Consider the following 57,671-nt stretch of genomic DNA (forward strand, 5'->3'; position numbering starts at 1 on the left):
GTCATGGAACATCATGACGAAGCGTTCAGGATGCAAAAACGGCAGCACCGACTGGACATCCAAGACGGGTTGTTCACCGAAGTGGCCTCCGTCGATAAACGCAAAGTCCAGTTGGCGATCGTTCAGCAGATCCGGAACACCTTCGGGGCTGCACGCGATTTCGTAGTCGACGACCGATTCAATCTTGAGAGCTGCCGCACCCTCCATCGCGAACTGCAATCCGCGGGGAAGTTGGTCATACTGTTCGTCACGCTGCAACTGGCGAAGTTTTTCGACGTGCGCCTGCGCCGAGGCGTGATCGTAGATGAAGTCTTCCATTTCTTCTTCGATATAGGCGTCGGCACTGATCAGGTGACCGCCGGTCTTTTCGAATGCCGTGGCAAGGAAGAAACTGCTAAACCCGAACGCCGTCGCGATTTCGTATCCGCTTTTTAATTCGTTCGCCGCGACCAGATAGTGCATCATCATCCCCTCTTCGAATGTCAACGAATAGGGGAACTTTCGATCGGGCAACTTGTACATCCAATCCAGCTCGTCGAAGGCGAGCTGGTTCGGAAAGAGCACCGGTCCCAATTTGTCGGTGATCGGGACCAATCGTGGGCGAAGTTCTTCGGCCAATGCGACGCGGGTCGGATGCCAGGTCGGCAACATCGCCAGATTTTGCGATTCGCCCCGCAGGTGATCGACTTCTTTTTGGCAGTGCGCTTGTCGCTCCTCGATCGAATCGATCTTCTTTCGGTGGAGTTCCAGGTTGGATGCCGACGCGCTGCGTCCGCTCAACTGAGCGATGCTGCGGTCCAGCTCGCTCCGCAAGTTTATGATCTGCTGTTCGGCCGATGCTTGATGCTCGGCCAATTGCGTCTTCAGCCGCTTGCTTCGGCGCCGATTGCTGACGGCCAATCCCAGAGCGGCCGCCGAGGCGACCATGGCAATGATCGATGAGTAGAGCATGGGCAATCAGCCCGCGACGGCAGCAGATCGTTCGAACAGCGAGACGACCGAGGGCAGCTGAACCTCGGGGCTGTCCATCTCGTGCATGTCGCAAACTTTGGTACGAATCAGAACTGGACCACCGTTATCAGAGATCAAGTAGTCTCCCGACCAGGTGACGACGATCAGATCCGATCCGCACAGTTTCGGATACACGCCTTCCGGGAAATCAGAAATGGTTTGTGCGGTGTCACGGAAAATTGACGCGTCTTTGTTTTCCTGGATGACGTGCAACAAATAGTTGCGGTAGTGATCGGCGGACGCTTTGTCGGTCACCATCAACTTGTTGCCGACCAGACAGAACGGGGCGAACTGGCTGCCTTGAGGCGACCGCAAGAAGTCCAAGGTGCCCTCGATCACGCCGGGGCAAGTGCTGTTGAGAATATCGTCCAAGATCATGATGCCGCCTGGCACCATCATTTGCGAGACCAACGCTGCATCGCTCAACACCTCGTGAGCCAAGTGGCCGCCATCGACGCTGAACAGCCGGAAATCTCCCTCGACATTCTGTCGGATTTTCTCGGGCGTCAGCTTGGTCGAATCCTCTTTGATGAGCGTCAGTTTCCCTGCGGTGGACGCATCCAAGTTGAAACGATTTTCCACCCGTCGGGCGAACCCTTCCGGGTCCGGCGAATGCACAAAGGAATCGATTCCGGCGACCTTTTCGTTTTCGCGGCTGAGCAGCCCGAGCAGGAACAGATAACGTCCCTGCCAAACACCGATTTCACCCAGGTTGCCTTGCAGGCCGTCTTCGATCTGCTTCATCCCTAACAGCGCGGTGATGTAAGCGGCACTTTGCCACAGCCAACCGGGAGTGCTTCGATGTCCGATGTTGACGTAATCGTCGAGTGTGGCTTTTTGCTCAGATGACAACATGTTGGTAAACCTTTCTTGGAGGTTGAGTAGTTGCTTTCAGGTTCCTGCGATTGGCTCGCCGGTCATCGGTTCAATGCACAGCGGGACGATCAGACGACGGTAAATTAGCGAGGACCCGACTTTTGCCGCAATGTCATTTCCGGGCACGCGGTCCGATTAGGCCGCAGCCGCTTCGTCACGGGCAGCGGTCGATGCACCGCACGATCCCTCACCCAACGCATCGTGAACACGCTGCTGACGCAATTGATCCAGCGTGACCGAGGGCTCGACGCGGCGGGCGTACAATTGCATCCATTGGGCGAAATGACACAGGGCCATGTTGCCGTTGTCCCACACCATGCTCAACCGTTGGTCGACGTTGTAGTTGTACTTGGGCCAAAACAGATCGATCATATCGCGATCGATGACGATGAAACGATCCGCCAACATTTCCCACCAGGCCGGCAGATCGTCGATGGGCTTTGCCCCGGTTCGCTGCAGATAGCTGCGGCACAGCACGATTTCTGGAGTCGCCTGCTGCAGCATTTCGTCAAACTTGTCGCACACCCGAAATGTCATTTCGGGGCCACACAATTCAGGCGACCAGTAGGTCAACAGATCGTCGGTCGTGCCGAACATCAACAGGTCGGCCGGATGGCAGGGGACGTACAATCGTGTGGCAAAGTCCAGCACCATCAATCGCTTCTGCTGACCGCTGGCCGCGTTGACGGGAAACTGGTTCAACAAGTCGCGGCAAAACTGGTCGGCTTCGGCCAGATGAATCCGAGTATCGGCGCGGGTCTTCATGGCGTAGCGACAGCCCATCCGATGGGCTTCCTGCAACCCACGCCGCGTCGACACGATTTGAAGATTCAAATTGTGCGGCCCCGGATGCGGTGGTTTTTCACTCGTCACCACGGTGACGCCCAGCGATTCAATCTGGGCACGCAGCTGCGGCGAGATGTCGTTCCAGGTCGACAAGATCAAACGTGAATGCGGCATCGTCTGGCGATACATCTGCAGCGTCTGGATCGTCAGTTCGTCGCGTTGGACGACCGGCCCTTGAACGACCACGGCGATCGATTCGTCGGCATTCTGGTCCGAGGCACCTGGGGACAAGACGGTCGTGCTGGACGCAGCCTGTTTGGGATAATCACGAAAAACACGCCACCAGCCGCCATCCAGATCCGCCTCACGGGAGAGGCGTTCGATCAATCGACGATAGCGGCGAATCCGCTCCGCCGGGTTGGGGGAGACGAGGTTGACGAACCAACAAATCCATTCCCATTTCCACATCGTGATACTCGTGACCGGTGAAGAGTGTGCCGCTCGGGAGCGTCCCTCAGGCCGCTTCGCGGCCGCGTTTGCAATGGATCTTTTCTGCGTCGGCCTGGATTCGTGACTCGAATCCGCGACGCACGAATTTCTCCAGGTCCTCGGGAGTCCCCAGTCCGTGCATCACGTTACCGGCATCGCCGATCGATACCGTTTCCACGTGTTGTCCGCTGCGGATCAGTCGTGAATAGACCGGAGCGACGTAGAATTCATTCTTGGAACGATCGTTTTCGCGAATCATGTCTTTGGCCGCCGAGACGAAATCCGCCCCGTGAGCAAAGTTGTAGATTCCCACGGTGGCCTCACTGGACACCACCTCTTTCTCAATCACACCGATGATCTCGCCCTGGTCATCGCGTTGGACGTAGGACCATTTCGGCGAATCATCATTCATGGTCATCAAGAACGCATCGATCCCGCGTTGCATGCCGACATTCAAGTACTCGTCGATCGATGCATCGATCCACTGATCACAATTGGCGATCATCAGGGGCGACTGGTTGTCGATCCCGTCACTGGCCAACAGCACGGTGCAGGCGGCGCCCGCGGTGACCCGGTCAAGGGTGCGGATTTCGCAACCCGGCGCCGCGTCGCGCAAGATCGACTCCAGCGGATAGTCGCTGATGTGCGAGGACTGGCACAGAAAGAAAAATTTATGGTCGCAGGCCGGCCGCAGGTTGTCGATCACGGTGCGAATCATTGGCACACCATGAACGGGGATCAGCGGCTTGGGATCTTGGTAACCGGCTTGTTGAAACCGCGAACCATGCCCCGCCATCGGGATCACAATATTAAGCATCCGGAGACCTCCTTGAATCGTCCGCATCGATAAACTTGTCGTTTGCTACACTGGGCGTTTTGAGCACCACGGTCGTGGTCGGCTCCAATGCCTCAAAATCGGTCGAATGACCGGGGTCGATCTGAACGATGTCACCGGACACATAGTCCTGGCCGTTCATTCGCACGCGTCCCGAGGCGATCACGGTGTACTCGGTCGCGACGGCGTGGTAGTGGCTTTGTTCGCGGTCTCCCGCACGATAAATCTTGATCGCGACTTCAACGTCGTCATTGGCAATCAAGGCGGGTTGAAAGTGTCCGACCAACCATCCGCCGACAAAATCTTGTAATCGGTGTTTGGTCACATCCGTGGACGCGGTGCAGCTTGCGGGGTCTGCCATGACTATCTCGTATCGGTGGGGCAATGTGGTACAACGGGGAATCGATCGCCTTTGGCCTCATGGCGTGCGGTATATCCGATCCGCCGCACCGGCGGCAAGGTTGATCGTGACGTGGCTAAGCCGCCGCTCGGTCCGATCGTTGATTACCGGCCGCCTTGGGACCGGGTTCCACCGAAATCTGCTGGCCTTCGAAACGCAGCACGATGTCGGCGATGTCCAACATGCCTTGGCGGTGAGTCACGAAAAACACCGTGCGATGCTGGCACTGATCCCGAATGGTGTCAAAAATCAGACGCTCGCTCTCGACATCGATTTGGCTGGTCGCTTCATCGAGAATCAGAATATCGGGATCTCGGATCAGGGCTCGCGCCAAGGCGATCCGCTGGCGTTGACCACCGCTGAGTCGGTGACCGTCCTGGCCGATGACGGTTTCATAACGCTGGGGCAGTTCGTTTTCGATAAACGATTCCGCGTGGGCCGCCTTGGCCGCTGCCAAAATCTGCTCCCGCGTCGCCCCGGCCACCCCGTAGCCGATGTTGTAGTACAGGTCCTCGTTGAACAGCTCGGTGTTTTGCGTCACCAACGCGATTCGGCTCCGCAAATCCTTGATTTTCATCAGCCGAATGTCGGCGTCATCGAGACACACGCGACCGGCCTGTGGATCATAGAATCGGCAAAGCAGATTGATCATCGACGATTTCCCCGATCCGTTGGCACCCACGACGGCCACGGTACTGCCGTGGGGAATCTCGAGCGACACGTCACGCAAGATCGGATTGGAGTCGTCATAGGCGAAATGAATCCCCTCCAGTTTCAGGCTGCGGTGCGGCCGCGACGTCGTGACCGCGTCGTCCGACTCGGTGATTCGGCTGGACTGGTCCAACATCGGGTACAACAAATTGGCCGCGACGGCTCCGGTATTGATGCCATCGATCACCGAAGCGAGCTTTCGCACCGGATCGCTGGCCCCGACCAACATGCCAAAAAAGACGATCATCGACGCCGGGCCGAGCGGCTGGCTGGTGATCTGGATCCCAAAAATATCGGTCGCCCGATTCATCACCAAGTACGACCCGGCGACAATCGCCGTGCTCATCATTCCCAGTGCTAGCAATTCCGTGAGCGGACGGTTCAGCGCGTTGAAGCTGACGATTCGCATCGTGAATCGCTGCATATCCAGGGTCGCCTTGTCGAACCGCTCCTGTTCGTGATCCTCGCGGCAATACGCTTGGACGGTCCTGATATTGTTGAGCGATTCGAGCATGACGTGATGCAGCCCCATCGCCCGTTCCAGCAGACTTTGGCAGACGCGTTTGAGCGATCGGCTGACCACGTACAGCAACCCGAACACGACGGGAACGACCACCATGGTCAACAACAGCAATCGGGGACAGATGATTGCCGCCCCGATCAAACAGGACGCCAATTTCAGCGGCTCGCGCACCGCACCGCCGTAAACACTGGTGATGCCATTTGACAGCATATTGGTCGTGTACGTGATGTGCGCGACAAAGCCACTGCTGGTGTAGCCGGCGAAGCTGGCTTGGTCCAGCCTGAGCGCTTTGGAGAAGATTTTGGTTTGAATCCGCCGGGTGATTCGGGCGGCGATCAGGGCCACGATCGCGGTGTTGGCAAACTGGAAGACGTGCTTCAGGACCGTGCAACACAGAACGCCCAACATGACGTACAAGACGGTCTGGAAGGGATCCTTGGGCAGATACTTTTCGACGTAGGGTTGAATTTTCAGGGAGGAATCGAGGCCTGCTTGTTCAGCATTTCGACGTGATTGCAACAGTTCCAGCTGAATCGCCGGGTCGACGCCGGGTGCGGCATTGTTGCGGACGTCGATCATTTCACGTTCGATGGCCGCGATCCGCACCTTGCTCTCGGCGATCTCGCCTTCGACCCAATCTTGCAGCGATTCGCCGACCATCGTGACTTTGATGACCGGAAACAGGGCGCCGATATTCAATCCCCAGATAGCGCCATTGCCGACGGCGCAAAGGGTTGCGACAAGTAACAGAGGCCAAAAACCGAAGGCATCGGCAAGTGCTCGACCAAAATTCTTCATCAGTGCTTCTTCTCGTTGTGCAATTGCAGCTAAGGACGCGTCGACACAGAATGTCGCCGCATCGATCGAATCTGCCGCACTTTTAGCGAAGATCACTACACGACTTCAATCGGAATGTTAGGACAATGATTGAAATGGAGCGTCTTGCCCATCGCGGGCTCTGGCATGAAGCGTCCGAAAAGAACAGCCGGGTGGCGTTTGAGCGAGCGTTTGCCGCGGGATTCGGCGTCGAAACGGATCTCCGCGACCACTCCGGCACGGTGGTGATCAGCCACGATCCGCCGGGCGGAGCGACCGAACCGGAAATGACTTTGGAAGATTTTCTTGCCCTCTATCGCCGCTGCGACGCTTCGGGAACCCTCGCCTTGAACATCAAAGCGGACGGGTTATCCGCCATCGTGCATCAATTGTTGAAAAAATATCAGTTGGGCAGGTATTTCGTCTTCGACATGGCGATCCCAGACATGTTGGCGTATTCAAAACTCGGCATGCGCTGCTTTTCGCGGCAAAGCGAGCTTGAAATTCCGACGTTGTTGAAAAATTTTTCGCCATACTCACCGATCGAGGGGATCTGGCTGGATTCGTTTTCGTCGATTTGGTATCCCACCGATCTCGTCCGCGAACACTTGGCGTCGGGACTAGACGTTTGTCTGGTTTCGCCCGAGTTACACGGCCGAGACCCACAGCCCTGGTGGGATGAATTACGAACGTTTCTTGAAACGACACCATCGGATAGGGACCCGCGACCAGGCAGGTTGATGTTGTGCACAGATTTTCCCCACGAATTTTGATCGGCTGCCAGGGAGGGCAACGTAAGTGATCAAGGCAATCATCTTTGACATGGACGGCGTCTTGGTTGATGCCAAGCAATGGCATTTCGAGGCGCTTAACACCGCTCTGGAACTGTTCGGGTATCGCATCAGCCAATTCGAACACCATCAACGCTTTGATGGTCTACCGACACGCGAAAAGCTCCGTATCCTGGCCAAGGAGAACGGCTTTCCACACACGCTCAGCGATTTCGTCAACGAGATGAAACAGCACTGCTTGTTGGAAACCGCCGAACGACTTTGTCAGCCGAATCCGGTTCACCTCGAAACGCTCGAGACGCTGCGGACCGAGGGCTACGATTTGGCGTTGGCATCCAATTCGATCCGACGCTCGGTCGATCGATTGATGCAATTGACCTCGCTCAATTCGCTGCTCTCGTTCACCCTCAGCAACGAAGACGTCTCGCAGCCCAAGCCGAGTCCGGAAATCTATACCCTGGCCATCAAACGCCTGGGCGTCTTCCCCAACGAATGCTTGGTGGTCGAAGACGGTGATTACGGGGTGGCTGCAGCGAAAGCCGCCGGCGCCAACGTGCTCCGTGTCGAAACGGTTCGCGACGTGAATTACAACAACGTGCGAAATCGTATCGAAGAAATCAAACGCGAAGCCGGCCCCAAGACTTCGGTCGCCTAGCAACCGATAACGCTGTCAGAAAGGCGGACTGCCGCTCCGACGGCGGCTGAATTCGCTGCGACCCCATCCCGGGGTCGATGCGGATCGGAATCTTGCTCCCCGGAGGTGGCGCTGCGCTGACATCCGGCTAATCGCTTTCATCCCTTCAGGATACCAGACGCTAGCGCGAATCGGCCGCTGCCGTTGCCGTTGCCGTTGGCAGCGTCAGCTCGGCCTCACTCGCATTGCGAGCGTAGGAACGCGACGACATCAGCAACCCGCCGGCGAACACCATCCACATCATCCAGGATGCCAGTTCCGGTGCGACCGGACCGCCGCCGGAGATCGTGGACGAAATCCACGAGGCATACGACGACACCTTGATCGAACCCGCCAGATCACCGTAGTCCGCATCCAGATTGCCGTCCACGCTGGCGATGAACGAGTGCACGCCGGCCAAAACCTCGCCGCTGCCAAAGTCCATGAACACGGCGCCCCCGCTGTCTCCGCCGGCGATCAAGTATTCGAGATCCAGCTGCGTTGCCGTTCCGAAAAAGTTGTCGCCCGCCAATCCGCTGTCGAAATCTTCAAAGAGGATGTCGTCGCTGTAGCCGGTGACCGAGCTGCCGTCGACGTCCACGATGTTTTGACCGGCGCGTTTGGTGCCCGCCGGAGCGGTGATCCCGGTCTGGCCGTTGCCCGTGACCCCATAGCCGACGTGGGTTGCCGTTTGTCCAACTTCCGACGTGTTGGTGTTGATGGTCGCCGGCGTCACGCTCAATTCGCTCGTGGCCAGTCGCAACAGGGCGATGTCTGTCCCCGTTGTAAGATCGCCGGTCCAGCCGGAGAACACAAATCGCTCGGCACCCACATGGACCCCGCCGCCGCTATCGGTCAGATCAAACGTCCAATCGCTCGCCGACAACCCCACTTCGTCCAAACAGTGCCCGGCCGTCAGGATCCAGTTTTCTTCGATCAGCGTGGCCGAGCAGATCATCGACCCCCATGTCAACGCGCCCACCGCGGGATAGCTGGCGGCCAAACTCGTGTAACTGGAATCGGCGCGGTCGTGACGAATCGTGCCGCCGGTCGCGGTTTGCATGGCCCCCAGCACGAGCAACAACAAGAGCCCCCCAGACGCGCGTCCAGGCGGACGCCCTGGGAGGCGGATTCGCAATTCAACGAGGTTTCCTGGTTTGATGACCGTGCACATGGTTGGGGTTTGATTCGAGGTGGGTTCAATGGGAAGGAGGGGCCGGAATCGAGCGCTGCGTCACTCGGGTCGGCGAGGAGTCGACAGAACGTTCCGGGACCGTATCGACCGATTCGGTTGCATCGACGGTCAAGCCAACGACCTGCCGAATCACCTGCTGAGCCTCCGCCGTCATCCCGCCGGGGTGCCGCATCGAGACGAGTAATCGTTGCAGCGTCGGATGACCGGCAAGTTGAAAACGCGGATGGTGCGGTGCCCGCCAGCGCGACCCATCGTGCCAAGCGTAGGCGATCGTCAGGGCGGGTTGATCCACATTCCGCGGTTGCAGCGTTTGGCAACGGAACTGGTCCGCCTGGTCCGACAGGTTCCAGACGACGGGCTCACTGTGTGCGCGGAATTCTGTCCGCGCATAACAGGTCTCCGGCAAGTGGCTTGCCAGCGGGCCTCCCGGCCCGGCGATCAAGGTCACGACGACGACCTGCTTGGTCTGGCGATGTTGATAGACACGTCGCCAATGATCTCCCGCCTGCAGAATGTCCAGCTCACTGGGCTGTAATTCGCATCGCTCGATCAGCTCCCATCGGCCCAGCGTTTCGGCCAGCTCAAACGCACATCGCGGCGGCACATGGGGGCGCGTCGCCGATGTGGCTAGCCAACTGACCAGGGCGAGGGAGCAACCCAGCACCGCAGCCTTCGTTCGGGTCAACTTGAAATCCATCAGGCGTCGCCGCTCCGTTGCATGGGAGGCCGTGTCGTCAATTCACTCGGACGAATGAATTCATCTTGCAGTCTGGCCCAGGCACGCTGTTCGCTGCGATGCAGTTGGTCGCTGCGAAGCAGGTCGACCTGAACCGACTCGAAGGATTCCCGGGCCCGATCGCGATTGCCGACCGCCAGGTAAGCGGCTGCCAAGTGCAGGTGCGTCGTCGGGGAGGCACCACCAGAGCCGGCCAGGGCACGATTGAACCACTCCAGTGCGTCTTCGGCACGATTCATCCGCACCAAGATCCAACCCTTGGTGTCCAAGAATTCGGGCACCGCACCGGTCTGTTTCAAAACGTGATCGATGTGTCGCAGTGCCCGCGGAAAATCACGCCCTTCTTCGGCCAACAGCATCGCCAAATTGTTTGCCGCGACGACGTGATCGGGGTGCCGCGTCACGGCACGATCGAGCAAATCCATTGCCGCAGTCTGACGCTGATGGTGCGTGTGCCACGCCACGATCGCCATCAGCAGCGTCGGGTCATCGATTGCCTCGGTCACACCGGCTTCGATGATCGGATCCAAAGTCGCTTGGTGTGCGGGAGACAAATCGTCGGTGCCGACCGCGATGACGGCAGCCGTATGAGCCCGCAAGGAGGTGTTCACCGTCCACCGTGGATCGGCAACCAAGGTGACCGCCTTGTCGGCATGACCATGACGCGCCAACGCAATCGCCAGCGCCGCGACATCTTCAACGCCGCGCTGGGCAACGGCGCGATAGTGGCCGATCGCCAGATCGCCTCGGCCGACCCGTTCATAGGCCTGGGCCACGATCTTGTCCGAGGGGATGGGCATCTTGTCCGAGACGACTGCGGTTTCGCCACCGCGTCGTTGCCGAAGCGTGATTTCTTCGATCGCACCGCGGACGCCATATCGGTCGTGGAGCACGTCGACCAGTTCCAACCAGATTTCGTTGTCGTACCCCAGCTCCGCCAACGCGCTGCGATAACAGCGTTCGGCGGCCGGCGTGTTGCCGACCGATCGCCAGGCTCGCGCGGCCGCTGTCCATTGATCGGCTGAACGAGCGCCGCCGGCTGAACGAGCGCCGCCGGCTGAAGCATCGCCGCCGGGATTTCCCTTGCCGCGGGTAGCGCGCGATTCGAACAATCGGGCGGCTTGGTCATATCGGCCCAGCCGAACCAAGCATTGGGCCTGCAGCGTTTCCACCGCCGGCAACCACGCGGCGGCGCCGGCGGCAGACGAAGCCGGCGTCATCGCGAGCAGCGATTGACAACGGCCTATGGTCTTCAGCGCCGCTTCGTGGCGACCGGCGTGGGCGTCCAGCCGGGCTTGAACCAGCATCCAGCGGATCCGCAGTTCGCGGCTGACGGGTTGAAGTGCTTGGTTTTCCTGTTTCAACAACTGTCCCACCAAGGCAGCCGACTCCTCAGGACGCGCCGCATGAAACAGCGCCTCGGCCAGCTTGATCCCAAGTCCCATCGGTCGATCGCCCGCCAACCGCCACGCCCGCAGGTACGCGGCGCTGCACTGCGGCCACTGTCCCTGGCTGGCATAGACATCACCCAGCATGGCGTAGGCCGCGTGGTGATTGGGCATCCGCTCCATCGCCTTGGTCAGAAACCGTTTCGCATCGTCGCGCCGGTGCTGCAACTCTGCTTCCCGCGCGCTGGCCAAATAAATCCGATACGCCACGCCGGCCGGACAGTCGTCGTCGATGCTCATCCGGGCCCGTTCGATGGACGGGGATTCTGTGCCAAACACCTCCGCGAACCGCCATGCCTGTAAGAAGGCGTGCGCCGTACCGACTCCGCCGGCCGCATCGGTGATTACCGGTTCGATCATGCCTGCCACACTCCGATCCATCGACTCGGCGTGATCGCAGCAATACGATGCCAGCTCGATCACCAAACGATCCCGCCACATCGACGGGGGACCGAATCGATCCATCCATCGGTTCAAACGATTGACTGTGACCAAGGGGTGACGGGCGCGCGAGCCGTGCGGAAACCGCAACATCGCCTCCACGCACAGTCGCAGTGAATGCGCGTTGCGTTGATCGATCGCGTAGAGACGTTCGGCGCTGCGGCAAGCCGATTTGGCCTGATCCAGCTCCAACGCCAACTCCAAATGGGTTCGCAAGGCGTCCACGTGCGACGGCGCCTGTTCGAGGACCGATTCGAGTTGGTAAAAGGCCCGCATGCGGGCGTCGACGGAGTCAGCAGCTTGGAGCGACGCCCAGGCATAGCGATAGCGCGCATCAACCCGCTCGGGCTGCAGCTGCAACAACTCTCGGTAGCACGATGCCGCACGATCCCAATCGGCATTCGCTTCGTGGCCACGCGCCTGCGTCAAGGTTTCGCTGATGATGCGATCACGCTTGGCCGCATGATGAACGATCGCGACACCGACGATGGCGGCGAGGATCAGGGGCACGGCGACCACCGCCAACACGGGCTTGCCCCATTGTGGCCATCCTCGGCCGAACGCAAGAGTGCTTGGTTCGGATTGACGTTTCGGGTCGCTCCGGCCGGACGGCTCGTGTCCTGTCGTCACTACCGCCGCAGAACGGCGCGAGCGGCCCGGTGTCACCGTGAACATCAACGCGGACAGAGCCCTGACCCGGTCGAGCCACGCCCGAAACGCAAAAAACAGCAAAGCCGACAGGGGCAACGCCAACCAATCGCCCAGGTCATGAGCCCACGTCGTGTACGCCTCGTTTTGGTAGCGGTCCGCTATCAAGGCGACGGCCGAAATCCGGGTAGCGTTGGCCACAATGGCCGCCGGCAACGCCAGCAACATCACCGCGGCTAAATCCCACGCAACGCCCCACCCCGGCTTGCCGCCTTGATCCCGACCAGACCGCGACCGGGAAAGAAAGGTGATGATGGTCCCCAGTGCCGCGACCGCAACGGTCATCCGCAGTCCGCTGCAATCGCGGGTGATCCCGACTCCGCCGGTTGCCATCATCAACGTGTAGCCGTCGGTCACCGCAAAGGTCGACGTCAGACTGAGCAGGTAACAACTGCCCCACGCAGACAACCATTGCAGCGATTGATTTGCCAGCATTTCCAGCTGGAACGGCAGCGGGATCATGAACCCTAAAAAGCCAATCGCCGGCAAACTCCAGACCAGCACTGCCCGGCCCGCCAACAGTCCGACCATTCCGCCGAGGTACAGCGGCAGGGTCCAACATTGCAGTGTCGGAAGATGGAAGTATCCGCCTAGCGACAGCAAACCCTGAGCCGCTACAAGCAACGCCAGTCCGGGCCCCCATGGCTTGCCGATCGCAGGCAAGGTCGATCGCCGCTGCCACAACAACCAGAGTGCAATCGGCAGGACCGCCGGTCCATGAGAATAACTCGTATTGGAGTGCCACTGTTGAAACAGATGCCCCACGACCTGACGGTAGCTGCCCGCAGCCAACGCGACCCAAACCAGGATCAGCGTCGGTGAAAGCCGAGCCGAAACGCCAGTCAATTTGCCTCCCCAGCCGCGGCATGTGCCCATTCGGGGAGCCTGCAGATTCGATTGCACGAGTGGATTCTATGGGTCTTGGGAATGGACACAGTTCTTCTGTCCATCGGCGTCACCCCAACAACAACGTCATCGAATCGTTTTTCGCCCGCAGACCGCGACGTTTCCTCAGGACTGGATTGGAAGGACGAACCCGGAAAAGCGTGCAGGTCGACACGCCGCTCGATCGACGTCGCTTGAGGCATTTCCGAGACAATTCTGTGTTTTTTTCAGAACGGAGAAAAGATATGCCGGTTAGGCAGACGATAGGGTGGGTAGGCCCCATAGCACTCTGTAGTAAACGGCAATGATCAAACAACTTCGCAATCCAAATCGACTACGCCAGTCAATCATCCGGACCGTCGTCATGGTGCCGGTCGGTTTAGCGCTGGTTTCATTGCCCGTTGCAGCCCCCGCCCAGGCACCGACGCAGCGATTCGGCGGCGGATCCAAACGCGCGTCCTCGGCGCCCTACCAACAACGTTTGTCGCCCTACCTCGACTTGCTACGCAGCGACAACAGCATCCTGAGTCCCTATCACTCCTTTGTTCAGCCGCGGCAACAACTGCGGCTGAATCAGAACCGACAAGCCGAGCAGCTTCGCAATTTAGAACGAACGATCCAGCGATCGGCAGCCCCGACGTCCCAAAGCGAACGGATGCAGACGGGACGAGGCGGAACGTTCAACAACTACCTGCATTACTACCAGTTCAATTCCGCCCTCCAACGGTGACCGACTGATCGACGCCACCGTCGACGACTCCGTTGCCCCCGGTGTCGTGATTCCTGCCCTGCCCCACATCATTGCAATCATCAACGTGAACCTCGCCGTCTGTTCTCTGCGACGCCTCGCTCTTGTGCTGCTATCGGCATGCGCGATGGCCAGTACCGGGTGCCACTTGGTGCAGAGGGCTGACGCTCCGCTCGGCTTGCCGGGGCTGCTCGATGCGAATTGCGATTCCGATGGCGCCGTGGCCTTTGTGCCTCGTGAACTGGACAAAGTGACCACGCCGATGTATCGCATCGAGCCGCCGGATATTCTGACGATCGATGTCCAGCAAAATGTATCTCAGGAACAACACGCGCTGCAGCCGGGTGACATCGTCTTGCTTACGGTGACCGGGACCTTTCCCGACGAACCGATCGAGGGCGAATACCAAGTTGAACTCGGCGGCGTGATCCAGCTCGGCTTCAGCTATGGAGCGGTCGAGGTGGTGGGCGTTGGGGTCGAACAGGCAAAGCAGCGGATCGAAGACCATCTGAAAACACAGTTGCAGCAGCCGCTCGTTTCGATGTCGTTGCGGGGCGTTGCGGGAATCCAGCCCATCGCCGGTGAACATCTCGTCGGCCCCGATGGCACCGTCACGCTTGGCCAATACGGATCGGTCCGATTGGCCGGCATGACCTTGGACGAGGCACGCCTGGCGATTGCCGCCCAGATGTCCACGGAGTTTTCCGATCCCAAGGTCTCGGTGTCGGTTTACGCGTACAACAGCAAAGGCGTCTATGTCATCACCCAAGGCGGCGGGATGGGCGATGAATTGGTCCGGTTGCCGTACACCGGCAATGAAACCGTGATCGACGCGTTGAGCCAAATCAATGGGCTCAGCTATGTCTCGTCCAGTCGCATGTGGGTCGCCCGCCCCAACCGCGAACAAGGCACCAGCGTGATGCTGCCCATCGATTGGGAAGGCATCACGCAACTGGCTGATGTCACCACCAACTATCAGCTGTTGCCGGGTGACCGAATCTTCATCGCACACAACAAGATCATCGCGTTCGATTCCGCGATCGCAAAATTCACGTCGCCACTGGAACGAATTCTGGGCTTCACTCTGCTGGGCACGGGGACGGCGTCACGGTTGTCCGGAAAAGTGCTTGACAAGACCAGCGGAGGCGTCGGGTTCGGCCAATAGGCTCGACACGAAGATCATGAACCAGCGGTCCACTCCATCGACACGAACCGTGATCGGCCACCTCGCACTGGCGGCGTTGGCGCTCACGCTGGCCGGTTGTCAATCGTGCCTTCCGGGGCAACGTTCCAAGACCATCACGCCCGCCGCCTACGATTCGATCGTCAACAATGCCGGCTATCGCGAGACCACTTGGACCCCCTTGGATCCCTGCGACGCCTGGCAGTCGCCGATCCCATACGAACACGTCGACCAGCAGTGGTTCGAACATGTCGGCGACGAACCGTTGCCCAACCCGATCGAGCAGATCAGCCACGACGTCCCCAGCGAGTTGGCGAACATCGACCTGGCTGGCGTTGATCCACAGCTCGTATCCGATCCAGCCGGCGAACCGACAGGCAGCGTGGCATCCGAATCAGGCAGTGTGGCCCCAGACAGTGCATCAACAGGCGCCGCGTCCACATCGGTCGCAGCCGGGAAGTGGTACGAAATCGAATCCGACCCGAGCGAAGAACTTGAACACGTTGAGATCGAGTATCTCCGTTAGTAACGTGACGCGTCACGCGTGGCAGGGAAGCAAGCAATCAGATGGCAACGGCGGTTTTTGACACCACCGATCACACGCCCACGTCCCGCATCGGCACGGACGTCGATGATCGGCACGGCTGGGGGTTTGCCCTGTTGCTGGCGACGACCGCGACACTGTTTGTCCGCCCGGCGGACCTGGTGCCGGCCTTAGACAAGTGGCCGATCTATCAAGTCCTGATCGTCGCCTGTCTCGCCGTCTCGGCCAGGGCGTGTGCCAGGCAACTCAGCCATGGCAGACTGATCCACCGCCCGATCACGGCGGCGCTGCTCTTATTAGTCGTCGCCGTCGGAATGTCACATCTTTCGCACGGCTTTGTCTGGGCGGCCAGGATGTCGATGCTCGATGTCAGCAAGTTGATCGCCCTGTACGTGCTGATCATCGGGCTCGTCAACACACCGACGCGGCTGCGTTTTTTTGTGAAGTGGCTGACCCTTGCGATCACGACGATGGCGTCACTGGTGTTGTTGGACAAATACGGCATGGTGTCGATCGCCGCACTGGAATCGATCCAAGACCGCGGTGTCGTTCAAAACGGTGTGGTCGAGCAGGTGGAGCGAATTCGTGGGACAGGCATCTTTCAAGACCCCAATGACTTTGGATTGATCCTCGTCATGGGACTCGTTTTTTGCGTCTTGTTCCTGACCAAACCCCGGACCGGATGGGTGCGTTATGCCTGGCTCGCACCGACAGGAATTCTGTTGGCTGCCCTGGCGATGACCCATTCACGTGGTGCCCTGCTGTCGCTGATCTGCGCGGTGTCGACGGCGTTGTGCTATTTCCGCGGAGGAAAATATGGCGCGTTGGCGTTGCCGGGATTGTCATTGTTGGCGTTGGCCTTTTCCAGCCGCATGTCTGACATCAGCGCGATCAATCAGGGAACGGGCCAAGACCGTATTCAAATTTGGTCGGAAAGCTTGAGCATTTGGCGACAATATCCGTTGTTCGGTTTGGGCGAAGGATTGATCGCCGATGAAATCGGCGTGGTGACGCACAACTCATTCCTGCACTGTTACGCCGAACTGGGTTTCTTCGGCGGCACCACCTTCGTCGCCTGTTTTTTTGCTGCCGGGTCTGGCCTCTGGTCGCAACGGCGACTGCGATCGAAACCGTTCGGAGAGGAAACACCGGCGGCCCAAGCGACTCGCGAACACTCTCGGTTGTGCGGCTATCTGTTCGCGGCCTTGATGGGATGCATCGCCGCCATGCTGACCATCTCGCGACAGTTTGTCGCCCCCACCTACCTGATTTTGGGGCTCGTCGCGGCTGCCATTTCCATGCCCGCCATCGCGTCGATCCCCGGTCAGGCAACCGGATTGCGCATCGGCAACCGGTTCGTGCTGTTGTCACTGCTCGCCAGTGCCGCATCGCTGTGTCTGTTCTACATGACCATCCGACTTTTCGTCCGCTGGTGATTTCCAACTCTAACATTGACTTTGATGAGTAGTTTCCGTGTCATCTCTCGAAACATCCTGAGCAATTGGGTGGCCTACGTCATCCAGGTGGCGATCACGTTTTTCTTGACGCCATTCGTGTTGCACCAGATCGGTGATGCGCGGTACGGCGTCTGGACCATCGTGATCAGCATCACGGGATACTACGGACTGTTGGATCTTGGTTTGCGTGCCGGGATGACCCAGTACATCACCCGGTACTTTTCCAAGGGTGATTTTGACCGCATGAATCGTGCCGCCAGCAGCGGGTTCGCCCTGCATCTCGGCTGCGCCCTGTGTGCGTTGGTGGTCACGTTTGCGACCGCAGCCGTCGCGCCCGCCTTCTTTTCGTTGCCTCCCGCGTTGGAGACCGAAGCCGTTTGGTGTGTGTTGATTCTAGGCTGTTCGACGGCAATCCAATTGTTGCTGTTTCCGTTTTCGGTCGCCCTGACGGCCAAGCAACGTTTTGACCTGATCACCGTCGTCAGTCTTTTCTGCCGCATCGTGTCGGCCGCGGCGACGATCCTGGTGTTGAGGGCCGGATACGGATTGATCGGCGTATGTGCCGCCGGCGCGGTCGGAAACATTCTCGATTACGTACTTCGCTGGGCGGTCGGTTGCCGCGTCCTTCCCGAACTGAAAATCTCATGGCGGTTGGCGAGTTGGACCAGTTGCCGCGAATGCATCGGTTTCGGATTTTGGAGCGCGTTGCTTGCCGTCAGCCACTTGGTGATCAGCTTTTCCGACGCGTTGGTGATCGGGATTTTCATGCCCGTCTCGGCGATCGCCTACTTTGCCTTGGCCAACAACCTGATGAAGTACTTTGCCAACATCTTCGTCCCCGTCAGTCAAGTCTTTTATCCTGCCGCGACCGACCTTGACGCACACAACAATCTGGCGGGGCTACAGCAGCTCTACCTGAAAGGTTCGCGGATGCTTTCCTTGGTCGCGGTCAGCGCGGCGTTGATCACGGGCATGTGGGCCAGCGGCTTCTATCGATTGTGGATCGGCGACAAATACGTCCAAACGGACATTTATCACTCTGTTCCGCTGCTGTTTCAAATCTTGCTCGTCGGTGCGTTGTTCACCGCCGCAACCGGGATCGGTTCCAAGATTTTGCTGGGCCGGCGCCGATTCAAGGGCCTGACCTGGTTGATGTGTGTCGAGGGCACCATGAATCTTGTCATCAGCGTCGCTCTGATCCAACCGTTCGGATTGCTGGGCGTTGCGATCGGGACCGCGTTGCCCGCCGTTCTGTGCCGTGGCATCGTGCACCCGATCATCGTCTGCGCCGACCTGCAACTTCATTTCAAAGATTACAGACGCCAAATCCTTTGGCCGACCGTTGTCGTCGCGGTGCTGCTGGCACCGTTGGTGTTCGCCGTGCACCACCTCACCGCTCAAAGCAGTTGGACGGAATTGATCATCGGCGGATTGCTCGCAACCCTGATTGCCGTTGCCTTGGCCTGCAGCTTCGGTCTGAACACCTCCGATCGTCAACGCTACCTTTTCCCCACTCTTAGACGGATGGCGAGAATCCGCGGCGTCTTGGAGGCCAAACCTTGATTTCCATCCACGAGAATCGTCGATCGCTCCTTGTCAGCGAAAGGAAAACCAACCGATGAGTCATTTTGCAGCGACCTGCCGTCGAATCTCGCGAGCACCACGAACACTGGTGTCCCGCGTGCTGGCGCGGCAGCGTTCCACCGCGACCAAACGCGACCAATGGTTCGTGGACTACCACAGCGACCACGCTCGACAGGTGGTCGGGTTGCGGGACAAGACCGATGAACGTCTAAAACTGTTTCGCGTCGAAGACATCGCGGGAAAACGTGTCCTCGACGCCGGATGCAATATGGGTGCGATCGTCAACCATTGCATGAAATTGGGCGCTCGCCAGGTCACCGGCTTGGACTTTGATAGCGCCGCGGTACAACGCGCCCGGGGACTCTACAGCGACCCCACATCGGCCTTTCGATGTGACGACCTGGACAACCCGCTGGCGGCGCTCGAGCCGCACGACACCGTCATGTTTCTTTCTGTCTACGGCACCAAGGAATTGGAAGACCGCAATTCCATCCTCAGCCGGTTGGCGGGATTGTCTCAAGTGATGTACTTCGAGGGCCATCATGGTGACGACCCCCGCGACTACGCATGGGTCTTGCTGAAATACGGCGGGTTTCAAACCATCGAGTTCCTCGGCTACACCAACGACGAACTGCGTGAAGATTCCGTCGGACGCCCTTTCTTTCGCTGTGATCGGAAACCGCGTGACGTGGGTTTCCTGCCCGATTTTATCGCCGACCATTCCAAAACCGATGCCACGCTGAAGGTCGCCGTGGTGGGCCGCTCCGGCGCGGGCAAAAGCTACTTGGCGAGACAACTGGCGGACGATCAACGCTGCGAGGGTGTGACGATTTTGGACGACGTGAACGATCCGGATCGCATTCAGGCCGCCCAGCGACTGGTTCTGTTTGACTATCGCGCGGGCACCTACATCGATCAAATCGATGCCTTGTTCTTCATGGATGTCGACGAGAACGTTCGCTTGAAACGCTTTGCCGACGACCCCGTTCGACAAGACGATTACAACGCGCTGCTGCGTACGCCGCCGGTGCGGTCAAACTTTTTGAGCTTCTTTCGGATCGAGGCTCGACAAGATGGCTAACGATCGTGCCGAAGCCGCCCAATCGATCGCGGCTGTTGAGACCGCAACACCGACCAAACGCCTCCATCCAGGTCGCGTTTCGGTGATCATCCCCACCTACAATTGCGCCCGCTACATCGGCGACGCGTTGCAGTCGGTCGCGGTCCAGTCTTATGACGACCTGGAAATCGTTGTGATCGACGATGGATCCAGCGATGACACCCGCGCCGTCGTCGCACGATCCGGGGTTCCCTGCAGCTACGTGATGAACGAGCGACACAAAGGCCCTGCGGGGGCGCGCAACCACGGGATCGGCTTGAGCAGCGGTCAATACATCGCCTTTCTCGATGCCGACGATGCGTGGATGCCGAACAAGTTGGCGCTTCAAATCGCTGCGTTGGAGGCCGATCCACGACTGCTCGCCCTCGGTTCCATCATGATCCCCTGGGACAGCACACCGTCCCAAATCGACCCAACCGCCACGCTGCGACGATACAGTTTTTCCGAAATGATCGTTCGCAACCGCCTGGGAACACCGACGGTCGTCTGTCGGCGTGACGCGCTGTCAAAGGTCGGCTTGTTCGACGAATCGATGAACATCGCCGAAGACTACGAATTGTGGCTGCGGTTGAGCCGGATCGGCGCGGTCGGTCGTCTGGAAACGCCGCTGGCCCGATTCCGACAACGGCCGGACGGAGCTAGTGCGGGCAACCGTGACCGCACCTTTGATCTGGACATGCGTTTCGCCCGCTCGCTGGCGAAACGATATCCCGATGTGCCGGGGATACGGCGTTTGGTCAAACAGGGGCTTTCGGCCAGAGAGTTTGAACGTGCGATTGAATTGTGCGATGTGGAGAAACGCTATTGGCAGGCCCTTCGCGCGACCGCCAATTCGATTCGCAATTGGCCGTGGTCCCATCCCCTAGGCCTGGGCCGCCCGCTGACACGCCTGCGACGCGTTCGCCGCATCGTTTTGGACGCCCTGCATGCTCAATGCGGCGTAGGAGTTTGACCGATGGAATCGACGAAACCAACCCAATCAGCCCCACACATCGTGGAACTCGACGCGTTGCGGGGTATCGCCGCGATGGCGGTGCTGTGCTGTCATCTGCCGCGCGGATTTTGGTTCGGCGCGACAGGCGTCGATTTGTTCTTTGTCCTCTCCGGTTTCTTGATCACCGGCATCATTCAACGCAATCTCGATCAGCCACGGTTCTTGCGCGCGTTCTATTGGCGCAGAAGCCTGCGAATCCTGCCGCTCTACTATTTGGTGATTCTGATGGCGTACGCCGTCAATTTGCTCCGCGCCACTCCTGCGGACACCTCGGGGTTCGGCTACTACTTGGTCTATCTGCAAAACATCCATCAATATTGGGGCGGCGAAACACCGCCGGTGGACCTGGCGTTGGGCCACACGTGGACGTTGGCGATCGAAGAACAGTTTTACCTGTTCTGGCCCGTCGCACTGTTGCTGCTGCGAGGTCGTGCCAAATGGTGGCTGGCGGGATTGTTCGTCGTGTTGCCGATTCTGTTGCGTGGCCAAGGATTACCCAAGACCGTTCTTTTGGGACACACCGACAGCCTGGCCATGGGCGCGTTTCTGGCTTGGATCATGATTCGCACCGAATCGGTCAAACGCGAGCGTCAGGCCGTTTGCTATGCGTCGATCGCATTGGCCAGCTTTCTCGCCTATGGGGCGATGTACTGGCAAATGTGTCGGCAAAACCCGGCGTTCACCGGCGGCGAGTACTTGCAACTGACCCTGCCGGTCGCCGTCATCAGTCTGGCCTATTTCGGCGTCATCGGACTGTTCGTGTGCATGACCGGAAGCCGACCGCTGGCGCTGTTTCGAAACCGATACCTGGTCAGCCTGGGAACGATCAGCTACGGCTTGTACCTGTACCATTTGGTGTTGTACGAAAACCTGGACACGCTGGTGAAATTCCGCTGGCAGATGGGCGACCCCTGGTGGCTCGACGTGACCAAGGTGATCGTCTCACTGGCCGTCGCCGCGCTGTCATGGCGGTTCTTTGAACAGCCGATCCTGCGTTTCAAAGATCGCTTCGGTTACAACGACGAATCGGTCGTCGCCAGTCAACCAGTGCCGTCACTTGCGACCGCAGGAGCCCCGGCCCATGAATAGAATCTGCGTCGCCTCCTCTGGACTGGGACACGTCGCCCGCGGAATCGAAGCCTGGGCCGATGACCTGGGAAACGCGCTCGCCGCCCGGGGCGAACACGTCATCCGCTGCAAGGGTGCCGGCAAACCCGAATCCGACTTCGACCGCGTCGTCCCCTGCTGGACCCGCGACGCGGCCAAGACCCGTGCGCTGCTGCGGTCGATGCCGCCCGCGCTCGGCTGGCGGATCGGGATGGGCAGCGGATACGCGATCGAACAGACCACGTTCGCACGCAATCTGATCAAAGTGCTGCGGACCGAGGACATCGACGTGTTGCACGTCCAAGACCCCTTTGTCGCGACCCAGGTGCAGAAAGCGTGGCGGCGCGGCCGCATCAAGACACGCACGATTCTGGCCCACGGGACCGAAGAATCGCTGCGCTTTCAACACCAGATCACGTACCTGCAACACCTCGCACCGTGGCATCACCAACAAGCCCGCGATGCCGGTTTTGACAAAGACACGTGGACCACCATCCCGAACTTCATCGACTCCGATCATTTCCATCCCGGCGACGGCGAACCACTGCGTGCGGAATTGGACATTCCACGCGAAGCGCTCGTGGTGTTGGTCGCCGCGGCGATCAAACGGCGACACAAACGTATCGACTACTTGATCGATGAATTTCACGCGTTGCTCGACCAACACCCCGACTTGCCCGCCTGGTTGGTCATCGCCGGCGGTCGCGAATCGGAAACCGACGAACTGATCGCGATGGGCAAGCGACGACTGGCTAACCGCGTTCGATTCCTGGTTCGCTTTCCAAGAACACGCATGGCGGACTTGTACCGCGCTGCCGATGTGTTCGCGCTCGGCAGCCTCAAAGAGATGATGCCGATCGCGCTGCTGGAAGCCACCGCCAGTGGCCTGCCTTGCCTAGTCCATCAGCACCCTGTCATGCAGTGGATGATCGGTCCGGGTGGCCGGTCGCTGGATCTGTCCCAACGTGGCGGTTTGACCACCGCGCTGGCTCAATTGCTAACCGATCGCCGTGAAGGACAACGCCTTGGTGTCGCCGCACGGCAACATTGCTGCGATCGGTTCGGCACCGAGGTGGTCGTCGATCAGATCCTGCGTTACTACCGTCAGGTCACCAGCGACACGAGGGCGGCCGCATGAGCAATCCCACCGTCAGCGTCGTGATCCCGGCCTACAACGCCGCGTCCACCATCGCCCGAGCGATCGACAGTTGCCTGGCGCAAACGATACCGCTGTGGCAAGTCATCGTGGTCGACGACGGCAGCAGTGACGGGCTGGCCGAGTTGGTCCGGACGCGTTACAGCGATCCGGTCACGCTGATTCGCCAGACCAATTCACGAACCGCCGCCGCCCGCAATCGGGGGCTCGAAGCGGCCACCGGTGACTTCGTCGGTTTCCTCGATGCCGACGATCATTGGGAACCAGGCAAGATCGAACGCCAGCTTTCGATCTTTGCAACGCATCCCGAAGTCAACGTTGTCGCGGGGCGGTTCTTCTGTCAGTCGCCCGGATCGCCGCGGACACTGAACGAATCAAAATCAAACCGGTGGTACGACCGCCCCGTGAAAGCCAGCGGCGCCGATGCGTTCATGCTCGGCACGCTGCACTGGACCGGGACAGTGTTGGTCCGGCGCAGCGCCATTGAAAACCTGCGTTTCGTGTCGGGTTTGGAACCCGCCGAAGACCGCGATCTGTGGATTCGATTAGCGGCCAACAATACCGTTTATCTGGATTCCGAACCGCTGGCGACGGCGGTGTTGGAACCGGGCAGCCTGTCCCGCGGCAGCATCGAGGTCGACTGCACCAAGATGCTGGAGGTCATCCAACGCCATCGATCGCTGTTGAGTCTGCACGCACGGTTGTTTTGGACCTCGTACGTGCGTTATCGCTGGGCGGCGATGGATCCCAAACCCTCCACGGCGCTGCCGATGCTGATCCGTTCGGTCGCCAGTTGGCCATTCCCATTTGCCGGAATGCCCGCGATGAAGCGTCTGGGCAGACTGAAGCGATTGCTGGTCTTGCTGCGGCAGTCGATGATGCGTCCGAATCAACCCGAAGGAGTGTCGTGATGCGTGACCGAATCAAATCGACCGTTCGATGGTTGTTGCAATGCCACCTGCCGGTGACCGCGATCAATCGGCCCGTCATTGCCACACTGTATCGAATGCACGTCGCGGCGCGAGAGCTGATCGGTTGGGCGGCCCGATTCTTTTGGTACGAACCACTCTTTCGCAGCCAATGCGATGTCGTCGGGAAACGATTTCGCATGGAGCAGTTGCCGTATCTGGTCGGCCGCGGAAACCTTTCAATCGGCGACGATGTCAGGCTGTCGGGAAAACCATCGTTTGCATTCAGTTCGCGGCACTGCGATTCACCGTCCCTGGTCATCGGCACAGGCACATTCATCGGGCACAACTGCGCGATGATTGTCGGCCGCGGCATCACGATCGGCAACCATTGTTTGATCGCCGGAGGGGTTCGCATCAGCGACTTTGATGGGCATCCCATCGATGCGGACGATCGTCGAAACGGATTGACGACGCCTTCGGATAATGTTTCTCCCGTCTCGATCGGTGACGACGTTTGGATCGGCCACGGGGCGATCGTCTTGAAGGGTGTCCGCATCGGCGATCGTGCAATCGTTGGCGCGCGGGCGGTCGTGACCAGAGACGTTCCGGCCGACACGATCGTGGCAGGCAATCCCGCTCGGCATGTCAAATCGATTTCTCCCGGTGTCTTCCCGTTCTTCGCTGAGGACGCCGCATGATCGCACAGCATGTCGTTCACGTTTCGCTCGGAACACACGTCGGCGGGATGGAAAAACTACTCGTCGAATTCGCCCGCTTTGCCGATCGCTCGCGTTACGAGTTGACGTTCGTCTCACTGCAGTCGCGCGGCGATTTGGCATCGGAAATCGAATCGCATCGCTGGCCCGTGATCGCGATGGACAAGGGCGAAGGACTGAAGCCCCGACTCGTTGCACAACTTGCCAAAACGTTTCGTCGAATCAAGCCGGACGTCGTCCACACCCACAATACCGCGGCCTATGTTTACGGAGTCGCTGCGGCGAGGATCGCCGGCGTGCCCCGCATCATCCACACTCGGCACGGTCAACGGTTCGATTGCTCGCGTCGCCAGACCACCCTCTTTCGCGGCCTGTCCCGCTGGGTGGACCACGTGGTCAGCGTGTCCAACGACGGGGCAAGACTCACGATCGAAGAAGGCATCTCGGCGGCAAAAACGGCCACCATTTTCAACGGCGTCGACCTGGAACGATTCACGCTCGTCCACAACCGACCACGCGGACGGGCCGTCGTCGTGGCGCGGCTGAGTCCTGAAAAAGACATTGCCTCACTGATCCAGGCCATCCACGTCGCCAAACAACGCCACTGTCGACTGGCCTTGGACATCATCGGCGACGGCAGCGAACGACACCGTTTGGAAACTCTCACGCAATCGTTGCAATTGTGCGACAAGATCCGCTTCCACGGCATCCGCGACGACATCCCCGCGGTGCTGGCGCAAGCGTCCATGTTCGTCTTGCCTTCGGTCACCGAAGGCATCTCGTTGACGCTGCTCGAAGCGATGGCGACCGGATTACCGGTCGTCGCCTGCGACGTCGGTGGCAATCCCGAAGTCGTCGCCGATGGGCAAACCGGAATCCTGGTCCCGCCGCGTGATCCCGCCGCGATTGCCGGAGCGATTCAGCGATTGAATGAGGATCCACTGCTCGTCCGCCGGTTCGGCAGCGAGGGACGCGCCCGTGTCGAAGCCAAATTCTGCGTTCGAAAAATGGTGCATGCCTACGAGAACCTTTACTCCGCCGAGGCAGCATGATGATTGACTGGGCCTATCAAAAATGGATCCTGCCCGCGTTCGAATCGGGACTCAAACGTCGCAAAACGTTCGATCACTGGCGTGAATTGGAAGCCAGCCAGTGGTGGACACCGCAGCAAATCGCAGCCTTGCAAGTGCGGCGACTGCGCGACTTGCTGGCGTACTGTAACGCGCACTCGGCCTGGTATCGCGATCGCTGGGCGGATCAGGGAATCGACGTGGATGCCGTCTCGTCCTTGGATGATCTGAGATCCCTGCCGATCACCACCCGCGACATGATCCGCGACAACGCCGATGCCATTCGATCCCGCCACCCGGCAGTCGCGTTCGTTTCCAAGGCGACCGGTGGGTCCAGTGGCGCCCCGTTGCGGTTTTTGATCGAACGGGACGCCAACGACCGACGCGTGGCGGCGGCCTTTCGCGGATACGGCTGGGCGGGGGCTTGCCCGGGCACCAAACAGTCTCATCTGTGGGGTGTCAATCTGAACAAGCTGTCCTGGCGCCAGCACATGAAGGAGTGTTTGTACTCCCGATTGCTCTATCGACGCGACATGTTGAACAGTTTTGAGTTGTCAGAATCCAATGTCAGCCGCTACGTCAATCGACTCAATCGTTATCGCCCCAAGGTCTTGGTGGCGTACGCCAATCCGCTGTTTGTGTTGGCCAGAGCGATCGACGAACGCGGCCTTCAAATCCACCGGCCCGAATCGATCATCGTCGGATCTGAGAAACTGTACGATCACCAACGGGTATTGATCGAGCGAGCCTTTGGATCACCCGTCTTCGAAACCTATGGCTCGCGCGAGTTCACCTTGATTGCCGCCGAGTGTGATCGTCACCGGGGCTTGCATGTGACAAGCGAAAACTTAATCGTCGAAGTCGTTGACGACGATGGCAATCCCTCCGCACCCGGCGACGAGGGGCAAATCTTAGTCACCGATCTGTTCAACACCGCGATGCCGTTTGTGCGATATGCCATCGGTGACCGTGCGGTCACGGGCACGGGGAGTTGCGATTGTGGCCGCGGATTGCCGTTGCTAGAAAAAATTGTCGGGCGACAGATGGACGTGTTGCACTTGCCCGACGGCCGCCACCTGCCCGGCGCGTTTTTTCCCCACATCATCAAGGACATCCCGGCGATTCGCCAGTTCCAGGCCGTCCAGACCCGGCGCGACGTCATCCGGTTGCAACTCGTCGTGGACGACCACTGGAACGCCGACGACCGCGAGGCGCTCCGTCAGCGGATCATTCAAAACATCGGCGATTCCTCGCAACTGGAAATTCAGCGGGTCGATCAGATCCAACTGACCGCAGCGGGTAAAATGCGTGTCGTCATCGGCTACTCCGGTCACCACAGAAGCCACCCATCCAGGATCGCGGGATGAAACGTGCAACGCTAATTCTCGCGATTGTGTATCTGTTGTTGTTGATCATCGGCGCCGCGATGATGCACACGAGTCTGAATTCGCATTGGCTGGTCACACTCTTTTTGTTCTCTCCCCGCTGGGTGGTCGCACTGCCCTTGCTATTGCTCGTCCCCGCCACCCTGCTGCTGCGGTGGCGATTGACGCCGATTTACTTGATTCACACCGTCATCATTCTGATCCCGATTCTCGGGTTGCAACTGCCGCGTCGAAGCGCAGATCCAGTCGACAACGCGCGAACACTACGCGTGCTGACTTGCAACGTCGGCGGCGGCACCCTGGATGACCGGCAACTCATTCAATTGATTCACGACAACCGAATCGATGTCTTGATGCTGCAAGAATGCCCCCAAGCGGTTTCCGAACCGTTATTCCAGAAACTGGGCTGGCAACGCCGCCAGGTGCACCACATCGTGATCGGAAGCCCTCTTCCGTTGGGTGCATCGCGCGTCCTCGGCCGGCAATCGGACGACCATTTTAGAGCCGTCGCCGGGATCGGTTGTGAACTGGACTGGCACCACGGCAGTCGCATTCAACTGGTTTCGATACACCTGCCCACGTTTCGCCCCGCCCTGGAAAAACTACAGCACCTGGATTTCGATCAAGGACCGGAAGCGATCGAACAACTGGGCCAAATGCGTCGCGGTCTTTCCAGACAGATCGTCGATGCGATCGATGATTCGGAATTGCCCACCGTCGTAGCGGGCGATTTCAACGTTCCCATCGAAAGTGCTTACTACCGCGATCTTTGGGACCATTTCCAAAACGCGTTTTCGATCGCCGGCAGCGGATTGGGCTACACCAAATACACACGCTTTCATGGCGTCAGAATCGATCACGTCCTGGCGGACGAAAACTGGACCGTGCAAGACGTCCACGTCGGCCCCGACTTGGGCGGTGATCATCGCCCCGTGATTGCCGAATTGGCCAGGACGACCGTGCCATGAACCTGCTGTACATCGCCACCACCTATCCGACGCCCACCAGCCCTCGCCAGGGGATGTTCAATCGCAACCTGGTGGACGCATTGCGTGTCAACCATCAAGTGCGCGTGGTCGCGCCCATCCCCTGGGTGGAACGGCTTCGAAAACTCGATTCAACGTCGCGGCCGACCGTCGAGCCCTGCTCTGACGTGTTCCATCCCACGTACTTCTATCCGCCAAAGTTATTGCGAACTCACTACGACGTTTTTTATTGGCGATCGATTTCCCCAATATTGAAACGGATTCAAAACACGTTCACGCCGGATCTGGTGATCGGCTATTGGCTGCATCCCGACGGAAGGGCCGCGCTGCGGGCCGCCGAGTCATTCCGTGTGCCGTGCGTCGCGGTTTCCGGCGGCAGCGATCTGCGGCTTTTGCCCCAGCACCCCGCTCGTCGCCGCGCGATTCAAAGCGTGCTGTCCGACGCTCAGCGGTTGGTCGTGGTCAGCCGCGACTTGGCCGCGCAAGCGATCCGCCTGGGCATGCCGCCCGAAAAGATCGATGTCGTGTATCGCGGCGTCGATCATCGTTGCTTTCATCCCAGTGATCGTGGTGACGCCCGCGACGTTTGTGGATTGCCCCGTGACGCCATCGTGTTGATGTGGTCGGGGCGATTGGAATCGGTCAAGAACCCGACGCTGCTGTTGCGAGCGGCTCAGCGCTGGCAAATGAAATGGGGCGACCGGTTGCGGATCCTGATCGCCGGCGATGGTTCGATGCGAAACGAATTGATCAAACTACGCTCGCGACTCGGGTTGGACCACTGTGTCCGATTCGAAGGCAATCTCAGCCAACAAGCACTGGCTGCGTGCTACAACGCAGCCGACGCGATGGTGTTGACCAGCCATAGTGAAGGGATCCCCAACGTCTTGTTGGAATCGATCGCCTGCGGCGTGCCCTTCGTGGCAACCGACGTAGGTGGTGTGTCCGAAATCGCGTCTCCGGGTGTCGATCGACTGGTGGGCGACAACGATCTGGACGCACTGGTCGATGCCGTCGTCGGGCAAATCGAGTCTCCGAGCGATGCCGAACGCGACTTTGTGCCCGACGGTCTGACCGAAATGGCGTCACGATTCGAAGCGGTGTTTCACCGAGTTGTCTCGTCGCAGAAAGCGAATACCGGCAAGGCGGCATGATGAATCTCGTTGAGCGACGGATGCTCTTGATCAGTTACGCTTACCCGCCGACCGGCGGGGGAGGCGTCCAGCGCAGTGTCAAGTTTGCCAAGTACTTGCCCCACTATCATTGGCGACCCACCGTGCTCACCGCGGCCGATCCGTCCGTTCCGGTTCGCGACAATGATCTGTCGATGGAATTGGATCCGCAGACGACGGTGCTCCGCGCCCGAACGCTCGAACCGTCGTACCGAACGAAACAAAAACTGATCGCGACCGGGGATCCGTCCTCGTTTTCATTCAAACGATGGATGAAGCAATGCGTTCGAAAGGCGGGCATGTCGTTGTTGCAACCCGACCCCCAAATCTTATGGAACCCCTGTGCCGCAAGACTGGCGACACAAACACTGCGTCAGATTCCCCATGACGTGGTGTACGTGACGGGACCACCGTTTTCGTCGTTCTTGCTCGGACGAACCCTCAAGCTTCGTTTCGGGTTGCCACTCGTCTTGGATTTTCGCGACGAATGGCTGTTGTCCAGCCAGCACTTTGAAAACCACCAACGATCGGGAATCGCTTACCGCCAACAACGCAGGATGCTGGGCAAGGTCTTGCGGGCAGCCGATGCGGTCGTGGCAACGACACAAGCGAGCGCCGATGAACTCGCCCGCCAGATCCAAGAAACAGGCAGCCGAGCTTCGGTGCACTGTATCTACAACGGTTTCGACGAAGATGACTTGACGGCCCTGCGCTGCGAATCGAATCCGCCCGACCGGTTGCGAATCGTCTACACGGGAACGCTTTGGAAGCTGACCGACATTTCACCCGTCGTGGATGCGCTGGTTCGACTCGCCGCGGCGAATCCCGATTCCGCGGCGCGAATCGACTTGATCATCGCCGGGCGACGCACGCCGCATCAAGACGCCCTGGTCGCAAAACTGGATGCAACGGCAGTCAACGTCCAACGTCACAATTATCTGCCGCACGGCAAGTCGTTGGAATTGGCTGGGTCGGCCGATGTGCTGTTGTTGCTGTTGGCCGATGAACCGGGCGCCGAACGTGTGGTGCCGGCCAAACTGTTCGAATACCTGGCGCTGCGAAAGCCGATCCTAGCGATTTGCGGCGACGGTGAAACCGCCTCGCTGATCGAACAACACGGGCACACCTATCGGTTCTCTCCCGGCCAACCCGATCGCATCGCCGCGTGTTTATCGACGTTGCTTGCGGAGCGGCCTTGCCGGGTTACGTGTGGCGCGGACGACCTTGGCCCATTCTCACGCCGTCGGCAGACGAGCCAGCTGGCCGAGGTCATGGACGCGGTCAGCCGGTGAGCGGTCGATGTCCTTTTTCCCTCATGGGATCCCAGCAGATTGAGCGTCGAAGTCAGCCCCCGAATGACGAACTTAAAGGGGGTTCGATCGTTGCCGTCACGTCGTGGCCCCTCTCTGGATCCTTGCAGTGCACGCTGTCCTTGTTTTCACCTTCCTCGGTTCCTTGCTGGGGTTGTTTTATGCGTACGTCGGTTATCCCATCCTGATCGCGATGCTGGCCCGAGTGCTGGGCCGCGACGATCCGCCGACGGTTTCCGACCGGACGGACGACCTGCCCGAGATCACGGTCTTGATCGCCGCCCACAACGCCGCCAATCACCTGACCGAACGCATCGAAAACATCTTCGCCTGCGACTATCCGCCGGAGCGATTGCACGTTCTGATCGCCTCCGACGGCAGCACCGATGCGACGCCGCGTCTGGTGTCGGGATTCAACGACGGCCGCGTTAAAGCCCTCTCCTTTCAAACCCGCCGCGGCAAGGCTGCGACGTTGGTCAGCGCCGTCGAGTCCGTTACCAGTCCCGTGATCGTCTTCACCGATGCGACGACGCGTTTTGACCGCGATTCCTTGCTGCGATTGTCGCGACATTTCAGCGATTCGGCGGTCGGCGTGGTCGCCGGTCGAGTCACGATGGTCGATGGCCAAGGCGCAGCGAGCGAATCACTGTACTGGAAACTGGAAAACAAAATCCGCGGCTTTGAAGCACGATTGGGAATCACACTGGGAGCCAGCGGGGCCATCTATGCGATCCGGCGATCGATGTTCGTCGCCCCGTCTCGACCCACCATCAACGATGATCTGGTTCTGCCGATGCTGGTGCGGATGACGCATCAATGCCGTTTGGTATTTGATCCGACCGCGCGGGCGTATTCACCCAGTACCGGAGGGATCCGCTGCGAGTTCTTACGTCGTCAACGAATCGGTCTCGGCGCGATGCAGTGTTTGCCGACGCTGCGTGGACTGCTGCAGTGGAAAAATCTGGACCAAGCGGCCGCGTTTGCCTCGCACAAGCTGATCCGTTGGTGCGGCCCGTTCCTGTTGATCGCTGCCTTGGTCAGTAACCTGATCTTGGCAACCGATCTCCGCTTTCAAGGCCTGCTGCTGTTGCAAGCGTTCGCCTATGGAGCAGCCGCATACGGCCTGGTGACGTCGCGTCGCTCACTCGCCTCGCGTTTGGCGCGAGCCGGTACGTCGTTCGTCGTCATGAACGCCGCCATCGGCGTCGGGATCTGCCGATATCTGATCGGACATGATACAGTGATTTGGAATCCAACCGAACGATCGAGTTGGAGCCATATCCCAGCGACATCAGAAATGGTCCATGCAAGCGAAAAGCGTGCGGCGTAGGAACGAACGGAAAGTGTCGGACGGTTTGCCAGCGCGGCGTCGGGTTCCGGCGTGCGATTCCGCGACCGCAAGCTGGAAGCATCTGCCACCAATCGCGTTAGGAACGTCGATTGACAGGATTCCCCAGTGCTCAAACCTGTGTTCAAACCGGTGCTGCAACCAGTGCTGAAGATCCGGGGAATGGGACCGATGACGTTCGCCCGCGCCTATCGGGCGGGACAGCGGTCGCTGCCAAACCCGACGCACGTATTCGTCTGTGTCACCGACCATTTCGAGCCCGAGCGTGACCGCGCCCCGTTGGAACTGCAGCGGCGACGCGTGGATCGTTGGCTGAGCGACTACCCACGGACGGTCGACGGCTGTTGCGACTCACGCGGCCGACCGCCGCAGCACACCTTTTTTTATCCCATCGAATGCTACCTGCCCGAGCATCTGGAAAAGCTCGCGACGCTGACACGGTCGGGCTACGGAGACGTCGAGGTGCACTTGCATCACGACAAGGACAACGCCCAGTCCTTGCGTGAGCTGCTGCTACGGTCGACCGAAACTCTGCATACACGACACGGGCTGCTGCACCGAGATGCGTCCGGTCAAATCCGCTATGGGTTCATTCACGGCAACTGGGCGCTCGACAATTCACACCCTGACGGATGCCACTGCGGTGTCAATGACGAACTCACAGTGTTGCGCCAAACGGGCTGCTACGCGGACTTCACCATGCCCGCCGCCCCTCACCCGGCACAAACACGAACGATCAACAGCATCTACTACGCCATCGACGACCCCCAGCGACCAAAGTCACACGACACCGGGATCCCGGCGAGCGTCGGTGCGGCGCGACCGCGGGACGGATTGCTGATGATCCAGGGTCCGGTCGTGGTCACCCATCGGCGGCCTTGGCAGAAACCGCGGATCGAAAATGGCAACGTCGCCGGTTCACAACCGCTTGCCGAACAGCGGATCGACGACTGGCTCAAAGCACGCGTCACCGTGTCCGGTCACCCCCAATGGCAGTTCGTCAAGCTACACACCCACGGCGCGCTGGAAGCGAACACCGACGTGTGGTTGAGCCCACACGCGACAAAGTTTCACGCCAGACTACGCGAAACGGCCAATCGTTACGGATTCAAGTACTACTACGTGACCGCAAGAGAGATGGCGGCGCTGGTCGCACAGGCCGAACAGGGGCTGACCGAACCGGTCTTCGACGAGGACCATACTGCCATCCCTTTCCTGATTCCCACCGATTTCACAGGGCACGGTGGCTGAGGGGAGAGGTAGGAAGATTTTGGAGGTAGGAAAATTGGCGAAGTCGAATTGGATGATGCATTGCACCCTCTTCTTACCTCCGAACTTTCCTTACCCGTTTTCCGCGACGGCAAAAAAACAAAGAGCCCTTACGCCACGTGTTGCGTCAGCTCGATCGCCGATTCCTGCGGTGGTGCCGAATCGAGTTTCTCGCTCTTCAACGGCACCGGTCCGATCATCGGTGCGTTAGCAGTGGGAATGCGAAGCCGCGATTTCGCTCTCAGTTTGAACGAGAGCTGTCCTGCGATGTACGGAAGCGTCGCCAACAGCAGTTTCAGATCTTGGAACAGGCTGGCGGTGCGAATGTACTGCAAATCACACGCGACTTTCTGGGGAATCCCCACGATCGATTCGTCGTATCCCAATTTCAATTGCGCCAGACCGGTGATGCCGGGCCGGACCCGAGTTCGTCGCAAGTAACCCGGCACTTCTTCGGCCAAGGTCGTCACAAATTCGGGGCGTTCGGGACGGGGGCCGACCAGACTCATGTCGCCCGCCAGCACGTTGATGAATTGTGGCAATTCATCCAGATGGCAACATCTCAGCCATCGGCCCGATCGAGTCACGCGTGAATCGTTTGGACTACTCCAGACCGGACCGGTGTTCTTTTCGGCACCGGTCCGCATCGTGCGAAACTTCCAGATTCGGAAGTTCTTGCCGTTCTTTCCCACACGCACTTGGCGATAGAACAGGGGACGCCCATCGCACACCAAGATGACGCATGCCACGATCGCCATGATGGGGATCGCGACCACCATCAACAACGCCGTGATCGCCCATTCAACGAACGGCTTGGCACGAAAGTACTTTGTCGGTATCACCGTCGACTTGTCAGCCGGCTCATCGGTCACCGTAGACGGTGCTGCGGAGACAGTTTGATGCGGCGGATGGAAGAACAAGTCTGAATCCGCCGCAAGAGCCACGAGTGAGGGTACCGGGGAGGGCAAAGTGGGTTCTGTCATGAATGGTTAACGTCCTCGGTTTTCGCTGTCATGGTGTCAGACTCCTTTGGTCCACCCTGGGGTTGTCCGTCCGCCTGGACCCGACGCAGTTCATCCTGCAATGCGTCGATTTCCAGACGGAGTGCCGTTTCGCTTTCGGTATCGTCTGCAGCGGGCGAAGCTGCCCGATCGTTCTTGGATCGATCGGGTTGCAAACGCAGCCCGCTTTTGCCCGTGCCTGAATGAAAAATGGATCCGCTGAGTGGGATTCCCGCTTGGCGGGCCGACTCTTCGCACAGCACCAGTTGATTCCAGCGGCTGTCATCGACGAACACGGCAAACACACTCGAATCGACTTCTTCGGCGAGCAGCGTCCCTTCGGTCGCCCCCATCCATGACGGGCCGTTGACGATGATCGCGTCGTAGCGTGACCGCAGGGCGTCGATCACCTGCCGCAAGGTCTTCGGATCAATCCATGCGTGATCGGCGTTCGGGGTCCCGATCGGCATGAAATCCACCTCGTCGACATTGGTCGCCACCAACAGCGCTGCGATCGTCTCCACCGCGGGGGCCTGGTTGCCAATGGGGAGTTGCCGAATGCCGTCGGATCGCGATGCCCCGAGTGCGCGGCTCAGCTGGCCCCGGTCGGTATCGCAGTCGATCAATAACACTCGACGATGAAAACCTCCCAGGACGACTGCCAGTTCTTGTGAGATCAGGTGCCGCGACTCGTTCGCGACGCAACTGGTGACCATCAGGGTGACGCAGTCCGCGGAATCCTGGTTCCGCAAAAAGATCCTTGCCGCCGCCTCTCGCACACCGCCGCTGGTTTGTTTTTGCCGCAACCCGAAGCCGAATTTGGACTGCGTGGCCGCATAGGAATTTGTGCCAAAAACGGGCAAGCGTGATCGGGAAACCAGATCGCGAGGGGATCGCACACGGCAATCCCGCCATTCCAGGTACCCGACAACAAACATGATCAGCATCCATCCGCCCGCCCCACTGGCGGCGGCCGCCCTCAACTGACGGGAATGATTCGCTTGTGTGGGCAGCGTGGCCAGGGACTGCAGGGCGACGCGCGACTGCGATCGACCTTCGATTCTGAATTCCTGCAGCGTCTTCCACAGTCCGTCGGCCAAGCGACTTTGTCGCTCAACCGCGTGACGGGACATGTCCAGCGGCACGGCAGTTTTCGGAGCCGCACGGACCACGACAGAATTCAACTCGGTCAAACGTTCCCGCAGAAACTCCTTCTCGCTGCGATTCAACTCGATTTGCTGTTTGAGTTTGGCAAACAACTGTTGGTGTTCCGATTGGGTCTGAATCTGCAACGTTTCACTGATCTCGGCGCGGGTTCGTTGAATCAATTGCTCCAGTTCTTCGGCAAACCGGTCGCGTTGGTCCGTCAGACGTCGCATCTGTGGCGAGTCTGCACTGACGGCAATCTTCTCCATTTGCTGGCACTGCAGTTCCAATCCCATCAGCTGCTTGCGTGCGGTGCTGACCTCGTGGTTCTGCCGCAGTAGTTTCTCGACAACTTCTTCGCTGACCGCGGGTTGTCCCTCGTGACTTGCCTGCAGCTCGTCCAGCTGGCTTTGCAGTTGATTGCCCCTGAGCTGGGCCGCTTGCAACTGTTGGGCGTAGTCACGATAAGACTGGAACTGCATCTCGTCACGAATCGTCAACGATTCCGAGCTGTCTGAACCCACCGACCGCGCGACGCTGTTGAGATCCTCCCAGAGCTTGTCCAGCTGCAGGTCAGCCGCCACCACCGCTTGTTCGAGCTGTGTTTCACGCAGCTTTCGGTCCGACATCATCCGGTGTGTGATTTCGTCCAGATACGCCCGGGTGATGGCGTTGCAAAACGCTTGGGCGACCAGCGGCGTTTCGTGATGCACCGTGATACTGATCACTTCGGATCCCGATTGGGTCTCGACCCGCAACAGCCCGTCCAGCCATTCGACTCGATTTCCAGCGGGAACCACGTGGGTCAACTGTTGGACCTCGTCGTCATCAAACGCGGCCGAAAGGACTTGATGGGATCGCACCAAAGCGGCCTGGGAGCGAAAGAACGCGAGGTCTTCTGACCGCGACGTCTGTGGGGTGAACACCACGTTTTGCTTTTCGCGAACACGCACTAAGGCCTCGGCGTGATAGCTCGGCCGGATCCATGACCAGGCGACCATCGCCAGCGTGCCCGCCAGCACGCTGCCGACGACGAACGTCAGCGTCAGGTGATGACGGCAGGCCAACATCAGGTCGCTGAATTCGGGAATGCCGCGATAGATCGAGGCCCCGATCGCGTGGTGCATCAGAGGTGCTGGACCGTCAGACGCCGCCGCGCGGCGTCCCTCATCGGTTGGGGATTCGATTTGCATTGAGTTTGGTTAGTTGCTCGCTTCGTCTCAATCATCCGGCGTATCCGGTCGCCGCCTCTGGAGAACCAAACGCGTGTGGCGACCGAATCAGTGGTGGCACGAACCCCCTGACGAGTTTTCGTCATCTGGGGGTGTGCTAGTGAGAGAAATGCGTGTTCCCCGCACAGTGGCATCAACCGCACGACTTTCAATCAACGGGACGTTCTCCGTGTTCGACAAACCGATCCGCGATTTGTGCAACACGCCCGCTGCGGTGAGGTTCAACCGACAAGCGAGCGATTTCGATTCATCCGACCGAAGGCATGCCCAGCGATTCAAGCCGCCGCGGGTGTCCGACACCGCATGAGGTTTTGATGAGGTTTATGGGGTGCATTTCGTGATGCACCCCACGGCGACCGGCGTTTTCAAGGGGATATCGTGTCTCTGGCAGATGCCGGAATCGGTTTCGTTTCCATCGGACACCGCAAAGGACAGCAGCGGGCGTTCGGCTCGGCTAAACTGATGAGCCCCCGAAAGGATGTTTCCTCCATCCATCCCACCCAATGGCTCTCTCCATGAACGTGCGAACGATCCCCGGCGTTTCAGTTCTTGCTTGTTTGTTTCTCTCGTCGTCCGTCTTGGCCGACTGGCCGGCCTACCTGAACGGCAATGATCGCGCGGGCTTCACCTCGGAGCACTTGGCCCCTTCGCTACGACAGGCTTGGACCTACCGGTCGCCGGCCAAACCGGTCAAAGCGTGGTCGGGACCGCGTGAGGATCCGATCGAAGGCCATCAGATGAAGCATCGCGTCGATTTCGATGACGCGTTGCAAGTCGTGACGGCTGACGGCCGCGTCTACTTCGGCAGCACGGTCGATCATCGATTGCATTGTGTCGACGCGAAGTCGGGGCAGCCGATCTGGGATTTTTACACCGAGGGTCCGATTCGCCTGGCGCCGACGCTGGCTCATGGCAACGTCTATTTCGGATCCGACGACGGACTGGTGTATTGCCTGCGTGCGGCGGATGGAGAAGTCGTCTGGCAAATGCGCGTCGGACCTCAAGACGATCGATTGCTCTCGCGCGGAGAAATGATCTCGCGTTGGCCCGTTCGCAGCGGTGTGCTGATCGACGGCGACACGGCCTACTTCGGTGCCGGCGTTTTTCCGCACGAAACGGTTTACCTTTGCGCCGTCAACGCGAAAGACGGTTCGATCCTGTGGCGTAATGACACGATCAGCGAGCAAGACGCCGGGCGCAACGATCTGTCGCCCCAAGGGTACTTGCTGGCCAACGACAAATACCTGTACGTCCCGTCGGGCCGGTCGCTGCCGGTGGCGATTTCGAAAGCAACCGGAACAATCGTTTTCCAACGCACGCATTCCTGGCGAACCGATGCCGGTGGTGTCGTGGGCGGAACCAAAGCGTTGTTGGGTGACGGTCAAGTCTACGCCGGTGGTCCCCATCACTTTTTGGCGATGGACCAGAAGACCGGCAACGTCGGTGAATCCTGGATCAACGGCCGCCAGATGGTCTTGGCCGGCGAGCTTGCTTATTTGATGGATGGAGAAAAGATCTTTTGCGTCAATCGCGCCGAGCACGCCAAGGCGAGCCAAGAAAAGCAAAAGTGGTTCCTGAAACTTCGCGAGCGGCCGACCACTCCCGAGAAACTTGCCCACGCCAAACAGATGATGAAGGAGGCGATGAAAGGTGGCATCCTTTGGGAGTACGCCAGCGACTTTGATGATGTCTTGATCGCAACCGAGAATGCGGTCATCGCCGGCGGTCTGAACGAAGTGGTGATGCTCGATCGATCCAACGGCGAAAAGCTGTGGCAAGCAAGCGTCGAGGGTAACGTGCGGGGACTGTCCGTCGGTGACCATCTACTGACGGTAAGCACCGACAGCGGAAACATCTACGCGTACCGAAGCGATGTGACGACGGAACAAGCCGCAACGTGGCCCGGTCCCCTCTCGGCACCGTTCCCCGCCGACGACCTGACCGAGTTCTACCAGTCGGCCGCGCGGCAGATTCTGCAGCGGAGCGGTCAGCAGACCGGTTACTGTCTCGTCGTCGGAAATGGTCGAGGGCGATTGGCGTACGAATTAGCCCTGCAAAGCGAATTGACGATTTACGCCGTCGAACCCGACGCAGAGAAGGCGGCAGCGTCGCGCGAAGCGCTCCAGCGGGCGGGCGTTCACGCCACGCGGATCACGGTGGTCAACACGCCGATCGAGGAGATGCCCTTTTCCAATTACTTCGCCAATCTGATCGTGTCCGAGTCGATGTTGCTCGATGGTCAATTGCCGGGTGATCCCGAACAGATCGCACGGCATCTGAAACCCTGCGGCGGCGTCGTGATACTGGGACGTCCGGCCGGCGCAGCGAACTTGCCGGAAATGACAGCCGCCGAGAAGACGCTTGCGTGGCTGACGCAGTTCTATCAACAGGAAGAAGGCGAAGTGGTCACGGGAGCGGATTGGCAACTGCTGCGACGTGGCAAATTGCCCGGCGCCGGGAACTGGTCGCACCAATACGGCAACGTCGCCAACACCTCATATTCCGATGACCATCGCATCCGCGACGGGCTTGGCGTGTTGTGGTACGGCGACCCCGGACCGAGCGCAATGATCAATCGTCATGAAGCGGCGGGCGCGCCGCTGTCGACCAACGGCCGGATGTTCATCCAGGGAACCGACCGGCTGATGGCTTATGACGCCTACAACGGGACTTTCTTGTGGGACTATGAAAACCCCGGCGCGATCCGTACCGGTGTGTTCAACAATCGCGAAACGCACAACCTGGCCGCCAGTGATGACGCACTCTACGTGGCGATCAACAACCAGTGCATCACGCTCGACGCCGCGACCGGAAAGGTCAAGGCAACCTACCAAACCCCCGAATCACCCGACGGCGTGCAGCGTGCCTGGGCGTACCTGGCTTACGACGACGGACAGTTGTTTGGCACCAGCACGATTCGCGAAGAACTGGAACAACGGATGCGTCGACGCGGCTTGACCGTCAAAAGTCAGACCGATGCGGTGTTTGCGGTCGATACCGAGACCGGGGAGCGGATGTGGACGTATCGCGGGAGCAATATTCTGCACACGACGATCGCGATCGGACCGGAACGGATCTATTTCATTGACAGTTCGATCACGCCCGAAGAACGTCAACAGCTGTACCTGAAAGACAAGAGCGACTTGAAAGCGTTGACCGGTGAAGCGGCTGAGCAAGCCGAAGCGGAGATGAAGAACTATGACGTGCGGTTGGCCGTGGCGCTGGATCGCCGCAGCGGCGAAAAGCTGTGGGAGAAACCGGTTAACGTCACCGACACCACCAACGTCAGTGCCGGCGGCGGCAGTTTGACCTTGATGGTGGCCGACGGCCATGTCGTGCTGTGTGGTGCCAATGCGAACGGGCACTACTGGAAACAGTTTCTCTCGGGGCAATTCGACCGCCGCAAGTTGTTGGTCCTCGACGCCGCCGATGGCACCGAACTGTGGTCCAAGAACGCCAATTACATGAATCGACCGGCCGTCGTCGGCAACGAGATCTATGCCGAACCGTGGGCGTTCAACTTGCACACCGGCGAGCCGAAGACACGGCCGCACCCGTTGACCGGCGCCGACAGCCAGTGGCGTTTTAGTCGCCCGGGGCACCACTGCGGCGTCATCACCGCGACGCCGAACATGATGTTCTTTCGCTCCGGCTTCATCGGCTATTACGATTTGTACGAGGACAGCGGCACACGGCATTTCGCCGGTCAGCGACTCGGTTGCTGGGTCAACGCCATTCCGGGCAACGGGCTGGTGATGATCCCCGAAGCCAGTGCGGGCTGTGTCTGTCAATTTTCGATCGCATCGACCGTGGTGATGGAGCCGAAAACGGAAAACAAGTCCTGGGGGATCTTCAGTGCCGTGGGTCCGACCACGCCGGTCAAACGGATCGGCATCAACTTCGGGGCGCCGGGCGACCGCAAAGAAATCGCCGGCCGGGAGTGGTTCGGCTATCCCAGACCCAGCAGCCGGGCGCGGTTGGAGTTCGTTTTTGATTTGAAACCGCAGCTGTCCAGCGGCGGGGGCTGGTACAGCCGCAATCTTGAATCGGTCGAACTGGGGGATTCGGACAAACCCTGGGTTTACGCTTCGGGGGCACGGGGACTGAAACAATTTGAAATCCCGCTGCTGGGAAAAGACGATCCGAAGGCGACGTATGACGTCAAGTTCTTGTTCGCCAACTTGGACGAATCCGATACGGGCGCGTTTGCGATCAAGCTACAATCAGAAATCGTGAAGTCAGGGATCGTCATCGCGGCGACACCGGGGCAACCGGCCAAGTCGCAAACGATTGAATTTTCCGACATCACGGTCAACGACAAACTGTTGGTTGAACTGGTTCCCGAAGATCCGTCACGGCTGCCGATCGTGTCGGGAATCGAGGTCACACGAAAGGAATAGCCATGAACCCCTCCAAACAATCACTCCCCAGCAAAGCAACCGCACTGGTGTCGACCGCACTGTTTTCGATCGCACTGCTTTCGGTCTCGTTGGCTGCGGTCGCCGATGCCTGCCAGGTCCCGGTGTTCCGCTACGCCTTGGAGCGTTGGCCGGCAGACAATTATGAGCTGGTCGTGTTGCACGACGGCCCGCTCGACGATGCGGAATCGAAACTCGTCGAGCACTTGCGGGCGTCCGATCATCAATCGGCGGTTGCAGCCAACTGCGGCGTCAGACTGATCGAAGCGGCCACGCTTCAAGACGAGCAGCTGAAATCGGCGTGGGCGGAGCATGGCCAATCCGGCAAACCGGTTTTGGTGTCGCTGTATCCCGTGACGGCTCAAGAGGTCCCCGATCGTCTGATTGCCGCGGCGCCCTTGAACTCGGAATCGGTCGGCGACCTGGTCGACTCCCCGATCCGACAGGAAATCGCAAAACGGTTGGTCGGGGGAGAGTCTGCCGTGTGGATCTTTGTGCCCTGTGGTGACCCCAAGCAAGACGAACTCGCGCTGGGCAACTTGACACGCTTCGTTGAGCAAAATGAACAATCGCTGGAGTTGCCCGAGCAGGAAGAGGTCGAAGACGAGCAGGAATTGTTGGAGCAGTCGGCGATCGACCTGCGATTGGATTTTTCGATCGTCACGCTGCGACGCGATGACCCCGCGGAACAGTTTTTGTTGAAGATGCTGTTGGCCAGTGAGCCGGATCTGGAGGGACTCGATCAACCGATGGCGTTTCCGGTGCTGGGCAGGGGCCGTGTGCTGTACGCCCTGGTCGGCAAGGGAATCTCGGAATTGACGATCGGGTTGGCCTCGCGTTTCATCATCGGCCCCTGTTCCTGTCAGGTCAAAAATCAGAACCCCGGTTTTGACCTGTTGATGGCGGTCGACTGGGAAAAGAAAATCGGTACGGCAAAGTTGAGCGACCCGTTGCCGGAGACGTCGGCGGCCCCGGTGCTGCTGACCATTCCGCCTGGACGAAAAGCCAAGTAATCCGCTGTAACTGATTGTGAATGCTGCAGTTACAACAACGAGTGTTTTTTTGGCGGGAGGGCGTCAGTGGGATGTCGATTGAGTCGATGTTCTGAATTCAGCGCCATGATCTTAGCCCGACGCGTGAGCGAGGGACGCCGCACTGCCCCTTGCTGACGCACGCGGGCTTCAATCGACAGCCCGAGACCGCGATTCGAAGCGTCGTTTTCTCTCGGTGGGGCCCGAAGCCTCGCGCCCGTCGGCTGAGATTCGTTTGACATCAGCCGGTTCGCGCCAGCGTCCGGGCGCCCCTCACTGTCGATTGAACGGTATTGGGCTCGCGACGTTTCGCTAATTCCCTCCCGTGCCAAAGTCGGTGGCATGGGGCGCGTTCGGTCGGCCTTTGGGGTAAGAAAGGATTCGCTCGAGCCGATCGCAACTGCTGCGTGAGCGTGGAAAAACCGCGGTTCTGATCCGGTGCCGCGTCGGCGATCCGAGGCGGAGTCTCCGCTGAGAGTTCCCCCGGCGGGTCAACGGCGTGTCGATAAGGTATCATCAAAGTCTTATCCTATTGCCCGCCGGGACCATTTATTTGATTCCACCAAGGTTGCTTTCCATGACCACCGTCCTGATCGTCGATGATTCCGCCGTCTGCCAGCGAGTCGCCGGCGCCTGTGTCCAAGCGGCTGGATGCGACGTCCGCTATGCCGCCGATGGATGTGAAGCCCTTGAATCGGTCAACACGGAAAAGCCCGACATTGTGTTGACGGACCTGCAGATGCCCAAAATGGACGGGCTGGAGCTGGTCGAACGACTTCGCGACGTGTATCCGCAATTGCCGGTGATCCTGATGACGGGATTCGGCAGCGAAGAGGTGGCCGCCCGCGCGCTGCGGGCCGGGGCATCAAGTTATGTGCCCAAGGAGAACCTCAGCAAAGGACTCAGCGAAGCACTCCGCACCGTCATGTCGGTGGTGCATGCGATTCAGGAGCGGGAAAAGGTCTTGGCCTTCTTGGAGGAGAGCCAGTCCCGTTTCGTTTTGGGGTATGAACCCGGTGGGACCCAAGCGTTGGTCGGCTATCTGCACGAACAACTGAAGCTGCTGAACTATTTTGACGAATCGACATTGGTGCAACTGACGACTGCGCTCAGCGAATCGATCACCAACGCGATCGACCACGGCAACCTGGAATTGGACTCCGACTTGCGTGAAGAGGACGACGGTTCCTATCGTGATCTCGGTGAAGAGCGGATTCAACAGCCACCGTATTGTGATCGGCGGGTGACCGTGATGGCGACGTTGACACAGTCCGAGGTCAAGTTTGTCATCCGAGACGAGGGGCCAGGATTTGATCCGTCGTCCTTGCCCGACCCGACCGACCCGGAGAACTTGCTCAAGGCCAGCGGCCGCGGCATCATGCTGATTCGTACCTTCTTAGACGAAGTCACGTTCAGTGAAAAAGGCAACGAAGTCACCTTGATCAAACGTCGCGATTCCATCGACGGCGACGCGGAGAGCTGAGACAACCTCGCAGGCGGGGTTCGACCCCCGTCTGGATTCTGATTTCGACGGCGACGTGGACGGGCAAGACTACGGTCGATTTGGAATCCGGTTTCTGAGGACGATGCCGCATTGACGCGTGATTCACCGGTTCTGCCGGCTTTATTGAGTTCATCGTGATGCCGACGCACGTTCGACTCGGGAGTGCAGCCGGTGGTCTGTTCTTTCTTCTCGTCCGAGGTGATTCGTGCCCGATCTCGTCACCGTATCCAACGGCAAACGTTTCTTCCGCATTCCGACCGAACAGCTTTCCCAGGCTCGTCGCGCGGGGTTCTACCGGCCGGCGGTGTTGAGTCGAACGATTGTGTCGGACGGGACACAGATCTTCGAGATCCCGATCAGCGATCTCTCGGCGGCGTTGGCCGACGGGTTTCGCGACGTGCTGGCGATTGAACGACCGTCGATCGTTTGCGATCCCATCGACTCGACCAGCAGGTCCCCCGACGAGCGTGGCAGCGGGGGGGCCGATGCGGCCACGACCGAAACCGAATCAGAGGGCATCTCCGCCTATCGCCGAGCGGAGTTGGAGCAGCAGGCCTTGCACGAGCAGCTGCGAGCGGACGTCGACGCAGCCTCGTTGATCTGGAAACCCGTTGCACTGATGCGGCTGTGGTGGTTCGAGCGGCGTGAGGGATTGGTGGCGCAATTCCGAACCAGCGGATTGAGCATCGCGTTGCATGTCGCGCTGTTGTTGCTGTTATCGACCATCTTCTTGGTCGAGGAGCAAATCACCAAGCCGGACATCATCACCGTCTCCACCGCCGTCGAAGATGCGATCGAAGAAGTCGTGATCGAGCAGGTCGAGTTGGAGGTGACCGAACCGGTTGACGAGGTGGTCGAAGAAGTCAGCGAGTCGATCGAAGTGCTGTCGGAAGTCACCGAGCAATTTGTGTCGGTCGACTTGAGCGACTCCCTTGACGGCAATCTGCTCGCCGCGCCCGCCAGTTCCTCCGGCGATGGCGAGGCGATGGAAAAACCGGCCAAAGCCAAGGTGCAATTCTTCGGTTCAAAGACCGAGGCAATTGATTTTGTGTTCGTGATCGATAATTCCAACAGCATGACGCAGGGGCGTTTCGAAACCGCCCTGAACGAACTGGTCAAAGCGGTCGACAAGCTCAACAAACGTCAAAAGTTCTACGTGATTTTCTACAGCGACACCGCCTATCCGTTGTTTCATCCCTACGCCCCAAAAACGCTGGTCCCCGCGACGCCTCAGAACAAGCAACTGCTGGTCAAGTGGTTGCAAACGGTACCGCTGTGCCTGAGAACCAACGGCAAAGAAGCGCTTCAGCTCGGGTTCGACCTCAATCCCGATGTCATGTTCGTGCTCGGCGACGGAGCGTTCACCGACGGAGCCTCCCGGTACTTCAGCGAGCGACCGAACAAGAAAGTGGTGGTTCACACCTTGGGGATGGAGGTCAGCGGAAAGAACGCGCAAACGTTCAAGCAACTTGCCGCCAAACATCGCGGCACCTACCAAGACGTCGGGGTTCATCCGCAAGCCGCACTGATCGCCAAACAGTTACCTCGCCCACGACTGAAAACCAGAAACGGGTACTGGGGATTAAAATTGCCGGCTAACAACAAAAAGATGCAGTAGCTCCGAGTGTGGACGCCGAATGACTGATCCCCCTTCCTGGCGCTCGCGTGCAAAGACTTTGGCGCCCGGACGCTCGGCCAAAAAGCAGGCGACCAAGCCGGCCGAAAAGCCGACTGCGAAGCCGCAGGCCGAAAGCGCGCCGGAACCACGCGCTGAGCCCCCCGCAGCCGACGCGTTGCCCGCAGGTTGGCAGACGCTCGACGCGACGACGGCCATGGAATTGCTGTCGACGAACACCGGATCCCAAAGCGATGCCGCCGACACCGATGCCGCTGCGGCCAATGCGTCTGAGGCCAATGCGTCTGACACCGATGCGTCAGACGACCAGGCAACGTCGTCGCCGCGCCGACGCAGACGGTTTTCATGGGTGGAATGGACCGGAATCGCGGCCGTCTTGGGATTGCTGATCGCCGCGATGCTGATGTACCTGCAGCGACCGCAAGCCGAGCAGTCCGCCGCCGAAAACGCTGCAGTCCTCGCCGAAGCAACTGCACCGCCGGCCGTCGATGCCCCCACGGCCCCCGCCGGCGCGGATCCGTCCTCGTCGCCTGCCACGGCCGCAAAGTCGGCAGGCCCAACGACGGCCAAGTCAATCGCTCAAGATGTCCTTGCCGACGCCGGTGACGGTTCGTTTGCGCTACAGAGTTCTGGCGTCGTCGCGGAATCGAAAATGCCTGTTGCTCGCCAGCCCGATCCAACCGTCGAAACTGCGCCCGGCGGTGAACCTCCGCCCTCCAAACCAACCAAGGCTTCAGCGCGTTTTCCGCGAGCCCCCAACCCCGATACGCTCATCCCGCTCGATCGCACCCCGATCGAGCATGCCGCGGAAAAACCGATGCGGGCACCGCTCTCCTTGCCGCAGCGTTCTCCTGCATTCGTGTCCTTTGAACGAGTCTATGCGGTCGCTTTCGAAACGCATCAAAGTTACCTCGGCCAGAAACGGTCGGCTCCGTCGTCGCCCGAGACCGAAGCGCTGTTGGGTGAATGCATTGTGTTGTTCGATCAGTGTCTCGGACGACCGGCCGATGAATCGACGCTTGAACAACGCCATCAAATCGCGTCAACACTCGCGGTCCTCTATTTCGACGCCGGTCACCTGTACGCCGCCGGTGTCTATGGTTTGCACGTGACACGGTTCGCAGATCCGACGCAACCGGTCGCCAAGGCGGCCGCGACGCTCGCCTTTGCCGCCTTTCAAGAAGCACATCAAGTGCACTACACCGGTGCGGATCGTTCGGGTGACCTGCATCAGCTTGAGCACCTCTGTGATCTGATCGCAAGCCGCGGCATCAAACACCCCCAACTGGACACGATGCGTTTTGCGACCGCTCAGTTTTATCAGCGCGACGGATTCCATCTCAAGGCCGCGCAAACCTACCTCAAAATCCCCAAGCGTTCACCTCTCTATGCAAAGGCTCAGCTGGCCGCCGGTAGAGAGTTCTGGGCCGAGGCGGTGCGGCGTGACAACGAAGGGATCAACAAACAACGTGCCGCGATCGTCAGCTGCGCGGCGAAATACCTGCGCGGCGCCATCGACCAAATCGATACCAACAGCGATATCACGGCACCCGTATTGGCGGGAATGTTTTCGCTCGCCGAGATCTCATTGATGCGTGACGATCCACGGCAAGCGATATCGTTGCTCGATGGAAAACAGGGCGTTTTGGAACTGGCGAAGAAGGTGAAGCTGTCAAAGGAATTCGTCACCGCCGCCGAGGAATGTCTGTTTCAGGCCTATTCGCAATCCGGCGACGTGAAGGGCATCCAGTCGTCGATCGCGGCCTTGTCAAAACGTTATGGCCCTCGCGGCAAGGAGCGGATCGCGAGCCTGCAGACGAAAGTCGCAAGAGACTTTGTGGACAACCTGGATCCCGATCAACCGGTGTCGGCCGTTCAAGCCGATCAGCTGGAGACGCTGATGCGATCGATTCTGGATCCCAAGCGGAGCCCCTCGACCAACGTGATCCTATGGGCCGCAGAAACCTGGTCCGAACTGGCAACGCGCGCCAGTGATCAAAACGTCGTGATGCAGTGTCATCGGCGTGCAGACGAATTGCTTCGCCGCGCGTCCGAATCAAACGAGCTGACCGCGGCAGAGAAAATGACGCTGCATCTGAAACGTGTCGATCTGGCGCAGCGATCCGGAAACGCCGGGCGAACGATCTCGCTGTTGTCCGAGATCTTGCGTCAATCGCCGGCCGCGATCGAACTGCAGATCAAGGCGGCCGAAGTGCTGACCGAAGACGCCAAGGTGACCGGGGACGCCGTCCGTTTCGCCGAAGCGATCGCAGGACGCCAAGACGATGCGATTTGGGGCTGGGCGAAACTGACCAACACGCTGGCGAGAATGCACTTTGACAGCGAAGACAAAACGCGATACCTCGATCGACTGCTCAGTTCCGGTTTTCACCTCAACGAAAGTCGCATCCTTCAGGCTCGGGCGACGCCCCCCGGCGACCAACGGCGTCGTTTGCTGGACGATTCGAAAAAGCATCTGCGACAGCTGATCGCGACGTTTGCCCAATCGTCAGACGAATGGATGGATAAACTGCAAACGCTTGAAACGATGATCGAGCAGAGCGAGCGGTAACGGGTGAGTCTGTGGCGGTTCGGCTATACTGTTCGCTGGCAATCGATTCACATTCCCGATCTTGATCTCGGCTGCCAGAATCACGCCTCCCGCCGATGGGTTGAACATGAGAGACCGAGTCACGAGCGTCGCATCCGCCATCTTCGTTGTATTGGCCGCGTTGAGCAGTGCGACGGATTCCGCCGCCAAGGCCCCGTCACCGTTTGACCCGGCGGCGGCCGCCGATCTACAGGGCGGCTTGATCGTTCAACTGGGCGGTCAAAACACCGATGCCGCCGCACGGTTGAGTCAAACAGGTCGATACCTGATTCACGTGCTCGATCCCGATGCACAGGTCACACAATCTGCACAGCAGCGACTGCGTGAGCAGGGGCACTATGGTTTGGCTTGGGCCGAGCACGTTCGCGATCCGCGGCGGCTTCCCTACGCCGAAAACGTGGTCAACCTGATCGTCGTTGCCGGATACAGTGTCCCCACTGCGGAACTGCTACGCGTCTTGACTCCTGGCGGATCGGTCGTGGTTGTCAATGAAGGCTTGGGCGAACCAATCGATTTGAATGCGCCGGGGTTTGCATCGGCTCGCCAAGTCGACTCCGCGCGCGTCCTGCAAAAACGTTGGCCATCCGAGATGGATACTTGGTCTCACTCTCGGCACGATGCCGACGGGAATGCCGTTTCGCTGGACACCGCCGTCGGGCCTCCGCAACGTGTGCGTTGGATCGCCGCGGCGACTTCGGAAGTCGAAGGGATGGTGACCGCCGGCGGTCGAAACTTTTACGGCGGCATCTTGGCGCGAGATAGTTTCAACGGGCTGCGTCTCTGGCACCGCGACTTGAACAAGGACGGAGTCAACAATCCCGAGGTTTTCAGTCTGCCGAGACTTGCCGGCGATGGATCGCGACCTGTTGCCTCGGACCAAAGGCTCTTCGCCAAATTAAAAGACCGACTGGTTGCACTGAACGCTTCGACCGGCGAGGTGTTGGTCGAGTTCGCAAAAATGAAGTCGCCTCGCGCGTTTTTGTTCGATGGCGTGCGCGTGATTGCCGCCGATGATCAATCGGTACGGGCATACCATGTCGAAACCGGCGCGGAACTGTGGCGGGTGGAAGCAGCCGAACCGCGGAATGTGGTCGCCGATGGCCGGCGTGTCGCATTTCTTCAAGGACGCATCAAACGTGGTGAAAAAGCCGTCGCGGTGGTGTTCGACGCCGAGACGGGAGACGAAATCTGGACACGTGATGACTATCCCTGGTTGATTGAAACGACGCGTACCGTCATCGCCAAGGGACTGTTGGTGTTCGAAGTTTCGACGTTGAACGACCATGACGCCGGCAACGGAATTCATGTCGTGTCCGCAACCACCGGCGAGCACCGCTGGTCCAAGGAGTATCCGCCGGGAATGAATCACGCCCGCCAGGCACGAGCGATGTTCTTGGACAACGACATCTGGATTCTGCATGGAGGAAAGATGAACACGGCGGACAAAGACAAACTTGTTCGGTCCGCGCCACAAGTCTCCGCACTTGATCCGAAGACCGGCGAAGTCCGCGTGAGCTATCCGGCCGGGCTGGCTCATTGCTTTCCTCCCGTCGCCACCCCCAATTATCTGTTTGCCGGTGAGCTGGACATGACCGACCTGAACTCGGGAGAAGTGATCGCCAATCGGATCACCAAGGCGAATTGTTCTCGCGACAGCGGTTGGATTCCGGCAAACGGATTGATTTACACCACCCCCAAGCACTGCACCTGCTGGCCGATGTTACGCGGTTTTGTCGCGATGGCGAAAGCCGCAGCGGGACAGCATGATGCCAACCGTCCACTCGACGAGATCGACTTCGTGCTCGAAACAGGGCCGGCAAAGATCGACCCGAACGCGGCGGAATCCGGTCCGAATGACTGGCCGCTGTACCGTCACGATCGCTGGCGCAGTTCCAGCACGGCCGCATCGGGTCCCGATGGGTTGAGTCAAAAGTGGACGGCCGTTTTGTCCGATGAGTTGGCCGCCGATGCCGAAATCAAGGGGCCGATCATGCACGATTGGAACGAGAACCCGGTCGTCAAAGGCCCGCTGAGCGCTCCGACGATTGCCGCCGGGACCGCTTTCGTGACGCGGTCCAACGCGCATGAATTGATCGCTTTGGACACGCAATCGGGTGAGGTGCGTTGGAGATTCACCGCCAACGGACGGCTCGATACGCCGCCTGCGATTCACCGCGGGCTGTGTCTGTTCGGAACCGCTGCGGGATGGGTGTATGCAGTTCGCGCCGACACCGGCGGACTGGTCTGGCGGATGCGTGCCGCCCCCAACGACGAGCGAATCGTCGCCTACGGACAAGTCGAATCGCCTTGGCCCGTTCCCGGCGCCATTCTGGTCATGGACGGCATCGCCTATTTTGCAGCCGGACGCCAACCCTTGGCCGATGGCGGCATCCTGGTCTTTGCGGTCGATCCGATGACCGGAAAACGTCACTGGGTCAAACGTATCGACAGCGTCCCGCAGAAAGGCTTCTACGAAAACTCCGGCTTGGAATTCGATCCCTTTGACATCCTGCACGCCGAAGGGGACAAGTTGGCGATGTCGCGTTGGATCCTGTCACTTGACGGCAAGCAGGTGGACGTCGACAAATGGAACGCGTTTGCCAGGCTCAATACCGGTAAGGGGGACGTCTGGGTTCCACGCGGCAGTTGGACCTATGGCGCCCGGCATCAACATCGCTTCAGCGGTGAAGCGTCACGTCGGCCATTGACGGTTTTCAAAGACGACAAAGTGTTCAGCTCACTCGATGGAAGTACGGACGTTTTCCGTCGCGATTTCAGTGCCGACGACGTCCAGTCCTTCAACAACAAGTGGATCACCGGATGGGAAGCAGGCAAGTTGGCACGCGAAGGCGGAAAGCCGTATCGCAACCAACGCATCTCCACCAACTCGGCCTGGGTCCATGATCCCTTTGCCGATCCCGAAGAAGTCCGGGAGGAGCCCAAATACGGGACCCAACTTCACAATGAGATCTACGCGATGGCATTGTCGGGCGATGGAAAGCTATACGTCGTCCACCGAGACGGTCGTTTAAAAGTCCTGTCGACGGAAACGGGTTACGTCATCAAAGAATCAAAGGTGCCGCCGCCGGCCTGGGACGGTTTGGCGATCGCCGATGAACGTCTCTTTCTGACGACGCAGGACGGAAAGCTGGTCTGTCTTGGAGACTAGTCGTCTACCGCAACTCAATTTTCGCGTAGTGGACGAGGCGACGAGTCCGCTCCTCAATTCCCGCGTAGTGGACGAGGCGACGAGTCCGCTCCTCAATTCCCGCGTAGTGGACGAGGCGACGAGTCCGCTCCTCAATTCCCGCGTAGCGGACGAGGCGACGAGTCCGCTCCTCAATTCCCGCGTAGTGGACGAGGCGACGAGTCCGCTCCTCAATTCCCGCGTAGCGGACGAGGCGACGAGTCCGCTCCTCAATTCCCGCGTAGTGGACGAGGCGACGAGTCCGCTGCCGTCGGCATCTTGGCTAGGACTCGTCGCCTCGTCCACTACCGCCTATTCGAAAACCAAGGTGCGGCGGAATACTAGTGCCCCGTATTATTCCGCCTTCATTCCCATCCGCAGCTTCATCGTGAACGCCAACGCCCCCAGTGCCATCACGACGAGCACCCAAATCTTACCATCGTCCGGCTCGGCATCACCCGCTGCGACCGTGTTCCTAGCGATCGACGCGATCTCGTCTTTCCCTGGCGGAATCGCCAACTCCACCAGCTCACCCGAGTCCGCCGATTCGACCATCACGATTTGATCGCCGAGGGTCTGTTGCCAATCGGTTTTCAAGATCAGATCGACGCCCGGGTTGAGCGCCTTGACGCTGCAACTGCACTCGCCGACCAGGTAGCGGCACGCCGCGATGATCGAACCGGCGTCAAAATCTGCAGCGGGCAAGGGTTCGATCATTCGTCCGCGGCCGAACACCGGAAACACGAATGGGGCCTCGACCGATTCGGTCCAGCCATCGACCATCGCGCGAAACGCGACTTCGTTTTCATCGTTGTGCCGAAGTCGCTCGATCGTGAACTTGATCGAAAGCGGGATGTCACAGCGCAGCACGTCATCCATCGACGCGGCCGGGTGGTCCTGCAGATACTGCGCGGCATCTTCTCGTCGAATCACGCCCTCGGGAATGGTGATCGCGGCGGTCGCCTCCCGGAGTGCAGACTCCAAGTCCGCCCGCAGCGCGTCGTTTTGTGATGGGTCAGGGCCTTCGACGAGGACCCAGACGGCGGACGCACCGGTTTGGATTTCCCGAAGGATGTTCTTGCGAAGCGGAGACTCGATCCAGGCGTTGAGATTCGCGGATGTCAGTGCGCCACTCCAGCAGAGCGTTCGTTGACCGTCGCGTTCGGGATAGAAAACCTGCAGCAGCGGCGTTTGCTCGGTGTTTTCCAATCCCTCGACCGACCAGAGTTCGGCTTCGGAGAGGGCGGCCAAATCAACGACTCGGGTGGTCACGTTGACACTTGGTTCGGCGAGAGACCGCAATGCGGCGAGTGCGTCGGCGGCATCGCCGGTCGGTTCACCATCGATCAAAGCCACGATCTCATACGTGTCGGCCGGCCATCGTTCAAGCGCATAGCGAAACACGGGAACCTTGCACGCGTTCGCGGTACTGGCGAACATCGCGATGAGGACAACGCAGAGGGTGCGTCGATAGGCGTCCAGAAGTCGTTGGTGTCCAGCCTTTAGGCGTTCTCGGGGAATTCGTTGGTGTCTGGGCATCTGCCGATGCTTCTGCATCGGGGATCGCCTAAAGGCTAGACACCAACGATTACCCGTCCTGAACGGATTGGAATGTATCACCGCGTTGGCGTTCATCGTTGCGGTCCGAAGGCGTAGATGTGGCCGAGTCCGGTGCTGACGAGCAGTTGGCCGTCGGCGACCGCCAGTCCGTGGGCGACGCCATCGACCTTGGCCGACCACTTCAGCGTACCGTCGTCGGCATCATAGGCGCGGACTTCGTTTTCCAGTCCGACCACGATCGAGTCGGCGGTCTTGATGAACCCGGTTGGATTGGGGCACTCGACCTCCCACCGCCAAGCCTCCGCTTGTTGCTTGGTGGCCTGGGCCAGCTCTGCTTTTGCGGCCGCCTTGGCTTGTTCGTCAGTATTCTTTTTATCGTTGATGATCCCGTTGGCCTTGGTCGCGACGATTTGTGCGGCGACATAGCTAGATCGGTTCAGCATCTTGAGTTTTCCCGCGGTCGGGATCCAAGCCCGTTCGCCCGCGACCAGGATTCGGTTGGTGCCACTGAAGGTCGCCAACCGTTGTCGGCTGCGAGCGTCGGCGAGACGCATTTGATCGCTGGATGACTTTTGGTCTTGCGGGCCGGCCAACAGCATTTCGTCTTCGGTCAACACGCAGAACACGCCACCGGCTTCACCGATCGCACCGAGGGAATTGCCGCCGGCCATGTCAAATGCCAGCGGTGCCGCGCGGCCTTGGGGCACATAGATCCGCTCTGACGAAGCCAACAACGCTCCCTGCATCGTGACGCCTTGTACTTCGTTACGGAAGCATCGATCGCCGTCCAACGCCCCCGTCTTGGCGTCGACCTTGCACAGGTACGACGCCTTCCACGGAACCAGCGACGCGCCGAACAACGCGGTGCCGTCTTGGACGAGCACACCAGTCCGCACCGGCCACATCGAAATCAGCTTGCGATTGCTCGCCACCTGCTTCCGCTCCGGCGCGGCCTGCTGTTTCCAAATCAATTCGCCCGAGCGCTGGTCACAACAATAGACGAAGCCATCATCGGAACCGAAGAAGGCCCGACCGTCGGACAGGGTGGGAGGAAATCGAACGGCCGAACCTGTGAATAACACCCATTGTTCTTTGCCCGTCGCGGCGTCCAACGCGTGCACGGCATCGTCGACCGACGAACCGAAAAAGACCTGGCCGCCATCGACCGTCACGAAAAAGCAGGGGTCGAAGTTGCGCATCGATTGCAGGCCGCTGTTGCCCGAATAGGCGTCCCACTTTGCAGGCCCCGTCCAAGCAGTTTGCGGGGGCTGCTGCGAGACACGCACCCAATGCGGTTGCAGTGGAAACGTCAGGCTTGCGTCGGTGACGCCGCTGCGACGGGCGTCGTGACGATACGTCGGCCAGGATTGGGCGCACGCTTTGGAGCCAACCCCGGAGACTCCGACGACCTGGCTGACGATGCAGCTCAACAAGATGATGAGGGTTCGAAGTCGGATCATCGCTCGTCTCCCAACGACAGGACGGGGGCAAAACCGATCGAAGTCTCCATCCAACCCCCACAAGAACACCCGCCGCCGCCCTCCGGTGAAAACAACATGCCTTGAGCCGGAATGGTGCTCAGCCAACAACTCGGCCGCAAACGGGTGAACTCGCTGGGTTTCTCGTCCTGGAGTGACCATAACGACAGGGGGCCGGTTCCGCCGCGATAGATGATCGAGTTGCCCGCGCCAATCGGTGTCGCACATCCCCGCCGTTTTCCCAGCGTCCCCGATTTGACCACGCGGCCGTCGTCGGCACTGAGAATATGCGGTTGGACGAAGATCTGGCCGTTCATCAACACCGCGTGTTGGATGTGGGCGCTGTGATGGTCTTCGGGCCACTGGACGGATTGCTGCCAACGCGGCTTGCCGGATGTCACATCGAGCGAGACGAAATGAAACTCGTTCTTTCCAGAGGTTTGCAAGATGAACTGATCGTCATCGGCAATGCCAAAACTGATCAGCGTTTCATGATCCTGTGGCGGCACCTTCGATTTCCATCGCTGTTCGCCGCTGTCCAGGTCCAGGCAAACGATGGAGGCCGCATTCCAGATTTGGCGGTTGAGCAGTTTTCCGTTAGACGCTTGTTTCAGCGTGGGGTCGTCGACTTCGACAAAGTAAATCTGGTTGCCGGAAATGGTGATGGTGGAATGCACGATCGCGTCGGCATCACGCTGCCAATCGATGCTGCCGTATTGTTTGTCGTAGCCCACGATGGCGTTCCCGCAGACCTTGGCGGTCGCCGCATCGTCTTTGCCGTCGTACCACGCCGCCTTGTCCCAGAATCCCGAGTAACCGCTGCCCGGTTTCATGACGGTTCCGACGACACGGTGCTCCGTGACGGCGACGTAGCCCCATTCGCTGCTGCCCTCGTATTCTTCCGGCAGCAACATGGTGCGAATCATTTCTCCGCTGGCGGCATCGATCACCCACAAGCGGTCTTTGACCGCGGCATAGACGTGCGAATCATCCGCACACCAGTTGCCACAGTCACGCGGGATGTTGACGCGTCGCAAGTCGGGGATTTCGAGCGACCACAGCACGGCGCCGTTGAAGGCATCGAGTGCGATCATGCGGTTCATGCCTTGATGGAACAGCCGGCCGCCGACGGCCAGAGGCGCGGGCATGCGTGGGTTGCGGTCGATACCAAAATCCGCCCCCGGTCGGCCGATCCATTTCACTTCCAAGTCGGCCGTGTCGTCGACGCCGCCGAGCATTTCGCCGGAGTAAGACGCGTTGCCGCTGGAGCCATACTGGTGTCCCCAGGCGGCGAGTTCCAGGGCGGCGCGTCGCCCGAAATGGACGTCGGCGTTGATGGCCTGCCAAGCGTATTCGTCGTTTTGGGTGTCAGCCACTTCATCGCCGCTGCCCAGCTTGATGATCTGACCCATCGGGGAAAGCAGGCCGGCGACATCGTTGACTTGATTGGCGCGAACAACGACGACGTTGGCGATCGCGTGGGGAACGTCTTGTTTCAGTTGAGCAGTCAAACGAATACCGTACGTTCGATCGGCATACCATCGTTTGCGCAAGCGGTTCAATGTGTCTGAATCATCGACCGCGGCGACCACCGTCATCGACGTCCCCGCCGCGATCGCTTCACACCAAGAAGGGGACACGTCGCCCCACACGACCGCGTACCCGCCGGGTTGGACCAGCCGTTTGATCGCCTCCTCGGCTCCGGCGGGCACCCCGGATGCCTCGACCACCGGAGGCGTGTAGTTCATCCCGCCTTCGAGTTGATAGAAGGAGCTAAAGGAACGTTTGCCGCCTTGATTCAAGCCGAACCGATACCAGTAGTTTTGGCCCGGGACCAGATCGTCCACGACGACGCGATGGCTGGTGCCGGAGGATGGCGAAGCGATGACGCGTCCCAGTTTTCGGGTCGGCCCAAAAGCGACGGCGGCCGGACCGGCGATCGTCGTTTCCCAACGGATCTCCGCCGAGGTCGGCGTCAAAAAGCGGACACCGGGGCGGACGCCAAAGGCGATCGGCTCGTCAGGAAGTTTTTCGTCTTGGGCGTGGGACGAGACTGCGAGCCCGATCCAGAACGCGACGATGACCAACAGGCGGGGAGACATGATTGCGTTTCACCAAAAAAATCGAGACGCAGAAAGGAGAGGACTGACTGAGGGTAATTGTGTCGGGGGCGGTAGTCATCAGTGATCGTAAGCTGGAAGCTTACAATCACGGTGGTCGCGGCGAGCCGCGAGAAACGCAAGCTAGAAGCTTACGCCACTGCGAACGCAAGCTGGAAGCTTACTTCTCGGTTAGGGAATCAGCTTCATCGTCTTCATCCAGTTGGCCGCCTGCTCGGGCCAGCGGGTGACGGGCTGGTCGGTGACGCGGAGCCCGTAGCCATGGCCGCCGGTCGCGTAGACGTGAAGCTCCGCCGGCACGCCGGCTTCTTTCAGTGCGCCGGCCAACGTCAAGCAATTGTGAACCGACACGCGATCGTCAAAGGCGTGGGCGAAAAACATCGGCGGCGTGTCTTGCGTGACCTTGATGTAGTCGTGCAACTGCGCGGTGCCTTTTTCGACCATGCCCGCTGCATAAATCAGCATCGCAAAATCGGGCCGGATCGAAACCTGGTCGACTTTGTCCACCGCTTCGTACTGACGCTCTTCCTGAAACAGGGCGGTCAAGCCGGCGGTTTCGCCGCCGGCGGAGAAGCCGCAAATGCCGATTCGTGCGGGATCAATCTTCCACTCTTCGGCGTGTGATCGCACCAGACTCATCGCCCGTTGGGCGTCCTGCACGGCCGCGCCCCAACGACGATCGGGGTCCCGCGCCGGCACGCGGTACTTCAACACGATGGCAGTCACGCCGATCGAATTGAGCCACTCGGCGACTTCGGTCCCCTCCAGGTCATACGCCAAAATGTGGTGTCCACCGCCCGGGCAGATCACGACGGCCGTTCCGTTGCTCTTATCCGCCGGCGGTCGATACACCGCAATCTGGGGTGTGGACACATTGCCCAGCTTGATAATCCGCCGCCCCGCGATCAACCGATCGTCCGGCTTGGTCTGGTCCGCTTCCGCGGGCAACGTTTTGGTTTCGCCCGGTGGCGTCCCCGGCCAAACGTTCAAGACCATCGGATCGCCGGCGACGACCTGCGGCAGCGATGTAAAAACGGACGCGGAGATCAGTGCGATCAAGAAGACTGGTTTCATGTGAGTTTCCGTGGGTGCGTGAATCGAGCGACCGTCATTCTAGTGCTCTCGCTACGTTCATTCTTGGGGTAGCGGAACTCACCGAGAATTTTACCGGGCGATCTATCGAACATCCTACCCACCGATCGCAGCGCGAACCCACGGATGACAGGGCGCAAAACATCCGTGGGTTCGCGCTGCCATCCGTGGGCCCTGTAAACATTTCATCGTTCCGCAAGCTACAGCCTGACCTTTCCCCGCTCGACAAACGCAACCGTAAACCAAAAGCTGACAGCGCACTAGCTTCGGG

At 59.6% G+C, this 57,671-nt stretch carries 41 protein-coding genes (1 of these 41 only partly in view); 26 read left to right on the forward strand and 15 right to left on the reverse strand.

Annotated elements, in window-relative coordinates:
* From TBK1r_RS18095 to TBK1r_RS18120, 6 genes are all read right to left on the reverse strand, one after another.
* On the reverse strand, positions 1 to 951 hold the 5' portion of the coding sequence (locus TBK1r_RS18095) for a class I SAM-dependent methyltransferase (protein ID WP_145213538.1). 165 nt of this gene lie to the left of the window's left edge; the window shows 951 of its 1,116 coding nt (coding positions 1-951); the start codon lies at positions 949 to 951; the stop codon falls past the left edge of the window.
* Between the two features lie 6 nt (positions 952 to 957).
* Positions 958 to 1,866 carry a class I SAM-dependent methyltransferase gene (locus TBK1r_RS18100; protein WP_145213540.1) on the reverse strand — a complete coding sequence of 303 codons (909 nt, stop codon included), beginning with the start codon at positions 1,864 to 1,866 and terminating at the stop codon, positions 958 to 960.
* A gap of 156 nt (positions 1,867 to 2,022) precedes the next feature.
* On the reverse strand, positions 2,023 to 3,141 hold the full coding sequence (locus TBK1r_RS18105) for a WavE lipopolysaccharide synthesis family protein (protein ID WP_145213543.1): 1,119 nt from the start codon (positions 3,139 to 3,141) through the stop codon (positions 2,023 to 2,025).
* Between the two features lie 46 nt (positions 3,142 to 3,187).
* Positions 3,188 to 3,979, reverse strand: coding sequence for a glycosyltransferase family 2 protein (locus TBK1r_RS18110; RefSeq protein WP_145213546.1), 792 nt, complete (start codon positions 3,977 to 3,979; stop codon positions 3,188 to 3,190).
* Positions 3,972 to 4,358: a hypothetical protein gene (locus TBK1r_RS18115; protein ID WP_372894630.1), complete on the reverse strand. Its 387-nt coding sequence runs from the start codon at positions 4,356 to 4,358 to the stop codon at positions 3,972 to 3,974. Before TBK1r_RS18115 ends, TBK1r_RS18110 begins: the two co-directional genes overlap by 8 nt.
* Positions 4,359 to 4,473: 115 nt before the next feature.
* Positions 4,474 to 6,429, reverse strand: a complete 1,956-nt coding sequence (locus TBK1r_RS18120; protein ID WP_145213549.1) for an ABC transporter ATP-binding protein — start codon at positions 6,427 to 6,429, stop codon at positions 4,474 to 4,476.
* A 134-nt stretch (positions 6,430 to 6,563) separates the two neighbouring features.
* Here TBK1r_RS18120 and TBK1r_RS18125 point away from each other — a divergent pair, with 134 nt between their 5' ends.
* Complete coding sequence (locus TBK1r_RS18125) at positions 6,564 to 7,220, forward strand: PI-PLC domain-containing protein (protein ID WP_145213552.1); 657 nt, start codon at positions 6,564 to 6,566, stop codon at positions 7,218 to 7,220.
* 25 nt (positions 7,221 to 7,245) lie between these two features.
* Entirely contained in the window at positions 7,246 to 7,893 is a 648-nt protein-coding gene (locus TBK1r_RS18130) for an HAD family hydrolase (protein WP_145213556.1), read from the forward strand.
* 160 nt (positions 7,894 to 8,053) lie between these two features.
* Here the strand turns inward: TBK1r_RS18130 and TBK1r_RS18135 are convergent, their stop codons facing one another.
* Genes TBK1r_RS18135 through TBK1r_RS18145 form a run of 3 tightly spaced genes read right to left on the reverse strand, consistent with a single transcriptional unit; the run spans position 8,054 to position 13,315 of the window.
* Positions 8,054 to 9,085, reverse strand: a complete 1,032-nt coding sequence (locus TBK1r_RS18135) for a S1 family peptidase (protein WP_145213559.1) — start codon at positions 9,083 to 9,085, stop codon at positions 8,054 to 8,056.
* A 25-nt stretch (positions 9,086 to 9,110) separates the two neighbouring features.
* On the reverse strand, positions 9,111 to 9,791 hold the full coding sequence (locus TBK1r_RS18140) for an exosortase-associated EpsI family protein (RefSeq protein WP_419581488.1): 681 nt from the start codon (positions 9,789 to 9,791) through the stop codon (positions 9,111 to 9,113).
* Positions 9,792 to 9,802: 11 nt separating this feature from the next.
* On the reverse strand, positions 9,803 to 13,315 hold the full coding sequence (locus tag TBK1r_RS18145) for an archaeosortase/exosortase family protein (RefSeq protein ID WP_145213566.1): 3,513 nt from the start codon (positions 13,313 to 13,315) through the stop codon (positions 9,803 to 9,805).
* Positions 13,316 to 13,628: 313 nt separating this feature from the next.
* On the opposite strand from TBK1r_RS18145, the gene TBK1r_RS18150 reads away from it, so the two are divergent.
* The 18 genes from TBK1r_RS18150 (at position 13,629) to TBK1r_RS18235 (ending at position 33,366) form a co-directional block, all read left to right on the forward strand.
* Positions 13,629 to 14,054, forward strand: coding sequence for a hypothetical protein (locus TBK1r_RS18150; protein WP_145213569.1), 426 nt, complete (start codon positions 13,629 to 13,631; stop codon positions 14,052 to 14,054).
* A gap of 145 nt (positions 14,055 to 14,199) precedes the next feature.
* Entirely contained in the window at positions 14,200 to 15,237 is a 1,038-nt protein-coding gene (locus tag TBK1r_RS18155; RefSeq protein ID WP_145213572.1) for a polysaccharide biosynthesis/export family protein, read from the forward strand.
* 16 nt (positions 15,238 to 15,253) lie between these two features.
* On the forward strand, positions 15,254 to 15,781 hold the full coding sequence (locus TBK1r_RS18160) for a hypothetical protein (RefSeq protein WP_145213575.1): 528 nt from the start codon (positions 15,254 to 15,256) through the stop codon (positions 15,779 to 15,781).
* A 41-nt stretch (positions 15,782 to 15,822) separates the two neighbouring features.
* On the forward strand, positions 15,823 to 17,235 hold the full coding sequence (locus TBK1r_RS18165; RefSeq protein ID WP_145213578.1) for an O-antigen ligase family protein: 1,413 nt from the start codon (positions 15,823 to 15,825) through the stop codon (positions 17,233 to 17,235).
* Positions 17,236 to 17,259: 24 nt separating this feature from the next.
* A complete protein-coding gene (locus tag TBK1r_RS18170) occupies positions 17,260 to 18,819 on the forward strand; it encodes an oligosaccharide flippase family protein (protein ID WP_145213581.1) in 1,560 nt (519 codons plus the stop codon).
* 55 nt (positions 18,820 to 18,874) lie between these two features.
* Positions 18,875 to 19,921 (forward strand): class I SAM-dependent methyltransferase, encoded by a 1,047-nt coding sequence (locus tag TBK1r_RS18175; protein WP_145213584.1) that lies wholly within the window; start codon positions 18,875 to 18,877, stop codon positions 19,919 to 19,921.
* Positions 19,914 to 20,912, forward strand: coding sequence for a glycosyltransferase (locus TBK1r_RS18180; protein ID WP_145213587.1), 999 nt, complete (start codon positions 19,914 to 19,916; stop codon positions 20,910 to 20,912). Before TBK1r_RS18175 ends, TBK1r_RS18180 begins: the two co-directional genes overlap by 8 nt.
* 3 nt (positions 20,913 to 20,915) lie before the next feature.
* The gene (locus tag TBK1r_RS18185; protein ID WP_145213591.1) at positions 20,916 to 22,043 is read left to right on the forward strand and encodes an acyltransferase family protein; all 1,128 of its coding nucleotides are present in this window, start codon (positions 20,916 to 20,918) and stop codon (positions 22,041 to 22,043) included.
* Positions 22,036 to 23,199 (forward strand): glycosyltransferase family 4 protein, encoded by a 1,164-nt coding sequence (locus TBK1r_RS18190; RefSeq protein WP_145213594.1) that lies wholly within the window; start codon positions 22,036 to 22,038, stop codon positions 23,197 to 23,199. The genes TBK1r_RS18185 and TBK1r_RS18190 overlap by 8 nt, the downstream gene beginning before the upstream one ends.
* Positions 23,196 to 24,128: a glycosyltransferase family 2 protein gene (locus TBK1r_RS18195; RefSeq protein ID WP_145213597.1), complete on the forward strand. Its 933-nt coding sequence runs from the start codon at positions 23,196 to 23,198 to the stop codon at positions 24,126 to 24,128. The genes TBK1r_RS18190 and TBK1r_RS18195 overlap by 4 nt, the downstream gene beginning before the upstream one ends.
* A complete protein-coding gene (locus tag TBK1r_RS18200) occupies positions 24,128 to 24,826 on the forward strand; it encodes an acyltransferase (protein WP_145213600.1) in 699 nt (232 codons plus the stop codon). Before TBK1r_RS18195 ends, TBK1r_RS18200 begins: the two co-directional genes overlap by 1 nt.
* The gene (locus tag TBK1r_RS18205) at positions 24,823 to 25,896 is read left to right on the forward strand and encodes a glycosyltransferase (RefSeq protein ID WP_145213603.1); all 1,074 of its coding nucleotides are present in this window, start codon (positions 24,823 to 24,825) and stop codon (positions 25,894 to 25,896) included. Before TBK1r_RS18200 ends, TBK1r_RS18205 begins: the two co-directional genes overlap by 4 nt.
* Positions 25,893 to 27,281 (forward strand): phenylacetate--CoA ligase family protein, encoded by a 1,389-nt coding sequence (locus TBK1r_RS18210; protein ID WP_145213606.1) that lies wholly within the window; start codon positions 25,893 to 25,895, stop codon positions 27,279 to 27,281. The genes TBK1r_RS18205 and TBK1r_RS18210 overlap by 4 nt, the downstream gene beginning before the upstream one ends.
* Positions 27,278 to 28,267, forward strand: a complete 990-nt coding sequence (locus tag TBK1r_RS18215) for an endonuclease/exonuclease/phosphatase family protein (protein WP_145213608.1) — start codon at positions 27,278 to 27,280, stop codon at positions 28,265 to 28,267. Before TBK1r_RS18210 ends, TBK1r_RS18215 begins: the two co-directional genes overlap by 4 nt.
* Entirely contained in the window at positions 28,264 to 29,439 is a 1,176-nt protein-coding gene (locus tag TBK1r_RS18220) for a glycosyltransferase (RefSeq protein WP_145213611.1), read from the forward strand. The genes TBK1r_RS18215 and TBK1r_RS18220 overlap by 4 nt, the downstream gene beginning before the upstream one ends.
* Positions 29,436 to 30,749: a glycosyltransferase gene (locus TBK1r_RS18225; protein WP_145213614.1), complete on the forward strand. Its 1,314-nt coding sequence runs from the start codon at positions 29,436 to 29,438 to the stop codon at positions 30,747 to 30,749. The genes TBK1r_RS18220 and TBK1r_RS18225 overlap by 4 nt, the downstream gene beginning before the upstream one ends.
* A 127-nt stretch (positions 30,750 to 30,876) precedes the next feature.
* Positions 30,877 to 32,097, forward strand: a complete 1,221-nt coding sequence (locus tag TBK1r_RS18230) for a glycosyltransferase family 2 protein (protein ID WP_145213617.1) — start codon at positions 30,877 to 30,879, stop codon at positions 32,095 to 32,097.
* 126 nt (positions 32,098 to 32,223) lie between these two features.
* Positions 32,224 to 33,366, forward strand: coding sequence for a hypothetical protein (locus TBK1r_RS18235; RefSeq protein ID WP_419581489.1), 1,143 nt, complete (start codon positions 32,224 to 32,226; stop codon positions 33,364 to 33,366).
* A 128-nt stretch (positions 33,367 to 33,494) separates the two neighbouring features.
* On the opposite strand, the gene TBK1r_RS18240 is transcribed toward TBK1r_RS18235, so the two are convergent.
* Positions 33,495 to 34,367, reverse strand: coding sequence for a sugar transferase (locus TBK1r_RS18240; RefSeq protein ID WP_145213620.1), 873 nt, complete (start codon positions 34,365 to 34,367; stop codon positions 33,495 to 33,497).
* Positions 34,364 to 36,724 (reverse strand): GumC domain-containing protein, encoded by a 2,361-nt coding sequence (locus TBK1r_RS18245; protein ID WP_145213623.1) that lies wholly within the window; start codon positions 36,722 to 36,724, stop codon positions 34,364 to 34,366. Before TBK1r_RS18245 ends, TBK1r_RS18240 begins: the two co-directional genes overlap by 4 nt.
* 554 nt (positions 36,725 to 37,278) lie before the next feature.
* On the opposite strand from TBK1r_RS18245, the gene TBK1r_RS18250 reads away from it, so the two are divergent.
* The 6 genes from TBK1r_RS18250 (at position 37,279) to TBK1r_RS18275 (ending at position 51,132) form a co-directional block, all read left to right on the forward strand.
* On the forward strand, positions 37,279 to 41,163 hold the full coding sequence (locus TBK1r_RS18250) for an outer membrane protein assembly factor BamB family protein (protein ID WP_419581490.1): 3,885 nt from the start codon (positions 37,279 to 37,281) through the stop codon (positions 41,161 to 41,163).
* A gap of 2 nt (positions 41,164 to 41,165) precedes the next feature.
* Positions 41,166 to 42,194 carry a hypothetical protein gene (locus TBK1r_RS18255; RefSeq protein ID WP_145213627.1) on the forward strand — a complete coding sequence of 343 codons (1,029 nt, stop codon included), beginning with the start codon at positions 41,166 to 41,168 and terminating at the stop codon, positions 42,192 to 42,194.
* A gap of 595 nt (positions 42,195 to 42,789) precedes the next feature.
* Positions 42,790 to 43,695: an ATP-binding response regulator gene (locus TBK1r_RS18260; RefSeq protein ID WP_145213630.1), complete on the forward strand. Its 906-nt coding sequence runs from the start codon at positions 42,790 to 42,792 to the stop codon at positions 43,693 to 43,695.
* Between the two features lie 226 nt (positions 43,696 to 43,921).
* Entirely contained in the window at positions 43,922 to 45,334 is a 1,413-nt protein-coding gene (locus TBK1r_RS18265) for a VWA domain-containing protein (protein WP_145213633.1), read from the forward strand.
* Between the two features lie 19 nt (positions 45,335 to 45,353).
* A complete protein-coding gene (locus tag TBK1r_RS18270) occupies positions 45,354 to 47,924 on the forward strand; it encodes a hypothetical protein (RefSeq protein WP_145213636.1) in 2,571 nt (856 codons plus the stop codon).
* Positions 47,925 to 48,030: 106 nt separating this feature from the next.
* On the forward strand, positions 48,031 to 51,132 hold the full coding sequence (locus TBK1r_RS18275) for an outer membrane protein assembly factor BamB family protein (protein ID WP_145213639.1): 3,102 nt from the start codon (positions 48,031 to 48,033) through the stop codon (positions 51,130 to 51,132).
* Positions 51,133 to 51,504: 372 nt separating this feature from the next.
* On the opposite strand, the gene TBK1r_RS18280 is transcribed toward TBK1r_RS18275, so the two are convergent.
* The 4 genes from TBK1r_RS18280 to TBK1r_RS18295 form a co-directional block, all read right to left on the reverse strand.
* On the reverse strand, positions 51,505 to 52,689 hold the full coding sequence (locus TBK1r_RS18280) for a hypothetical protein (protein WP_145213642.1): 1,185 nt from the start codon (positions 52,687 to 52,689) through the stop codon (positions 51,505 to 51,507).
* Between the two features lie 92 nt (positions 52,690 to 52,781).
* A complete protein-coding gene (locus TBK1r_RS18285) occupies positions 52,782 to 54,170 on the reverse strand; it encodes an outer membrane protein assembly factor BamB family protein (RefSeq protein ID WP_419581491.1) in 1,389 nt (462 codons plus the stop codon).
* Positions 54,167 to 56,290 (reverse strand): outer membrane protein assembly factor BamB family protein, encoded by a 2,124-nt coding sequence (locus TBK1r_RS18290; RefSeq protein ID WP_145213645.1) that lies wholly within the window; start codon positions 56,288 to 56,290, stop codon positions 54,167 to 54,169. The genes TBK1r_RS18285 and TBK1r_RS18290 overlap by 4 nt, the downstream gene beginning before the upstream one ends.
* Positions 56,291 to 56,479: 189 nt before the next feature.
* Positions 56,480 to 57,382 carry an alpha/beta hydrolase gene (locus TBK1r_RS18295; protein ID WP_145213648.1) on the reverse strand — a complete coding sequence of 301 codons (903 nt, stop codon included), beginning with the start codon at positions 57,380 to 57,382 and terminating at the stop codon, positions 56,480 to 56,482.
* Positions 57,383 to 57,671: the final 289 nt, after the last annotated feature.

It is taken from the genome of Stieleria magnilauensis, assembly GCA_007753675.1.
Classification (GTDB): domain Bacteria; phylum Planctomycetota; class Planctomycetia; order Pirellulales; family Pirellulaceae; genus Stieleria; species Stieleria magnilauensis.

Bases quoted from the DNA above. Each gene is read 5' to 3' on its own strand.
- TBK1r_RS18115 (WP_372894630.1), bottom strand. From the start codon at position 4,358: ATGGCAGACCCCGCAAGCTGCACCGCGTCCACGGATGTGACCAAACAC.
- TBK1r_RS18200 (WP_145213600.1), top strand. From the start codon at position 24,128: ATGCGTGACCGAATCAAATCGACCGTTCGATGGTTGTTGCAATGCCAC.
- TBK1r_RS18100 (WP_145213540.1), bottom strand. From the start codon at position 1,866: ATGTTGTCATCTGAGCAAAAAGCCACACTCGACGATTACGTCAACATC.
- TBK1r_RS18210 (WP_145213606.1), top strand. From the start codon at position 25,893: ATGATGATTGACTGGGCCTATCAAAAATGGATCCTGCCCGCGTTCGAA.
- TBK1r_RS18295 (WP_145213648.1), bottom strand. From the start codon at position 57,382: ATGAAACCAGTCTTCTTGATCGCACTGATCTCCGCGTCCGTTTTTACA.
- TBK1r_RS18280 (WP_145213642.1), bottom strand. From the start codon at position 52,689: ATGCCCAGACACCAACGAATTCCCCGAGAACGCCTAAAGGCTGGACAC.
- TBK1r_RS18275 (WP_145213639.1), top strand. From the start codon at position 48,031: ATGAGAGACCGAGTCACGAGCGTCGCATCCGCCATCTTCGTTGTATTG.
- TBK1r_RS18170 (WP_145213581.1), top strand. From the start codon at position 17,260: ATGAGTAGTTTCCGTGTCATCTCTCGAAACATCCTGAGCAATTGGGTG.
- TBK1r_RS18245 (WP_145213623.1), bottom strand. From the start codon at position 36,724: ATGCAAATCGAATCCCCAACCGATGAGGGACGCCGCGCGGCGGCGTCT.
- TBK1r_RS18285 (WP_419581491.1), bottom strand. From the start codon at position 54,170: ATGATCCGACTTCGAACCCTCATCATCTTGTTGAGCTGCATCGTCAGC.
- TBK1r_RS18180 (WP_145213587.1), top strand. From the start codon at position 19,914: ATGGCTAACGATCGTGCCGAAGCCGCCCAATCGATCGCGGCTGTTGAG.
- TBK1r_RS18175 (WP_145213584.1), top strand. From the start codon at position 18,875: ATGAGTCATTTTGCAGCGACCTGCCGTCGAATCTCGCGAGCACCACGA.
- TBK1r_RS18165 (WP_145213578.1), top strand. From the start codon at position 15,823: ATGGCAACGGCGGTTTTTGACACCACCGATCACACGCCCACGTCCCGC.
- TBK1r_RS18270 (WP_145213636.1), top strand. From the start codon at position 45,354: ATGACTGATCCCCCTTCCTGGCGCTCGCGTGCAAAGACTTTGGCGCCC.
- TBK1r_RS18215 (WP_145213608.1), top strand. From the start codon at position 27,278: ATGAAACGTGCAACGCTAATTCTCGCGATTGTGTATCTGTTGTTGTTG.
- TBK1r_RS18205 (WP_145213603.1), top strand. From the start codon at position 24,823: ATGATCGCACAGCATGTCGTTCACGTTTCGCTCGGAACACACGTCGGC.
- TBK1r_RS18145 (WP_145213566.1), bottom strand. From the start codon at position 13,315: ATGGGCACATGCCGCGGCTGGGGAGGCAAATTGACTGGCGTTTCGGCT.
- TBK1r_RS18135 (WP_145213559.1), bottom strand. From the start codon at position 9,085: ATGTGCACGGTCATCAAACCAGGAAACCTCGTTGAATTGCGAATCCGC.
- TBK1r_RS18225 (WP_145213614.1), top strand. From the start codon at position 29,436: ATGATGAATCTCGTTGAGCGACGGATGCTCTTGATCAGTTACGCTTAC.
- TBK1r_RS18290 (WP_145213645.1), bottom strand. From the start codon at position 56,290: ATGTCTCCCCGCCTGTTGGTCATCGTCGCGTTCTGGATCGGGCTCGCA.
- TBK1r_RS18105 (WP_145213543.1), bottom strand. From the start codon at position 3,141: ATGTGGAAATGGGAATGGATTTGTTGGTTCGTCAACCTCGTCTCCCCC.
- TBK1r_RS18120 (WP_145213549.1), bottom strand. From the start codon at position 6,429: ATGAAGAATTTTGGTCGAGCACTTGCCGATGCCTTCGGTTTTTGGCCT.
- TBK1r_RS18250 (WP_419581490.1), top strand. From the start codon at position 37,279: ATGAACGTGCGAACGATCCCCGGCGTTTCAGTTCTTGCTTGTTTGTTT.
- TBK1r_RS18255 (WP_145213627.1), top strand. From the start codon at position 41,166: ATGAACCCCTCCAAACAATCACTCCCCAGCAAAGCAACCGCACTGGTG.
- TBK1r_RS18260 (WP_145213630.1), top strand. From the start codon at position 42,790: ATGACCACCGTCCTGATCGTCGATGATTCCGCCGTCTGCCAGCGAGTC.
- TBK1r_RS18220 (WP_145213611.1), top strand. From the start codon at position 28,264: ATGAACCTGCTGTACATCGCCACCACCTATCCGACGCCCACCAGCCCT.
- TBK1r_RS18125 (WP_145213552.1), top strand. From the start codon at position 6,564: ATGGAGCGTCTTGCCCATCGCGGGCTCTGGCATGAAGCGTCCGAAAAG.
- TBK1r_RS18240 (WP_145213620.1), bottom strand. From the start codon at position 34,367: ATGACAGAACCCACTTTGCCCTCCCCGGTACCCTCACTCGTGGCTCTT.
- TBK1r_RS18155 (WP_145213572.1), top strand. From the start codon at position 14,200: ATGGCCAGTACCGGGTGCCACTTGGTGCAGAGGGCTGACGCTCCGCTC.
- TBK1r_RS18185 (WP_145213591.1), top strand. From the start codon at position 20,916: ATGGAATCGACGAAACCAACCCAATCAGCCCCACACATCGTGGAACTC.
- TBK1r_RS18160 (WP_145213575.1), top strand. From the start codon at position 15,254: ATGAACCAGCGGTCCACTCCATCGACACGAACCGTGATCGGCCACCTC.
- TBK1r_RS18150 (WP_145213569.1), top strand. From the start codon at position 13,629: ATGATCAAACAACTTCGCAATCCAAATCGACTACGCCAGTCAATCATC.
- TBK1r_RS18190 (WP_145213594.1), top strand. From the start codon at position 22,036: ATGAATAGAATCTGCGTCGCCTCCTCTGGACTGGGACACGTCGCCCGC.
- TBK1r_RS18195 (WP_145213597.1), top strand. From the start codon at position 23,196: ATGAGCAATCCCACCGTCAGCGTCGTGATCCCGGCCTACAACGCCGCG.
- TBK1r_RS18110 (WP_145213546.1), bottom strand. From the start codon at position 3,979: ATGCTTAATATTGTGATCCCGATGGCGGGGCATGGTTCGCGGTTTCAA.